The sequence below is a fragment of the Bradyrhizobium sp. UFLA05-108 genome (assembly GCF_059803455.1).
In genome coordinates this window covers 1-56387 of record NZ_JBANAZ010000023.1, presented here as the reverse complement: position 1 = coordinate 56387, position 56387 = coordinate 1, and the positions used below count along the sequence as shown (strand labels likewise).

55 protein-coding genes (1 of these 55 running past the window's edge) are annotated in these 56387 nt (G+C 64.3%); 29 read left to right on the top strand and 26 right to left on the bottom strand.

All coding sequences use genetic code 11. From position 1 onward, the window contains the following. The 6 genes from SO140_RS18505 to petA form a co-directional block, all read right to left on the bottom strand. Positions 1–548: the 5' portion of a hypothetical protein gene (locus tag SO140_RS18505; RefSeq protein WP_449380445.1), read on the bottom strand. The gene continues 244 nt to the left of window position 1, outside the view; 548 of the gene's 792 nt are visible here — the first part of the coding sequence; its start codon is at positions 546–548; the stop codon falls past the left edge of the window. 88 nt (positions 549–636) lie between these two features. Then, positions 637–954 (bottom strand): DMP19 family protein, encoded by a 318-nt coding sequence (locus SO140_RS18500; RefSeq protein WP_449380446.1) that lies wholly within the window; start codon positions 952–954, stop codon positions 637–639. Positions 955–1104: 150 nt separating this feature from the next. Further along, positions 1105–1530: a hypothetical protein gene (locus SO140_RS18495; RefSeq protein ID WP_498542905.1), complete on the bottom strand. Its 426-nt coding sequence runs from the start codon at positions 1528–1530 to the stop codon at positions 1105–1107. Between the two features lie 104 nt (positions 1531–1634). Continuing rightward, on the bottom strand, positions 1635–2309 hold the full coding sequence (locus tag SO140_RS18490; RefSeq protein WP_498542904.1) for a dienelactone hydrolase family protein: 675 nt from the start codon (positions 2307–2309) through the stop codon (positions 1635–1637). A 176-nt stretch (positions 2310–2485) separates the two neighbouring features. After that, complete coding sequence (gene fbcH / locus SO140_RS18485; RefSeq protein WP_449380449.1) at positions 2486–4546, bottom strand: cytochrome b/c1; 2061 nt, start codon at positions 4544–4546, stop codon at positions 2486–2488. Between the two features lie 62 nt (positions 4547–4608). Then, positions 4609–5139, bottom strand: coding sequence for a ubiquinol-cytochrome c reductase iron-sulfur subunit (gene petA, locus SO140_RS18480; protein ID WP_449380450.1), 531 nt, complete (start codon positions 5137–5139; stop codon positions 4609–4611). 279 nt (positions 5140–5418) lie between these two features. Between petA and SO140_RS18475 the strand changes: the two genes are divergently transcribed. From SO140_RS18475 to SO140_RS18445, 7 genes are all read left to right on the top strand, one after another. Then, positions 5419–5877, top strand: coding sequence for a tRNA (cytidine(34)-2'-O)-methyltransferase (locus tag SO140_RS18475; protein WP_449380495.1), 459 nt, complete (start codon positions 5419–5421; stop codon positions 5875–5877). 19 nt (positions 5878–5896) lie between these two features. Continuing rightward, positions 5897–6541, top strand: a complete 645-nt coding sequence (queE, locus tag SO140_RS18470) for a 7-carboxy-7-deazaguanine synthase (RefSeq protein WP_449380451.1) — start codon at positions 5897–5899, stop codon at positions 6539–6541. Between the two features lie 30 nt (positions 6542–6571). Beyond that, entirely contained in the window at positions 6572–6937 is a 366-nt protein-coding gene (locus SO140_RS18465) for a 6-pyruvoyl trahydropterin synthase family protein (protein ID WP_449380452.1), read from the top strand. Positions 6938–7102: 165 nt separating this feature from the next. Next, entirely contained in the window at positions 7103–7990 is an 888-nt protein-coding gene (hemF, locus tag SO140_RS18460) for an oxygen-dependent coproporphyrinogen oxidase (protein ID WP_449380453.1), read from the top strand. After that, positions 7981–8733 (top strand): HAD family hydrolase, encoded by a 753-nt coding sequence (locus SO140_RS18455; protein WP_449380454.1) that lies wholly within the window; start codon positions 7981–7983, stop codon positions 8731–8733. The genes hemF and SO140_RS18455 overlap by 10 nt, the downstream gene beginning before the upstream one ends. A 98-nt stretch (positions 8734–8831) precedes the next feature. Further along, entirely contained in the window at positions 8832–9872 is a 1041-nt protein-coding gene (locus SO140_RS18450; RefSeq protein WP_449380455.1) for a hypothetical protein, read from the top strand. Positions 9873–9970: 98 nt separating this feature from the next. Further along, on the top strand, positions 9971–10204 hold the full coding sequence (locus SO140_RS18445; protein ID WP_449380456.1) for a YodC family protein: 234 nt from the start codon (positions 9971–9973) through the stop codon (positions 10202–10204). A gap of 399 nt (positions 10205–10603) precedes the next feature. Here the strand turns inward: SO140_RS18445 and SO140_RS18440 are convergent, their stop codons facing one another. The 5 genes from SO140_RS18440 to SO140_RS18420 are packed head-to-tail and all read right to left on the bottom strand — an operon-like array spanning position 10604 to position 14168. Next, positions 10604–11374, bottom strand: coding sequence for a sulfite exporter TauE/SafE family protein (locus SO140_RS18440; RefSeq protein WP_498542903.1), 771 nt, complete (start codon positions 11372–11374; stop codon positions 10604–10606). Continuing rightward, positions 11371–12627 (bottom strand): CCA tRNA nucleotidyltransferase, encoded by a 1257-nt coding sequence (locus SO140_RS18435; RefSeq protein ID WP_498542902.1) that lies wholly within the window; start codon positions 12625–12627, stop codon positions 11371–11373. The genes SO140_RS18440 and SO140_RS18435 overlap by 4 nt, the downstream gene beginning before the upstream one ends. Before the next feature lie 10 nt (positions 12628–12637). Continuing rightward, a complete protein-coding gene (locus SO140_RS18430) occupies positions 12638–12901 on the bottom strand; it encodes a DUF6111 family protein (protein ID WP_027522823.1) in 264 nt (87 codons plus the stop codon). Then, positions 12898–13569, bottom strand: coding sequence for a CoA pyrophosphatase (locus tag SO140_RS18425; protein WP_449380459.1), 672 nt, complete (start codon positions 13567–13569; stop codon positions 12898–12900). The genes SO140_RS18430 and SO140_RS18425 overlap by 4 nt, the downstream gene beginning before the upstream one ends. Continuing rightward, complete coding sequence (locus tag SO140_RS18420) at positions 13566–14168, bottom strand: DUF1285 domain-containing protein (protein WP_449380460.1); 603 nt, start codon at positions 14166–14168, stop codon at positions 13566–13568. The genes SO140_RS18425 and SO140_RS18420 overlap by 4 nt, the downstream gene beginning before the upstream one ends. A gap of 272 nt (positions 14169–14440) precedes the next feature. On the opposite strand from SO140_RS18420, the gene SO140_RS18415 reads away from it, so the two are divergent. The 6 genes from SO140_RS18415 (at position 14441) to SO140_RS18390 (ending at position 24419) form a co-directional block, all read left to right on the top strand. After that, on the top strand, positions 14441–15439 hold the full coding sequence (locus SO140_RS18415) for an AAA family ATPase (protein WP_449380461.1): 999 nt from the start codon (positions 14441–14443) through the stop codon (positions 15437–15439). Beyond that, positions 15439–16383, top strand: a complete 945-nt coding sequence (locus tag SO140_RS18410; protein WP_498542901.1) for a DUF58 domain-containing protein — start codon at positions 15439–15441, stop codon at positions 16381–16383. Before SO140_RS18415 ends, SO140_RS18410 begins: the two co-directional genes overlap by 1 nt. Next, positions 16380–19190, top strand: a complete 2811-nt coding sequence (locus tag SO140_RS18405) for a DUF4159 domain-containing protein (RefSeq protein WP_498542900.1) — start codon at positions 16380–16382, stop codon at positions 19188–19190. Before SO140_RS18410 ends, SO140_RS18405 begins: the two co-directional genes overlap by 4 nt. A gap of 7 nt (positions 19191–19197) precedes the next feature. Then, entirely contained in the window at positions 19198–21261 is a 2064-nt protein-coding gene (locus SO140_RS18400) for a hypothetical protein (RefSeq protein ID WP_449380464.1), read from the top strand. Between the two features lie 257 nt (positions 21262–21518). Next, positions 21519–21911, top strand: coding sequence for a DUF2946 domain-containing protein (locus tag SO140_RS18395; RefSeq protein WP_449380465.1), 393 nt, complete (start codon positions 21519–21521; stop codon positions 21909–21911). Positions 21912–22064: 153 nt separating this feature from the next. After that, the gene (locus tag SO140_RS18390; protein ID WP_498542899.1) at positions 22065–24419 is read left to right on the top strand and encodes a TonB-dependent receptor; all 2355 of its coding nucleotides are present in this window, start codon (positions 22065–22067) and stop codon (positions 24417–24419) included. 86 nt (positions 24420–24505) lie between these two features. Here the strand turns inward: SO140_RS18390 and SO140_RS18385 are convergent, their stop codons facing one another. Continuing rightward, positions 24506–27508, bottom strand: a complete 3003-nt coding sequence (locus SO140_RS18385; protein WP_498542898.1) for a hypothetical protein — start codon at positions 27506–27508, stop codon at positions 24506–24508. A gap of 162 nt (positions 27509–27670) precedes the next feature. Beyond that, positions 27671–28417, bottom strand: a complete 747-nt coding sequence (locus tag SO140_RS18380) for a TetR/AcrR family transcriptional regulator (protein WP_498542897.1) — start codon at positions 28415–28417, stop codon at positions 27671–27673. Between the two features lie 56 nt (positions 28418–28473). Here SO140_RS18380 and SO140_RS18375 point away from each other — a divergent pair, with 56 nt between their 5' ends. The 7 genes from SO140_RS18375 (at position 28474) to SO140_RS18345 (ending at position 33934) form a co-directional block, all read left to right on the top strand. Further along, a complete protein-coding gene (locus SO140_RS18375) occupies positions 28474–29307 on the top strand; it encodes a sugar phosphate isomerase/epimerase family protein (RefSeq protein ID WP_498542896.1) in 834 nt (277 codons plus the stop codon). 17 nt (positions 29308–29324) lie between these two features. Next, positions 29325–30389, top strand: coding sequence for a Gfo/Idh/MocA family protein (locus SO140_RS18370; protein WP_498542895.1), 1065 nt, complete (start codon positions 29325–29327; stop codon positions 30387–30389). 79 nt (positions 30390–30468) lie between these two features. Further along, positions 30469–31137 (top strand): amino acid ABC transporter permease, encoded by a 669-nt coding sequence (locus SO140_RS18365; protein WP_449380471.1) that lies wholly within the window; start codon positions 30469–30471, stop codon positions 31135–31137. 9 nt (positions 31138–31146) lie between these two features. Next, positions 31147–31788: an amino acid ABC transporter permease gene (locus SO140_RS18360; protein ID WP_498542894.1), complete on the top strand. Its 642-nt coding sequence runs from the start codon at positions 31147–31149 to the stop codon at positions 31786–31788. Positions 31789–31817: 29 nt separating this feature from the next. Beyond that, entirely contained in the window at positions 31818–32660 is an 843-nt protein-coding gene (locus tag SO140_RS18355; RefSeq protein WP_498542893.1) for a transporter substrate-binding domain-containing protein, read from the top strand. Between the two features lie 11 nt (positions 32661–32671). Further along, complete coding sequence (locus tag SO140_RS18350; protein WP_449380474.1) at positions 32672–33430, top strand: amino acid ABC transporter ATP-binding protein; 759 nt, start codon at positions 32672–32674, stop codon at positions 33428–33430. Between the two features lie 105 nt (positions 33431–33535). Next, positions 33536–33934 carry a VOC family protein gene (locus tag SO140_RS18345; RefSeq protein WP_449380475.1) on the top strand — a complete coding sequence of 133 codons (399 nt, stop codon included), beginning with the start codon at positions 33536–33538 and terminating at the stop codon, positions 33932–33934. A 25-nt stretch (positions 33935–33959) separates the two neighbouring features. Here SO140_RS18345 and SO140_RS18340 read toward each other — a convergent pair whose 3' ends face one another. The 4 genes from SO140_RS18340 to SO140_RS18325 are packed head-to-tail and all read right to left on the bottom strand — an operon-like array spanning position 33960 to position 37227. Then, the gene (locus tag SO140_RS18340; protein WP_498542892.1) at positions 33960–34475 is read right to left on the bottom strand and encodes a GNAT family N-acetyltransferase; all 516 of its coding nucleotides are present in this window, start codon (positions 34473–34475) and stop codon (positions 33960–33962) included. 54 nt (positions 34476–34529) lie between these two features. After that, complete coding sequence (locus SO140_RS18335; RefSeq protein WP_498542891.1) at positions 34530–35525, bottom strand: glycosyltransferase family 2 protein; 996 nt, start codon at positions 35523–35525, stop codon at positions 34530–34532. Further along, positions 35522–36682 carry a hypothetical protein gene (locus SO140_RS18330; protein ID WP_498542890.1) on the bottom strand — a complete coding sequence of 387 codons (1161 nt, stop codon included), beginning with the start codon at positions 36680–36682 and terminating at the stop codon, positions 35522–35524. The genes SO140_RS18335 and SO140_RS18330 overlap by 4 nt, the downstream gene beginning before the upstream one ends. A gap of 53 nt (positions 36683–36735) precedes the next feature. Then, positions 36736–37227: an NUDIX domain-containing protein gene (locus SO140_RS18325; RefSeq protein WP_449380479.1), complete on the bottom strand. Its 492-nt coding sequence runs from the start codon at positions 37225–37227 to the stop codon at positions 36736–36738. 107 nt (positions 37228–37334) lie between these two features. Here SO140_RS18325 and SO140_RS18320 point away from each other — a divergent pair, with 107 nt between their 5' ends. Continuing rightward, positions 37335–38219 carry a metallophosphoesterase family protein gene (locus SO140_RS18320; RefSeq protein ID WP_498542889.1) on the top strand — a complete coding sequence of 295 codons (885 nt, stop codon included), beginning with the start codon at positions 37335–37337 and terminating at the stop codon, positions 38217–38219. 72 nt (positions 38220–38291) lie between these two features. Here SO140_RS18320 and SO140_RS18315 read toward each other — a convergent pair whose 3' ends face one another. From SO140_RS18315 to SO140_RS18305, 3 genes are all read right to left on the bottom strand, one after another. Next, a complete protein-coding gene (locus SO140_RS18315; RefSeq protein WP_449380481.1) occupies positions 38292–38846 on the bottom strand; it encodes a hypothetical protein in 555 nt (184 codons plus the stop codon). Between the two features lie 249 nt (positions 38847–39095). Continuing rightward, positions 39096–39308: a DUF4170 domain-containing protein gene (locus SO140_RS18310; protein WP_283037129.1), complete on the bottom strand. Its 213-nt coding sequence runs from the start codon at positions 39306–39308 to the stop codon at positions 39096–39098. Positions 39309–39331: 23 nt separating this feature from the next. After that, positions 39332–40963, bottom strand: coding sequence for an isocitrate lyase (locus SO140_RS18305; protein ID WP_498542888.1), 1632 nt, complete (start codon positions 40961–40963; stop codon positions 39332–39334). A 229-nt stretch (positions 40964–41192) separates the two neighbouring features. Between SO140_RS18305 and SO140_RS18300 the strand changes: the two genes are divergently transcribed. After that, the gene (locus tag SO140_RS18300; protein ID WP_498541465.1) at positions 41193–42638 is read left to right on the top strand and encodes a helix-turn-helix domain-containing protein; all 1446 of its coding nucleotides are present in this window, start codon (positions 41193–41195) and stop codon (positions 42636–42638) included. Between the two features lie 189 nt (positions 42639–42827). Here SO140_RS18300 and SO140_RS18295 read toward each other — a convergent pair whose 3' ends face one another. Beyond that, entirely contained in the window at positions 42828–43121 is a 294-nt protein-coding gene (locus tag SO140_RS18295) for an antibiotic biosynthesis monooxygenase (RefSeq protein WP_027522803.1), read from the bottom strand. Between the two features lie 193 nt (positions 43122–43314). Here SO140_RS18295 and SO140_RS18290 point away from each other — a divergent pair, with 193 nt between their 5' ends. Continuing rightward, complete coding sequence (locus SO140_RS18290) at positions 43315–43677, top strand: hypothetical protein (RefSeq protein WP_449380484.1); 363 nt, start codon at positions 43315–43317, stop codon at positions 43675–43677. Between the two features lie 10 nt (positions 43678–43687). On the opposite strand, the gene SO140_RS18285 is transcribed toward SO140_RS18290, so the two are convergent. From SO140_RS18285 to htpX, 3 genes are all read right to left on the bottom strand, one after another. Then, positions 43688–44329 carry a tetratricopeptide repeat protein gene (locus tag SO140_RS18285; protein WP_498542887.1) on the bottom strand — a complete coding sequence of 214 codons (642 nt, stop codon included), beginning with the start codon at positions 44327–44329 and terminating at the stop codon, positions 43688–43690. 140 nt (positions 44330–44469) lie between these two features. Beyond that, entirely contained in the window at positions 44470–44646 is a 177-nt protein-coding gene (locus SO140_RS18280; protein WP_498542886.1) for a hypothetical protein, read from the bottom strand. 265 nt (positions 44647–44911) lie between these two features. After that, complete coding sequence (gene htpX / locus SO140_RS18275; RefSeq protein ID WP_449380486.1) at positions 44912–45847, bottom strand: zinc metalloprotease HtpX; 936 nt, start codon at positions 45845–45847, stop codon at positions 44912–44914. Between the two features lie 400 nt (positions 45848–46247). Between htpX and SO140_RS18270 the strand changes: the two genes are divergently transcribed. The 5 genes from SO140_RS18270 to SO140_RS18250 all read left to right on the top strand — a co-directional run bounded on the left by SO140_RS18270 (position 46248) and on the right by SO140_RS18250 (position 52894). Further along, entirely contained in the window at positions 46248–47519 is a 1272-nt protein-coding gene (locus SO140_RS18270) for an HlyD family secretion protein (RefSeq protein ID WP_498542885.1), read from the top strand. After that, a complete protein-coding gene (locus SO140_RS18265) occupies positions 47516–49450 on the top strand; it encodes a glycosyltransferase (protein WP_498542884.1) in 1935 nt (644 codons plus the stop codon). Before SO140_RS18270 ends, SO140_RS18265 begins: the two co-directional genes overlap by 4 nt. An 80-nt stretch (positions 49451–49530) precedes the next feature. Continuing rightward, positions 49531–50832, top strand: a complete 1302-nt coding sequence (locus SO140_RS18260; protein WP_449380489.1) for a lytic murein transglycosylase — start codon at positions 49531–49533, stop codon at positions 50830–50832. A 256-nt stretch (positions 50833–51088) separates the two neighbouring features. Beyond that, complete coding sequence (locus tag SO140_RS18255) at positions 51089–51592, top strand: DUF1993 domain-containing protein (protein ID WP_498542883.1); 504 nt, start codon at positions 51089–51091, stop codon at positions 51590–51592. Between the two features lie 198 nt (positions 51593–51790). Further along, positions 51791–52894, top strand: coding sequence for an alkene reductase (locus SO140_RS18250; RefSeq protein WP_498542882.1), 1104 nt, complete (start codon positions 51791–51793; stop codon positions 52892–52894). A 179-nt stretch (positions 52895–53073) separates the two neighbouring features. On the opposite strand, the gene SO140_RS18245 is transcribed toward SO140_RS18250, so the two are convergent. Continuing rightward, positions 53074–54117 carry an aromatic ring-hydroxylating dioxygenase subunit alpha gene (locus tag SO140_RS18245; protein WP_498542881.1) on the bottom strand — a complete coding sequence of 348 codons (1044 nt, stop codon included), beginning with the start codon at positions 54115–54117 and terminating at the stop codon, positions 53074–53076. Positions 54118–54127: 10 nt separating this feature from the next. Continuing rightward, positions 54128–55330 carry an ABC transporter substrate-binding protein gene (locus tag SO140_RS18240; protein ID WP_498542880.1) on the bottom strand — a complete coding sequence of 401 codons (1203 nt, stop codon included), beginning with the start codon at positions 55328–55330 and terminating at the stop codon, positions 54128–54130. Positions 55331–55481: 151 nt separating this feature from the next. On the opposite strand from SO140_RS18240, the gene SO140_RS18235 reads away from it, so the two are divergent. Then, positions 55482–56189: a TetR family transcriptional regulator gene (locus SO140_RS18235; RefSeq protein ID WP_498542879.1), complete on the top strand. Its 708-nt coding sequence runs from the start codon at positions 55482–55484 to the stop codon at positions 56187–56189. Positions 56190–56387 lie beyond the last annotated feature (198 nt).

Sequence of the window (56387 nt, the reverse complement as noted above, 5' to 3'; positions counted from 1 at the left end):
TCGATGGCTTCGGCGGCCAGGTTTTGCTCCGCAACCCTAGAGAAATTCCCGACAGTGTCCGCGCCCACGACAGATAGTCGCGCACCGACAACTGGCGGCTGGAAAGTCTTCAAATTCTCAAGCTTCACATCCTCGAGCTTCGGAATCGGACTGCGCACGAGGTATTCATAGAGTCGTCCCCCCGTTTCTTCAAAGACGCATATCCGCGATCCCTTGTCGGTGCTGACACTGAAGGCCATGCATTGCTGGCCCTCCACGTCCATGTAGCTGCCCGCCCCGACCCCGAGTTTGAGCTCCGCCGCTGCTCCGCATGCCGCGGCGATCGTGATTTGCAGGCGATCAGTCATCTGGACGCGAATCTGATGCACGCTTTGCCAAATCCGGCGCGGCGTCAGATGTGGTTGGAGTTGGGCAAGCCGATCGATTTCGGAAGCGTACTGCTCGCGTTTTACGGCGCGCAATTCCGGCCAGCCCGCGATCCATCGGGCCGCGAGCGTGGTCATCGGCTGCTGTCGCTCCGCCTCGTAGAAGCGCTCTATCAAGTTCATCGAGGGTTGCGGCGCGCTCGGAGAATCCGTTCTGCGCTGCAGCCTCGCCGGGGTTTGCTTCCACCCACGCCACCATTTCTTGCAATATCTAGTGTTGCGCGCTCGCTCCCATCGCCTTCAGTGCCGCGAGCGCATCTTCAGATGTCGTTGGAAGCTGGTTGGCGCCCGTGTTGCCGATGAACTGGCTATGACCACCGTTGTTGACCTGAGCGAGATAATAGTCGGCGTGATATGCCTGCATGGCCACAGCCGGCATTTCATGCCGCGCGTAGATGCCGACACGTTGAATTGCGTTGACGAAATCGACGATAGCACAGGTCAGATAGTAAGCCTTCTCGGGGTTGCTAGCCGCTTCCAGCGCATCGCTAGGTACGACAACAGTTGATAAACGGCCACCTACGATCATCGCGCACCCACATTCGCCCCAATGGCGTAACGTCTTACACCTACACTTGTAACTTGCAATGAACGTCAAGCCACTGCAAGAGCGCTAGTGCCTGCGCGCCGATCGTACTGTGCGATCCTCGTCGATGTCGTCATGGGCGCGCCGCGGGACCTAATACGCCCCGACCTCATATCCGATCGCCCTGAATCCGGCGTCGGGGACATAGCGGAATTCGAACGTGAACTCGGAATTCGCATCATGCCAGGTCAGCGCGCAGCGGCTGTCGGGCAGCGACAGGAGCTTTGCGGTGTGCACATGCTTGCGCATGAAGGGCGTGAACAGCGTGTCGTAGCGTTGCAGGAATTCTGCCTCGCTCTTGACCGGGCCGCTCTGAACGTCGTGCTTGCCTTCCGCCGACCAGAACTCGACGGGAAAAGCGATCAGCTTGACGATGCGGCTCTTGTCGTTCGCATTCGCCGCGCCTTCGAAGTCAGTCCGGAAGGTCTGAAATTCCGGCCCGTTGCACGCCGGATCCTTGGCCCAACAAGGCGCGATAAAGGCGGTCACGAACAATGATGCGATCAGCAAGGCTTTCATGGGGATGCTCGGCGCCAATGTGTTGGCTCCCACGCGTGACCGCGCCAAAGCAGCCGCCCGATGCCGGGCGGCTTGCCTTGTGTCGCATCAGCGCGCCGCTGCGTTCATCCCAGATGCTTCTTGAAAAACTCCGTCGCGCGGCCCCAGGCGAGCTCGGCGGCCTCGCGGTCGTGCACGGCCTGGCGCTGCTCGTTGACGAAGGCGTGCTCGGCGTCATAGCGAAACAGCTCCAGCGACTTGCCGGCGGCTTTCATGGCCTTTTCGAAACCACCGACGAGTTCCGGGGTGCACCAATCGTCCTTGTTGGCGAAATGCGCCTGGAGCGGGATCTTGACGTCAGCGGGCTTGGCCGCCTGCTCCGGCGGGATACCGTAAAACACAACGCCGGCCGCAAGCTCCGGGATCTTGGTCGCGCCGATGATGGTCACGGCACCGCCGAGGCAAAAGCCGGTCAGGCCGACCTTGGCGCCGTTGCGCGAAAGATATTGCGCGGCGCCGCGCACGGTCTGCGTGGTGGCGTCCATGAAGTCGAGCGAGTTCATCTCGCGATTGGCCGCATCGGTGTCGTGATAGGGCACCACCTTGCCCTTGTAGAGGTCGGGCGCGAGCGCATCGAAGCCGGCAAGCGCAAAGCGGTCGCACAGGCCCTTGATCTGGTCCGACAATCCCCACCATTCCTGGATCACGACCACGCCCGGCGCATTGCCGCGCGCGGCATTGGCGAGATAGCCCGAGGTATCCTTGCCGTCCGGACGCTTGAAGGTGATGACGGTGCCCATGCTTTCCTCCGACGAGTTTATGGGGTCGTTGCGGGTATTTTGGCCGTTGTATGCGCGGGGCGCAATCCACACTCCCGGCATTCCGGGTTCGATGCTGACGCATCGCCCCGGAATGACGCCAACATTAAAAAAGCCCCCTGGCGGGGGCTTTTCCATTTCCATGGCTATTCGACCGCTCAGTGCGCGTCGGCCCAGACCTTCTTCTTGGTGAAGTACATCAAGCCGGTGAAGATGATGAGGAACACGAACACCTGGAAGCCGAGCTGCTTGCGCGCCTCCATGTGCGGCTCCGCGGTCCACATCAGGAACGTGGTGACGTCCTTGGCGTATTGCGCGACCGTGGTCGGCGAACCGTCGTCATAGGTGACCTGGCCGTCGTTCAGCGGCTTCGGCATCTTGATGGCGTGGCCCGGGAAGTACTTGTTGAAGTAGGAGCCTTCCGGGATGGTCACACCCTCCGGCACCTTGTCCTCAAAGCCCTGGAGCACCGCGGCGACGTAGTCCGGGCCCTGCTCCTGGTACTGGGTGAAGAAGTCGAAGATGAACCAGGGGAAACCGCGACCATAGGAGCGTGCCTTGGTGATCAGCGACAGGTCGGGCGGCGCCGCGCCGCCATTCGCCGCGCGAGCCGCCTGCTCGTTCGGGAAGGGCGACGGGAAGTAGTCCGCCGGGCGGCCCGGGCGCTCGAACATCTCGCCCTGGTCGTTCGGACCGTCCTTGATCTTGTACTCGGAGGCAAACGCCGACGCCTGCGCCGCGGAATAGCCGGGGCCGCCGGCTTCCGCGAGGTTGCGGAAGGCGATGTAGGACAGGCCGTGGCAGTTGGAGCAGACCTCCTTGTAGACCTTCAGGCCGCGCTGGAGCGCACCGCGGTCGAACTTGCCGAAGGGACCGGCGAACGACCACTTGTTGCCTGGCGGCCTGTCCCCGCCCTCGGCGCGGGCATCGCCGAGCGTTGCTGCGAACAGCGCGCCGGCGGCAACCAGAGCAACCACGATGGAGGCCGCGACCTTGCCGCCCTTGGCAAGCACCGCATCCGCAATCGAGTTCGGCACTGGCCGCGGGGTCTCGATGCGCGAGAGCAGCGGCAGCACGATCAGGAAGTAGGCGAAGTAACAGACCGTCAGGATGCGGCCCGCGATCACGTAGATGCCCTCCGGCGGCTGCGCGCCGAGATAGCCGAGCAGTACCGCGACCACGACGAAGATCCAGAAGAACTGCTTGGCGAGCGGACGATACTTCGAGGACCTCGTCTTGGCGCTGTCGAGCCAGGGGAGGAAGGCCAGCACGATGATCGCCGAGAACATCGCGATGACACCCGCGAGCTTGTTCGGGATCGAGCGCAGGATCGCGTAGAACGGCAGGTAGTACCATTCCGGCACGATGTGCGGCGGCGTCACGCCCGGGTTCGCCGGGATGTAGTTGTCGGCGTCGCCGAGATAGTTCGGCATGTAGAAGATGAACCAGGAATAGAGGATCACGAAGCAGGATACGCCGAACAGGTCCTTGATCGTCGCATACGGCGTGAACGCCACCGTGTCCTTCTCGGTCTTGGCCTCGACGCCGTCCGGATTGTTTTGCCCGGCGACGTGCAGCGCCCAGACGTGCAGCACGACGACGCCCGCGATGATGAACGGTAGCAGATAGTGCAGCGAGAAGAAGCGGTTCAGCGTCGGATTGCCGACGGAATAGCCACCCCAGAGCAGCGTCACGATGCTCTCGCCGAAATAGGGAATGGCGGAGAACAGGTTGGTGATGACGGTGGCGCCCCAGAAGCTCATCTGGCCCCACGGCAGCACATAGCCCATGAAGCCGGTCGCCATCATCAGGAGGTAAATGATGACGCCGAGGATCCACAACACCTCGCGCGGCTCCTTGTAGGAGCCGTAGTACAGTCCGCGCAGCATGTGGACGTAGACGGCGAAGAAGAACATCGACGCGCCGCAGGCGTGCATGTTGCGGAGCAGCCAGCCGTAGTTCACGTCGCGCACGATCAGTTCGACCGACTTGAAGGCCAGATCGGCGTGCGGCGTATAGTGCATCGCCAGGATCACGCCGGTGACGATCTGCATCCCGAGCATGAAAGACAGGATGGCGCCGAAGGTCCACCAGTAGTTCAGGTTACGCGGCGTCGGATAAGCGACGAACGAGGAATGCATAAGACCAAAGATCGGCAGCCGCCGCTCGATCCATTTCAGGGCTGGATTGCTCGGCTGGTAGTCGGAGGGTCCGCTCATGATGCGATCCTGAGGAAATAAACGACGCGACGGCTCGAAGCTTCGGGCGCGGGGTCCGAAGCTCAGCCGATCTGGATTTTGGTGTCGGAGACGAACTGATACGGCGGCACCGTCAGGTTCGCGGGCGCCGGCCCCTGGCGGATGCGGCCCGAAGAGTCGTACTGCGAGCCGTGGCAGGGGCAGAAGAAGCCGTCGTAGTTGCCCTCATGGGCGATCGGGATGCAGCCGAGATGGGTGCAGATGCCGATCACGACCAGCCACTGCTCGTGCCCGGTCTTGACCCGCGCCTCGTCGGACTGCGGATCGGGCAGGCTCGCGACGTTCACCGCGCGCGCCTCGTCAATCTGCTTCTTGGTGCGATGGCTGATGTAGATCGGCTTGCCGCGCCAGAACACCTTGATGTCCTGGCCCTCGGCGACCGGGGTCAGATCGACCTCGATCGGCGCACCGGCGGCGATCGTCGAGGCGTCCGGATTCATCTGGGAAATGAACGGCCAGAGCGTCGCAACGCCCCCCACTGCCGCTGCTGCCCCCGTTGCAACGAAAAGGAAATCACGGCGTGTCGGATGGTCCGCCGAAGACGCTGTCGTCACGATTCCAACCCTTTCTTCTTATGCGACCGGCGGAACCGCCCCAGGGGGCGCCCAAAGGTCCCCAGAACAGGCTGCCGGCGCCCGCGGCCCCCCGCGGCGGCAGAACTTTGCTTGATCCGCGCCAAAACGAGCGAAACAGCAGTCCAGAATCGTTCTATTGGCACCCTTGCCGGGCGAGCGCAAGCCCGCTATCGGCGCGGAAGCGTGCAATGCACGAATTCCCGGCCCACCGATGTTTTATTGAGACAATTCCAGCCGCAACCGACCCGTCATCACGCCATGCAGATAGCGCTTTTCCAGCCCGACATTCCCCAGAACACCGGCACGATTCTCAGGCTTTGTGCCTGTCTGGACATGGCCGCCCATATCATCGAGCCGGCAGGTTTTCCCGTCTCCGACCGCCTGTTCCGCCGCGCGGGAATGGACTATCTGAACCAGGTCAGCATGACCCGTCACGACTCCTGGTCGAAATTTCAGGCCTGGCGCACGGAACAAGGGTACCGGCTGCTGCTGTTCACCACCAAGGGCGCGACCAACTACCTTGATTTTCGCTACCAGCCGTCGGACATCCTGCTGCTCGGGCGCGAGAGCGCAGGAGTCACCGACGAGGTGGTCGCGGCCGCAGATGCGCGGCTCGTCATCCCGATCAGGCCGGGGCTGCGCTCGCTCAATGTGGCGATGACCGCGGCGATGGCCGCAGGCGAAGCGCTGCGGCAGGTCCGCGATATTCAAACCTAGCGTTTCAAGGAGAGGATTTGTGAGTTACGCGGTCAAGGAGATCTTCCTGACCCTGCAAGGCGAAGGCGCCCATGCCGGGCGCGCTTCCGTGTTCTGCCGCTTTGCCGGCTGCAACCTCTGGAGCGGGCGCGAGGCCGACCGCGCCGGAGCCATTTGCCAGTTCTGCGACACGGACTTCGTCGGTACCGATGGCACGCTGGGCGGACGCTACGCCACCGCGGAGGAGCTTGCGGCGACGATCGCCGCGCAATGGACGGGAACCCAAGAAAGGCATCAAGGGAACCGTTATGTCGTGCTGACCGGTGGCGAGCCGCTCTTGCAGGTAGACGCCCCTCTGGTCGATGCGCTACATGCGAACGGCTTCGAGATCGGGGTCGAAACCAACGGTACGATCCTCCCGCCGGACGGACTCGACTGGATCTGCGTCAGTCCGAAAGCGGGAAGCGATCTCGTCGTGCGGCGCGGTCACGAGCTGAAGCTTGTCTATCCGCAAGCGCAGGCGCTGCCGGAAGCTTTCGAAGCTCTCGCCTTCGAGCGGTTCTCGCTGCAACCGATGGACGGGCCAGACGTGGCCGAGAACACCGCGCGCGCCATCGATTATTGCCTGCGCCACCCGCAATGGCGGCTCAGCGTGCAAACACACAAGACGCTCGGCATCAGGTAGCTGGCATCAGATAGGGCTGACGTTCACAAGATGTGGGAATTGACGAAATCATTTCGCTTCGAGGCGGCGCACACGCTGTCGGGTACCACTTTTGGCGCGGCGAGCGAGGAGATTCACGGCCACTCCTTCCGCGCCGAGGTGAGCTTGCGCGGCACGCCGGATCCCGTGACCGGCATGGTGGTCGATCTCGGCCTCCTCCAGCGCGCGATCGAGGATGTGCGCCTCACGCTCGACCACAAGTTCCTCAACAAGATCGAGGCGCTGGGCATCCCGACGCTTGAAAATCTCTCGCGCTACGTCTGGGAGCGCCTGGCACATCTCGGCGGGCTGACCCGCGTCAGCATCCATCGCGACAGTTGCAACGAGAGCTGCACCTATTACGGTCCGCAGAGCTAGATTCGTAGGGTGGGCAAAGCTCCGCCGAAGCTCGAAAGAGCGAAGGCGGAAGCGTGCCCACCTCTTTGGCAAACGCAGTGGCAGCGGTTGCAGAAGTGGTGGGCACGGCGCTAGAGCGCCTTTGCCCACCCTACGCGTCTCGCAAGTCGGCGACGGGAATTGCACATGGACGTTTCGATGATCGAAGACCGCAAGGCACGCGCGCGGAGCTGGTTTGAGGCTCTGCGCGACGACATCTGCGCAAGCTTCGAGCGGCTCGAGGACGACGCGCCGCAAGGTCTCCATCCCGGTGCGGCCGGCCGCTTCGTGCGCACGCCCTGGCAGCGCAGCGACCACACTGGCGCGCCCGGCGGCGGCGGCGTGATGTCGATGATGCATGGCCGCCTGTTCGAGAAAGTCGGCGTGCACTGCTCGACCGTGCATGGCGAGTTCGCCCCCGAGTTTCGCGCGCAGATCCCGGGCGCGGCAGAGGACCCACGCTTCTGGGCCTCCGGCATCTCGCTGATCGCGCACATGCGCAATCCGAACGTACCCGCCGTGCACATGAACACGCGCTTCGTCGTCACGACGAAAGCCTGGTTCGGCGGCGGCGCCGATTTGACGCCGGTGCTCGAGCGGCGGCGCACACAGGAAGACGCCGATACGATCGCCTTCCATGCCGCGATGCAGGAAGCCTGCACCGGGCCGAACGGAGTCGCCGATTACGACAAGTACAAGAAATGGTGCGACGAATATTTCTATCTGCCGCACCGGAAAGAAGCCCGCGGCATCGGCGGCATCTTCTACGACTGGCATGACAGCGGCGACTGGGACGCCGATCTCGCCTTCACCCAGGACGTCGGCCGCGCCTTCCTGAAGATCTATCCGGAGCTCGTGCGGCGCAATTTTGCGACCGCCTGGACCGCTGCCGATCGCGAGGAGCAGTTGGTACGGCGCGGGCGTTACGTCGAGTTCAACCTGCTCTACGACCGCGGCACCATCTTCGGGCTCAAAACCGGCGGCAACGTGGATTCGATCCTGTCCTCGCTGCCACCGGAAGTGAAATGGCCATGACGTCGATGAAGACCGCAAAGCCCCTCCCCCGCGCCATGCTGATCGACATGGATGATACCATCCTGTCGGCCTATGGCCGTCCGGAGATCGCCTGGAACACGATCGCAACCGAGTTCGCGGCCGAGCTTGCACCGCTGCCGCCGGAGCAGGTCGCAGCAGCCGTTCTGACGTTTGCGCGGAATTTCTGGGCCAATGCGGAAGCCGCCTGGCGGCTCAAGCTCGGCGAGGCCCGGCGCCTGACGGTGAAAGGAGGCTTCGCAGCGCTCGCCGCAAGCGGGCACCGCGCCCTGCCCGACGATCTCGCCATTCGCCTGGCCGACCGCTTCACCACCTATCGCGAGGAGGAGATGTTCGTCTTCCCCGGCGCGCATGAGGCGATCGACCGGCTGAAGGCGCTTGGGGTCAAGCTCGCGCTGGTGACCAACGGGGCTGCCGACATGCAGCGCGCCAAGGTCGAGCGTTTCGAGTTGACCCACCGCTTCGACCACATCCAGATCGAGGGCGAGCACGGTTTCGGCAAGCCCGAGGAGCGCGCCTATCTGCACGCGATGGAAGCGCTCGGCGTCACCGCCGGGGATACCTGGATGATCGGCGACAATCTGGAATGGGAGGTCGTGACGCCGCAGCGCCTCGGCATCTACGCCGTCTGGATGGACGTGCATGGCGAGGGCCTGCCTGCGGGATCGCCGATCAAGCCCGACCGCATCATCCGCTCGCTGACCGAGTTGTTGCCCCTGCCCTAGCCGCGACCTCCGCAAGTGAAATTCGTCACAGACCGCAATCCGCGATTGCGGTACGATAGCGCTCGGGCGCGGGGGTTGAGGCGCGAACGGAGGCAGCGATGCAGGACGTTCCGAAGGAAACCAAGCGCGCGCAGGCGCCCGCCAAGAAGCCGGGCCTGTGGGACAGCATCCAGTCCTGGGACAGTCGCCTCTCCGTCACCAAGGGACTAACCATCGTCACCCTGCTCACCGGGTTTTTTGGCGGCTATTTCCAGTATCTCAATTCCTACGAGGAGAAAGTCGGCGAGCAGGCCAAGGCGGACATGGCCGCAGCCACTTCGACCTTCATCGAGATTTCCAACGCCTTCGCCGAGGTCCAGATGCTTCAAGAGAGCATCCTCGCCGACTATGCCGAGGCTCGGACGGCGAAGGCGGATTCTGCCGTCGTGCAAGTGGACGCGAAGGCAGCGTCCGACCTCGCTTCGGACTATTCCAAGGCGCGGACGGCGCTGCGACAGAACGGGCTCGTCTTCGCGCGCAAGGCGGAGATCTACATCGATTGGCCGAGCGATCTCAGCCGCGATCCGGCCGCTCCGCGCGCCCTCGATCAGGACCCGCTCACGGACACGCTGCTCACCGAGTATAATTTCGACTGCGACGCCGAAGCCAATCTGCCGCACTTCAAGGGAGCCATCTTTGACGGCAGCGATCACGGGCCGCCGAACGAGGAGCTGTGCACGGATCCGACGGCCAATGGACCGAAGACCTACGTCGATCTCTGTGCCAGACTGCCGGGCAGCGGCGCGGTCGATCCGTTGCGGAAGGTGGTCAACATCAACTGGTGGAGCGCCAAGCACCACGTGCTGATCATGCACCATTGCTTCGAGGCACTGCGAGGCAGGCCGGGCGCCGCAATCGATATGAACCAGAGCGGGAAACCGGCACTCTCAAAGCAGCAGGAAGACTACAAGGAGAGGCTCAACACACAGGCCCGACGCATCGATGCATACATGACGCTGACGATGGCCCAGCTCGAGCGTATCAGGGTGAAATACCGTCCCTCCGGTTTCCTCTGTCATGTTCCGCTGGCGCGCGATGTCATCGGGTTGTTCAGCGACCAGTGCACGCCCATCCGGACCGCGGTGAGCGAGCGCAGCTGAGATCATCCACAGGAACGAAGTCTCTCTCCCGATGCGTGATCGGCATGTCATGACGGCTTGCTAGCGTTGCCGCGTCGATCAACACAGAGGACAAATCCATGGAACTGAAAGCCGGCGATGTCGTGATGCTGAAATCCGGCGGCCAGCCGCTGACCGTCGTCGATGTCAAGGAGGAGGACGTGCTGTGCCTCTGGATGGGCATCGAAGGCAACCTGTTTCGCGAGACACTGCCGCTCGCTGTTCTCGAACAGGCCGAGCCCGAAGAGGACGAGGACGAAGACGACGAGGATGAAGACGAGGACGAAGAGGAAGACGACGAGGACGACGAATAGGCGCTACGAGATTGGATTCGATGGCTGCCACGTCGGAAGTGCGCTCCCTCCCCCGCTTGCGGGGGAGAGGGTGTCTCCGCAGTGGACAATCCCCAAGGGGAGAGAGCCCTCACCCGGCGCTTCGCGCCGACCTCCCCCGCACGCGGGGGAGGTTCGACCGAGCCCGCGGCCCAATCGTGCTAACCTAAAGCCACTCGAAAAACGCGACGAGATCGGGTTTGGCCTCCGGCTTTCGCCCCGTCCGACAAAAATCTCGAAAACAACCCCATGCAAAGTAGCCGGCAATTGCCGACGCGACCTTTTACGGATTTTACGAAATCGCTTGACGTGTCGGGCAAATCAGGGGCATGATGCCATCATTGCGAAATTTGGGATGACCGCCCCCAATCTCGTCATGCCTTAGGCGACGAGCTGCTTCACCGCGGCCGAGATCATCACGAGCCCGCCCGTGATGACAGCGACGTCGAGGATCGCGGCGTGGATGTGCACCGGCATCCGCTCGACGAAGGCCTTTGCGAGGAATGCCCCAGGCACCGCCATTCCGCCGATCAGGAGCGCGAACGCCAGCACCTGCGCGGTCACCGCGTCGGCGAGGCCGAACACCGAGATCTTGATGAGCCCGGTGCCGAGCGAGATCATCGCATCGGTCGCGATCACCGCCGCGCCCTCGAGGCCCGCGGCCATCAGCAGCGAGAGCAGGATCACGCCCGAGCCCGAGGTGCCGCCGACCAGCACGCCATAACCGACCGACCCTGCTGCAAGACCCGTGTTGCCGATCTTGACCTGGCGGCGGCGCAGCACGCGGCGCAGCGGCACGCTGAGGATCAGCATGGTGCCGATCACCAGCGCCGCGCCGGCATTGGTGAGGCGCGTGTAGCCGTAGGCACCGAGCGCCGTCGTCAGCGCTGCGCAGGCGAGCACGACGAGAGCGCGGCGGCGATCGGCATAGCTGACATAGGCAATGGCGCGGCTAAGATTGGTGAAGATCGCGGAGATCGCGATGATCGGCACCACGGGTTCGGCGCCGACCATCGGCACCAGCACCAGCGGCATCAGGGCGCCGGTGCCGTAACCTGCGAGCCCACCAATGATCGAAGCAAACAACGCCATCAACGCGACCAGCAGGAGCTGCAGAACCGAGATATCGGCAAAGCCTGATACGATGGTCACGTTCTCTGATCGCGGCTGAAGCGTGCCGCAGCTTGATCGGCGATGGAAGCGAGCGCCGCCTCCTCTAGGGGAAAATCCGCGGCAAGCCAAGCGTCCTCGGCGAGCGTCAACACATGTCCGAGCGCGGGCCCTTCCGCCATGCCGCGCGCGATGAAGTCAGCGGCTTTCAGCGGGAATTTCGGCGGCATCCAACGTTGCGGCAGTTCGGCAAGCTCGCGCCAGCGCGCCGAAGTCGCCTCGCCGGCATCCCTCGCCCAGGCCAGCAACACGCGATCGTGATAGCGCTCGACGCCGAGCCGATAGAGCAGCCGCCGCGCCTTGGCTTCGTCCGTACTCGCGAACCGCCACCAGCGATGCCCCATCGAATCCAGCGCCTTGGCCTCCGCATTGCTGAGCCTGAGCCGCGATGCGACGCGCTTGGCATCCTCGGTGACGGCGACAGTCAAGCCGGCAAGGCGCCGGGTCGCGCTCGCGGCAAGGCCAAGCTCGTGCTCGATCGCGATCATCCTCGCCAGCGAGCCGGTATAGGCGACGCCACCGATCAGCGACTGCAAGAGGCCACCGTCGGCCATGGCGAGCGTCGCGGCCGCAGCACCGCCTGCGACCAGCAGCTTCAGCATTTCCATGCGCACCCGCTCGGCCGACAGACCGGCCAGCCCGGCGCGGCCACGGATGCAGGCGAGATAGCCGTCGCGGTCCGGCTCACCGACACCGAAGGCGGCGTGGATGCGGAAGAAGCGCAGGATGCGCAGGTAATCCTCGGCGATGCGCTGGTCGGGATCGCCGATGAAACGCACGCGGCGTGCGGCGACATCGGCAAGCCCGCCGACATAGTCGTGCACCACGCCGTGTCCGTCGACCGACAGCCCGTTCATGGTGAAGTCGCGCCGTTCGGCGTCCCTCACCCAGTCGCGGCCGAACACGACCTTGGCCTTGCGGCCGAAGGTCTCGGTGTCCTCGCGCAGTGTGGTGACTTCGTACGGGTGCCCGTCGATGACCAGGGTGATGGTGCCGTGCTCGATGCCGGTCGGCACGCTCTTGATGCCGGCGTTTTTTGCACGCCGCACCACCTCCTCCGGCAATGCGGTGGTCGCGATGTCCATGTCGCCCGGCCGCAAGCCGAGCAGCGCGTTGCGCACGGCGCCGCCGACCACGCGCGCCTCCTCGCCGTCCGCGTTCAGGAGCTTCAGGACGCGCGCCGTCCCGCCGGAGGTCAGCCAGGAAGCATCGGCAAGCATGGGCTCCGCGCTCATCTGCCAACCCCTATTTCTCGACGCCTGGCACGAGCCTGCCGTTCTCGACATGCGCGGGGACATAGGTCGAGTTCGGCGATGCGCCCGTGAAATGTGCAAGTCCGACCAGGCTTGCGATCACCAGCACCAGCGCGACCAGCCCGAGGCGGGCGATGGTGTAGACCGGCCAGGACGACTGCACGAACAGGCCCGAGCGCGTTGCGACCAGGAACAGGGCATAGACCGCGAAGGGAACGAGGAAAATTCCGATCTCGGTCAGCGCCGGCCGGATCATGGCAAATAGATCCGCTCATACAGCACACGCAATATCCCGGCGGTGGCGCCCCAGATGTACCGCTCGGCGAACGGCATCGCGTAATAGAAGCGCTCCATGCCGCGGAATTCCTTGCTGTGCAACTGGTGGTTCGCCGGATTCATCAGGAAGGATAGCGGCACCTCGAAGGCGTCATCAACCTCAGAATGGTTGATCACAAGCTCAAATCCCGGCCGGACCCTAGCAACCGTCGGCAGGATGCGGAAGCCGAAGCCGGTGCCGTAGAGATCGAGATAACCGACCGGCTCGACGAAATCGCGCTTTAGTCCGACCTCTTCTTCGGCCTCGCGCAGCGCCGCATCGCGCGGCGAGGCGTCCACCGCGTCGATCTTGCCACCGGGAAAGGCGATCTGCCCGGCATGGTCGTTCAGATGCGCCGAGCGCAGCGTCAGCAGCACGGTCGGCTCGGGCCGATCGATCACCGGGATCAGGACCGCCGCGGGGCGGACCGGCTGCTCGCGCGCAATGATCTCGAGCATCTTGTCGGTGCCGGGATCACCCGACATCGGCACGATGTTGGGATCATAGAGGGCGGGCGGCACGTCGAAGGTCAGCCGCGCCTTGGAGCGGGCGAAGAAATCCGCCGCGCCCAACCGGGCAGGTTCGTCCCTCGGAAACGGCTTGGTCAAAGCGCAGCCCTCACCTGCTCGGCATCCGCCATGGCGAAGAATTCGCCGGCCGACTCGACACCGAACATTGGCAGGCCATCGACCATCCGCTCCTCGCCCATGTCAACCAGATCGTAGTAGAGTGCGCGTGTCACCTTGGCCCAAAGGCCAGAGCGCACGTGCAGATAGGGCGTCAGCCCGCCGTCGTGCGCCTGCTCGAAGCGCAAGCGATGCGCAGCATCGCACCTCACCCAGTCGTCCACATTGGTGCGGAAGCTCAGCACGCGATGGCTGCCCTCGCCCTCCTTCTGCATCTCGACTGCCATGAACGGCGCGTCATCGACACGAATCCCGACCTTCTCCACGGGCGTGACGAGAAAGTGCTTGTCCCCTTCGCGTTTCAGGACAGTCGAGAACAGGCGCACCAGCGCCGGGCGGCCGATTGGCGTCCCCATGTAGAACCACGTACCATCGGAGGCGATTCGAATGTCGAGATCGCCGCAGAACGGCGGATTCCAAAGATGTACCGGGGGCAACCCTTTCTGGGCAGCGCCGGCGTTCTTGGCGGCGGCCGTCAACCCGTCAAGACCCCGATTGCTGCTCTGCCCTTGGTTCGCCATGGTTTGCCCTGACTTTGTCTTTGGCACGATTGGTGCAGGTCTACGTTGTACCTCGGTGAGCGGTTCCACACCGGAATCATCCGGTGTGCAAGGTCGCCACTTCGTGATGCCGTACATATCCCGAAGCCGATAAGGTGGGGATAGGTTAATTCAGCGAATACAGGGCCTTCCTGCAAGTCTAGCATGGGGCCCAAGAGCGAACATGTCACCAGCTGACATGACGTAAGATGACGACGCAAGCGGGCCGCGTGAACGGCTTAAGGAGCTGACGGATGGCGGAAAGTGTCGAAAAACTTGAAGACGTGATCGTCCGCTCGGCGGAGCAGGTGTCGGGACAGATTCGCGCCGCCAAGGAAGCGATCGCGACCGTCATCTTCGGCCAGGACCGCGTGATCGAGAACACGCTGGTAACGATCCTCTCCGGCGGCCATGCGCTCCTGATCGGCGTGCCGGGTCTTGCCAAGACCAAGCTGGTCGAGACGCTCGGCGTCACGCTCGGCCTCGATGCAAAGCGCATCCAGTTCACGCCCGACCTGATGCCGTCGGACATTCTCGGCGCCGAAGTGCTGGACGAGAGCACCGCCGGAAAGCGCTCCTTCCGCTTCATCGCCGGCCCCGTCTTCGCGCAGCTCCTGATGGCCGACGAAATCAACCGCGCCAGCCCGCGCACGCAGTCCGCGCTCCTGCAAGCGATGCAGGAGCAGCACATCACGGTCGCCGGCGCGCGTCATGACCTGCCCAAGCCCTTCCACGTGCTGGCGACGCAAAATCCGCTGGAGCAGGAAGGCACCTACCCGCTGCCGGAAGCGCAGCTCGACCGCTTCCTGATGGAGATCGACGTCGACTATCCCGATCGCGACGCAGAACGGCGCATCCTGTTCGAGACCACCGGCGCCGAAGAGACGCTGGCGAAGGGCTCGATGACCGCCGATGCGCTGATCGCGGCCCAGCGGCTGGTGCGGCGCCTGCCGGTCGGCGATTCCGTAGTGGAGGCCATTCTGTCGCTGGTGCGCTCGGCGCGTCCGGGCCCCGAGGGTGGCGAAACCGGCAAGCTGATCGCCTGGGGACCCGGTCCCCGCGCCAGCCAGTCGCTGATGCTGGCGGTGCGCGCACGCGCGCTGCTCGACGGCCGCCTCGCGCCGTCGATCGACGACGTGCTCGACCTCGCCGAGCCGGTGCTGAAGCACCGCATGGCACTGACGTTCCAGGCGCGCGCCGAAGGCCGCACGATTCCGGACGTGATCCGGCAATTGAAGACACGGATCGGTTGATGGCCGCAGACAACGGGCACACAGCGAAGGAGATCATTGCGATCCGACGTGCCGATGGCGAAAGCCGTACGCTCGCCGCTTCGCTGCCGCGCCTGGTGCTCGAGGCCCGCCGCATTGCCGCCAACGTCATCCACGGTCTGCATGGCCGCCGGCGCGCCGGCTCGGGCGAAAGTTTTTGGCAGTATCGCCGCTTCATCTCCGGCGAGCCGTCGCAGAACGTCGATTGGCGCCGCTCGGCGCGTGACGATCATCTCTATGTCCGCGAGCAGGAATGGGAAGCCGCGCACACCGTGTGGATCTGGCCCGACCGTTCGCCGTCGATGGCGTTTGCATCAAGGAACGCGCGTGACTCCAAGCTCGAGCGCACGCTGATCGTGGCATTCGCGCTGGCCGAGCTGCTCGTCTCCGGCGGCGAACGCGTCGGCATTCCAGGCCTGATGGCGCCGACCGCGAGCCGCAGCGTCATCGACAAGATGGCGCAGGCGATGCTGCATGACGACGCCGAACGGCCGAGCCTGCCGCCGTCCTTCGTACCCTCCGCGCTCGCCGAGACGGTAGTGTTGTCCGATTTCTGGTCGCCGATCGCCGAAATCAGGAGCATGCTTGCAGCGCTCTCCGGCTCCGGCGCCCATGGCACGCTGGTGCAGATCGTCGATCCCGCCGAGGAGACGTTCCCCTATTCCGGCCGTGTCGAATTCGTCGAGCCCGAGGGTTTTGGCGTAATCACGGCGGGGCGCGCCGAAAGCTGGGCGGAGGATTACACCGCGCGGCTCGCGCTGCATCGTGATCAGATTCGCGACGAGACCAACAAGCTCGACTGGCTGTTCGCCACCCACGTCACCGATCGCTCCGCCGCCGAACTGCTGCTGTTCCTGCATGCCGGCATGCAGGTCAGCAAATCGGGCGTGCGCTCGACCACCGTCAAAGCGGGACCCGCCGCATGATCGGAAGCCTGCCGCTCGCCTTCACCGAACCGCTGCTCCTGATCGGGCTCGTCAGCCTGCCGGTGCTGTGGTGGCTGCTGCGCGTGATGCCGCCGCGGCCGCGCCGCATCGAATTCCCGCCGACGCGGCTGCTGTTCGACATCGCGCCAAAGGAAGAGACGCCCTCGCGCACGCCCTGGTGGCTCACCGCGCTGCGCCTGCTCGCCGCGGCGCTGGTGATCTTCGCCGCCGCCGGCCCGATCTGGAATCCGCAGACCGGCCTTGCCAGCAGCAAGGCGCCGCTGATGATCATGTTCGACGACGGCTGGAGCGCGGCTTCGAACTGGGACACGCGGATCAAGGCGGCCGACGAACTGATCGCGAATGCCGACGGCGATCGCCGCGCCATCGCGCTGGTGCCGCTCTCGGAGCCGAACCGCGACATCACGTTGCTGCAAGCAGGCGCAGCGCGCGTTGCGCTGCGACAGCTCGCGCCGAAACCCTATTCCATCGAGCGTGTTGAAACTCTCACCGCGATTGATCGTTTCCTGAAAACCACCGGTGATTGCGAGATCGCCTGGCTGTCCGACGGCGTCGACACCGGCCGCGGCGAGGAATTCCTGCAAGGCCTGACGAAGACGATTGGAGACCGCACCTTGACGGTGTTTGAAGGTGGCACGCCCTCCCCGCTGGCGCTGGTCGCGGCTGAGAACGCAGCCGCGAAGATGGTCGTGAAGGTGCTGCGCACCGACAGCGGCATTGCCGCCGGCACCGTGCGCGCGCTGGACCAGAAGGGATCGCCGATCGGCGAAGCCCGCTACGCGTTCGCCCCGCAGGACAGGGAGACCGAGGCGTCATTCGACCTTCCGGTCGAGCTGCGCAACGACATCACCCGGCTCGAGATCTCCGGCGAGCGTTCCGCGGGCGCCGTGCAACTGCTCGACAAGCGCTGGCGACGCCGTGCCATCGGCATCGTCTCCGGCGCGACCAGTGAGACGGCGCAGCCACTGTTGGCACCGACCTTCTATCTCACCCGCGCGCTGGCGCCGTTCGCCGACGTCCGTCTCGCCGACAAGGGCGCGCCGCAGCAGGGCATCACGCAATTCCTCGACCAGAAGCTGCCGATGATCATCCTGGCCGATGTCGGCACCATCGCCCCTGAAATCCGCGAGCGCCTCAACGCCTGGGTCGACCAGGGCGGCGTGCTGGTGCGCTTTGCAGGTCCCCGCCTTGCACAGGCCGAAGACGACCTCGTACCGGTGAAGCTGCGCAAGGGCGGCCGCACGCTCGGCGGCAGCCTGACCTGGGAGAAGCCGCAGCACCTCGCCGCCTTCACCGCGGATGGTCCGTTCACCGGCGTCCCTGTGCCGAAGGACGTCACCGTGACCCGCCAGGTGCTGGCCGAGCCCGATGCGGTGCTGGCGACCAAGAGCTGGGCCTCGCTCGAAGACGGCACGCCGCTCGTCACCGGCGAGCATCGCGGCAAGGGTCTGGTCAGCCTGTTCCATGTGTCTGCCGACATGCGCTGGTCGGACCTGCCGATGTCGGGCACCTTTGTCGAAATGCTGAGACGAATCGTCGACATGTCCGGTTACACCTCCAAGCCAGGTGCCGGCGTTGCCGGCGAGGCCAGCGCCGAAACGGTGGCGCCGCTGCACATCCTCGACGGCTTTGGCGCCTTTGGCCCGCCGCCGGCGACCGCCAAGCCGCTGTCGGCCGATTTCCGCGACCGCGCCACATCAGATCATCCGCCCGGCTTCTACGGCCCGGCCGAGGGACCGCTGGCCGTGAACACGCTCGCCGCCGCCGACCGCATCGCTCCGCTCAACACCGCGAGCCTGCGCGCCCGGCACGCGACCTATACCAACGCCGAGCCGCGCGATCTGCGCGGCTGGCTGCTCTCGACCTCGCTGGCGCTGTTCCTGATCGACGCCATCATCGTCGCACTGCTCGGCGGCGGCCTCGCCGCGCTCCTGCGCCGACGCGCCGCTCCCGCCGTGCTCGCGATCGGACTGGTGCTCGCCAGCCTCACGTCTCCCGCACCGTCACGCGCCGACAGCGCATCGGACGATTTTGCGATGAAGGCGGTCTCGCAGACGCGCCTTGCCTACGTCGTCACCGGCAATGCCGACGTCGATTCCATCGTGAAGGCCGGCATGTCCGGGCTGACGCTGTTCCTGGCGCAGCGCACCGCGCTCGAGGCCGGCGATCCCGTCGGCGTCGATCCGGCGCGCGACGAGCTCGCCTTCTTCCCGCTGATCTACTGGCCGATCGTTCCGGGCGCACCAAAACCGCCGCAGGACGCCATCAACAAGATCGACGCCTACATGAAGCAAGGCGGCACGGTGATCTTCGATACCCGCGACGCGGTCGAAGCATCGCCAGGCGAGAACGGCGCCTCGCAGACGCCGGGCATGCAGGCGCTGCGCGAGATCCTGTCCTCGCTCGACGTGCCCGAGCTCGAGCCGGTGCCGCGCGAGCACGTGCTGACCAAGACCTTCTATCTGCTGCGCGATTTCCCCGGCCGCTTCAGCACCGGGCAGACCTGGGTCGAGACGCTGCCGCGCGAGGAAGAGGACGAGAGCGCGCAGCGCCCGGCGCGTGGCGGCGACGGCGTCTCGCCGATCATCATCACCTCGAACGATCTCGCAGGCGCCTGGGCGATCCGTCCCGATGGCCAGCCGATGCTGCCGATGACGCCGGGCGAGCCGCGCCAGCGCGAATTCGCCTTCCGCGCCGGCGTCAACATCGTGATGTACACGCTGACCGGCAACTACAAGGCCGACCAGGTGCACGCGCCGGCGCTGATCGAGCGGCTCGGGCAATAGGAGCGACATGAATTACGGCATCGCGTTCACGCCGCTTGTCCCTGCGATCGTCTTGTGGATCGCGCTCGCCGCGATCGTGGTCATCGCAGCCCTCTTGCTGCTGGCCCGCGCACGTGGCGCAGCGGTGCGCGTCGCCGCACTCGCGCTGTTCCTGCTGGCCCTCGCAAACCCCTCCTTCACCCGCGAGGACCGCGATCCCCTCACCTCGGTTGCTGCCGTCGTCGTCGACAAGAGCCCGAGCCAGAATTTTGGCAATCGCACCCGCGAAGCTGCCCAGGCGCAGGAGGCGCTGGTCGACAGCCTGAAGCGGATCAAGGGCCTCGAGGTGCGTGTCGTCGAAGCCGGACAGGCCGACGGCGAGACCGACGGCACGAAACTGTTCGGCGCGCTCACCTCCGCGCTCTCCGACGTGCCGGTCGATCGCGTTGCCGGCGCTTTCCTGATCACCGACGGCCGCGTCCATGACATCCCCGCGAATGCCGCGGCGATCGGCTTCCAGGCGCCGGTGCATGCGCTGATCACCGGCCAGAAGAACGAGCGCGACCGCCGCATCGCGATAACGGCCGCACCGCGCTTCGGCATCGTCGGCCAGACCCAGACGATCACCTACCGGCTCGACGACCAGGGCGTCAGCGGCGATCGCGCCAAGGTCACGGTGCGCCGCGACGGCGAGACGATCAACGAGCGCACACTGTCGAGCGGCCAGACCGCAAGCGTCGATGTCGAGATCAAGCATGCCGGCCCGAACATCGTCGAGATCGAGGCCTCGCCGCTCGAGAAGGAGCTGACGCCGGTCAACAACCGCGCCGTCGTTGCGATCGACGGCGTGCGCGACAAGCTGCGCGTGCTGCTGGTCTCGGGCGAGCCGCATTCCGGCGAGCGCACCTGGCGCAACCTCCTCAAATCCGACGCCAGCGTCGATCTCGTGCATTTCACGATTCTACGCCCGCCGGAGAAGCAGGACGGCACGCCGATCAACGAGTTGTCGCTGATCGCGTTTCCGACCCGCGAATTGTTCCAGCAGAAGATCAACGAATTTCAGTTGATCATCTTCGACCGCTACGCCCGCCAGGGCGTGCTGCCGATTGCCTATTTCGACAACATCGCGCGCTATGTCCGCTCGGGCGGCGCGGTGCTGGTCTCGGCGGGTCCGGACTATGCCTCCAACACCAGCATCTGGCGCACGCCGCTGGATTCGGTGCTGCCGGCAGAGCCGGTCGGCGTCACCGAGAAGCCGTTCTATGCGCATCTCTCCGACACCGGTAAGCGCCATCCGGTGACGCGCGGCCTCGAGGGCTCCGCGAGCGAGCCACCGCATTGGGCCCGCTTCTTCCGCACCGTCGACACCAGGAATGCGACGGGCTCGCCAGTGATGACCGGCGCCGATGGCAAGCCGCTGCTGTTCCTGTCGCGCTTCGGCGAGGGGCGCGTCGCGCTGCTGCTCTCCGACCACATCTGGCTGTGGGCGCGTGGCTATGAGGGCGGCGGCCCGCATCTCGACCTGCTCAGGCGGATGTCGCACTGGCTGATGAAGCAGCCCGATCTCGACGAGGAGGCACTGCGCCTCCAGGTGCAGGGCAAGGATCTCGTGGTGGTGCGCCAGACGATGTCGGACAGCGTGCAGCCGGTGACGGTGACCTCGCCCTCCGGCGTGACGCGCGACCTCACGCTCAATGCCGGCGACCCCGGCGAGTGGCGCGCCAGCCTGCCGGCCGGCGAGCTCGGTCTCTGGCAGGCCACCGACGGCACGCTGAAGGCGCTGATCAATGTCGGGCCGACCAACCCGAAGGAATTTTCGGAGGTCACCTCCACCACCGAGACCTTGAGGCCGCTGACGCAGGCGACCGGCGGCGATGCCGTGCGCGTCGTCGACGGATCGAGCGTCGAGCTGCCACGCGTCGTGCCGGTGCATTCCGCCTCCATCTTCCACGGCGACGGCTGGATGGGGGTCAGGATGCGCGATGCCAGCGTGGTGAAGGGCGTCGGCGTGCTGCCGATCTTCGCCGGGCTGATCGGGCTGCTCTTGCTGCTCGGAGCATTCGCCGCGACCTGGGTGCGCGAAGGGCGCTAAAGCGCGATGAGATTGGGATGAATCGTCATCGCGCTTTAGGTTATTGTTTGAGCATGATCTTTTCGGAAAAACCGCTCCACACTTTTCCGGATCATGCTCTAGGACTACGAATTCCGTTGCATGAAGATCACATCGGGAGGCCGGCCACAGCGGCCGCGCCTCCCGCAGTTGACATGCGCGCCACGATCCTGCGATGTTACATTGTAACATCGTGATGGCCGGGGGATTGGCCCTCGCGATGCGGGGTGCGTTTTCCAATGAAGTGGTTCCGCTCGAACATCAGGCACGGTGCCCGGCTCGCGATCTTCGCGATGCTGGTGCAGTTCGCGTTGACCTTCGGCCACAGCCACTGGTTCGCGCGGGCTGCCCCGCTGCTCCAGTCGTCGCAACAGGCGAGCGGCATCGCGTCCGTCGATCGTGCAGCGCTACAGAAGCAGGCACCGGCAAATCCCGACCACGACCAGCAGGGCGACGACAATTGCGCGATCTGCGCCGTGGTCGCGATGGCGAGCACCGTGGTGTTCGCGACGCCGCCGCTGCTGCATCTGCCGCAGGCGGTCGAATTCCTCTACCGCACCACCGATGCCGAATTCATCCATCTGAAGTCGGCCAGCCACGCGTTCCAGCCGCGCGCGCCTCCCGCGTCCTGATCTCTCCAGCATTGAGCAAGCCTGGATTCGTTCGCTTTTGACACGCGGACGAGCACCCGGGAGCAGTTGAGGTCGAATTCCGTCAGATCAAGACGGCAGGTCGCCACGTACCCGCACATAGCTGTTGGTCGGCGCCTGATTGGAATCAGGACAATGACATCTTATCCAAGACGCGCGCAGCGTCTGAGCGGAGCGAGCTGGCTCGTGCTCGGCCTTGCCGCGACCCCCGCCATCGCACAGGACAAACCCTCCACAGAGCTACCGGCGGTCGAGGTAACCGCACCAAGCCCGATCGTGCGCAGAGCGATCGTGCCGGCGCGCCCGACGACGCGCGTCGCGCGTAGCGCCCCCACCCGCCACCGCGAGCATCCGCCGGAGCCAGCAGCAGAACCGGCGCCCGCCACGCCCCAGCAGGGTGTGCTGCCGGTCGTCACCAACCAGTTCGCAACCGTCACCGTCGTACCCAACGACGAGATCCGCCGCGACGGCGGCGGACAGCTCGGCGACCTCCTTTTCGCAAAGCCCGGCATCACCGGCTCGAGCTTCGCACCGGGCGCGTCGAGCCGGCCGATCATCCGGGGGCTCGACGTCAACCGTGTCGGCATCGTCGAAAACGGCACCAATGCAGGCGGCGCCTCCGATCTCGGCGAAGATCACTTCGTTCCGATCGATCCGCTCGCGACCAATCAGATCGAGGTGGTGCGCGGCCCCGCCGCCTTGCGCTACGGCTCGACCTCGATCGGCGGCGTGGTGAGCGCGACCAACAATCGCATTCCCGATGCCCTGCCCTCCTGCGCGCCCTCGTTCCAGAGCTACGGCATGCCGGCCAAGGCACCGCTCGCCACCGCTGAAACCTCGCCTTGCGTGACGGCCGAGACCCGCACCTCGTTCAGCTCGGTCGATCGCGGCGTCGAAAGCGGTCTCCTGCTCGATACCGGCGGCGGCAATTTCGCATTCCATGCCGATGTCTACGGCCGGAAGACGTCCGACTATTCGATTCCAAGCTATCCTTATTTGTTCGACCAGACGCGGCCGGTCGGCAGCCATCAGCCGAACTCGGCGACACAGGCTGACGGTGCGTCGATCGGCGGGTCCTACATCTTCACGGGCGGCTTCATCGGCGCGTCGATCACACAGAATGACGCACTCTATCATATCCCCGGCATCGATGGCGCGGATCACCAGACCCGCATCGACGCGCATCAGACCAAGATCAACGTCAAGGGCGAATACCGCCCCGATGCCGCCGCGATCGACACTATTCGCCTGTGGATGGGCGCCACCAACTACCGCCACAACGAGCTCGGGCTCGCCGATCCCGCCGACCCGACGACAGACGGTGTCCGGCAGACCTTCACCAACCGCGAAGAGGAGATGCGCATCGAAACGCAGCTGATGCCGTTCAATGCCCGCTTTGCCGAAGTGACGACCGCGTTCGGCTTCCAGGCCGGCCATCAGGAGCTGACGGCACCGAGCCCGGATAATCCCGGCACGCTGTTCAACGGCCTGTGGGACCCGAACCGCAACTATCGCGTTGCCGGTTACGCCTTCAACGAGTTCAAATTCAGCGACCATACGAGGGCGCAGATCGCCGGCCGCGTCGAGCGCGTCGAGCTGCACGGTTCGACGCCGGACTTCCCTGCGGATTTCCTGCCCGACGGCACGCCACGGACGAGCATCGTTCGCAATCCGTCCTTTACGCCGAAGAGCGGCAGCATCGGCCTGTTGCAGGATCTTCCGGGCGGCATGGTCGGCAGCATCACCGCGCAATATGTCGAGCGCGCACCAAAGCCTGCCGAGCTGTTTTCGCGCGGCGCGCATGATGCGACCGCGACATTCGACATCGGCAATCCGAACCTCACCATCGAGACGGCAAAATCCGTCGAGATCGGCCTGCGCAAGGCCACGGGGCCGTTCCGCTTCGAGGCGACCGCCTACTACACCCACTTCGACAACTTCATCTATCGCCGGCTCACCGGCGTGATGTGCGGCGACGACTTTGCCTCATGCGGTACGCCGGGTGCCGAAGTGAACCAGGCCGTCTACTCGCAGGCGAACGCGAACTTCCGCGGCGGTGAATTCCAGTCGCAGCTCGACGTCGGAGCTATCCAGGGCGGGATCTGGGGCATCGAGACCCAGGGCGACGTGGTCCGCGCCACCTTCACCGACGGCACCAACGTGCCGCGGATTCCTCCCTTGAGGATGGGCGGCGGCCTATTCTGGCGCGACGACAACTGGCTGATGCGCGTCAACCTGTTGCACGCCTTCCCGCAGAACAACATCGCCGCGATCGCAGAGACGCCGACGCCGGGTTACAATCTGTTGAAGGCGGAAGTCAGCTACAAGACCAGGCTCAAGCCGAACGCCTTTGGCGCGCGCGAAATGCTGGTCGGTCTCGTCGGCAACAACCTCCTCAACGAGAACATCCGCAACTCGGTCTCCTATACCAAGGACGAGGTGTTGCTGCCCGGCATCGGCGTGCGCGCATTCGCGAACTTCAAGTTCTGAGCGCGATCAGATCAGGGCCGCCAAGGCGTGAGGGAATGCGCTCCCTCGCGCCTTGCGCGCGGCGTCTCGCGAGCTTGCTTCATCGTTCAACAGCTAATGACCATTCGCTGAATCTTCGAACGGTCATGCCTGAGTGCGAAAACGGATACGAGCAACCGATCCCTGCACGCCCTCATGAGCAGTTCGCCGACCTGCCGCTCGCGTGTCTTGAAGGAATGCGTCGTGCAACAGTCGGCGAGCACAAAGCCCTCCAGTTCGCCGAAGCAGTCGAAGATGATCTCGGCGACCTTCCCTGAGTACTCGACGACGTCGAGGCAGGGACTTGGGACTTCGACCGGCGCGCCATTCGGTGACGGTGGAATGGCATTAGGATCGCCCCCAAGCCCGGCGACGCGGTCCGCCAGAAATGCGACATACCGCTGCAGCACTGCAAACCACCGGTTTGACGGCGCGGTCTGCTGCAATCGCCATTTCATGATCGCCAGCGTGTCTTCCTCGGGGCGCAACATCACGGCAGACGTCGAGACCGGAATCCTGATCTGAAACGTCCCGATGACATATCGCCAGGAAAACGGTTGGCGCGGGACGGCGACGTCCGGATTGGCATTTCCCTCGCGCGTCGGCCTCTGGATCGGAACGTCGCGTTTCGAGACCTGCCGCCCCACGCGCCTGACGATGACGTTGAATTCCTCACCGGTGACGACGGTGGTGGGAAGGTCCACCGTGAGGAGACCCGCGAAGTTTTCACCCGCATTCATCGGAATCGGCACATAGGTGACGCCGCCCGTGATCTTGCACTGAACCGTATTCGTGTCTCCTGCCGTCAAGGCGTGTGCAGGATAGAGCTGCGACGCAAGGGCAAGCACGTCGGAGGCCTGAACCTGCGGCCAATAGATCGAGGCGACGCTCCCGTGTGGAATTTTGCCCCAGTCGATCGTCAACTCGTCGACCTCTGTCTTCCGGCTGACCATGGCGCTCGGCCGGATATCGAATGTTTGCGGGATCCGATGCGTCGAGGCCGGCCCGGGATTGTCTGAGACCGTCACCTGGAGATTGCGCTGGGCCAGCTTGTCCGAGGCCTCGGGACGTGACCCGATGAAGATCGGGGCATCGTCGAATGCGATCTGGGCCACCAGACAGTGGTGAGTTCCCGCAAGCCACGCCAGGGCCTGCTTGCCGTCGATCACGTTGGCGGAATCATAAAGGTTCAGGAAGCACCCGTAATAGACCCAGATATTGTCCTTCCCGCTCGCGATCTCGATGTCGCGGTTGTTGACGCCTCCGTTGTCGTAATCGGTGTTGCCGGCAAGATTTCCGGTCGCGAAGAACGGTAGCGTGACGTGACCGGCGCCGACTTGGGGCGAACCAGGCAAGCCCGCCGCGTCCGGATTGAAGGGGTAGGTCGTGCTCGTTTGATAGTCCGTATCGGGGCTCTGCGTCACGAACAGCCTGAAGAACACACGGGCATTTTTGGCTTCGCCTGCCGGTCCCGCTGTACCGCGCATGCGGACTCTCGCCACCGCGAAGTTGTAGTTGTTGAAGATCTTGAACGTTGGCGGGAACGTGGGAGTGAGCTGGATCGTGAATGGAGTCACGGAGGAATCGGCCTGCAGCGCCGCCCCCTGGCTCGGGAGAATCGAGTTGAAGGGGTCGGCTTCTGCCGGGTCGCTGAAGTTATTGTTCAGGAACGTGAGCAGGTCCTGGATGTAGGTGAACGCGCCGTTGACGCTGTCACTTGCAAAGGCCGGCGCACCGGCAACCGGATGCTGGGACAGGCCGGGCGTCGCAGTGAAGACCCTGAGGTCCTGGCTCAGATAGAAAACATTGTTCTGGGTCGGATCGACATTGGTGAAGTAGGGGTCTGCACCCGCCACCAATTCGAACAGCGTCGAAGCGTTCGTGCCCGGCACCCTGTTGCCATCGGTCGCAAGGAACGCATCAAGTTCAAAGGTCTGACTGCCGGACGTCGGGAAGTCCGCGAGCGCCACACTCGAGAACGTGATGTCGAAGGGAACTCGAATCCTCTGCTGGGCTCCGGGATCTGCACCGTTCTCGAAATCGATGTTCGGGTTCTGCGTGATCGTGACCCCGTTCAGGTTGGCGAACGCTCCCGTCGGCAGCGGCACCGTGACGTTGAGAGAGCTGAACGTGTTCTTGCTGAATCCGTCAACGACGAGCCAGAACGCCTGCTCGAACGTCCCGCCGCTGGTGTTGATGACATCCTGCACCTCATCCTTGCCGAAGGTGTCCTTGTCCACCAGGAAGGTCAACGTTCCCGTCGGAAGAATGCAGGCGTTGTCCGCCTTGCTCCAGTAGGCCTGGACGGAGCAATTGACGCCGTTGACGTCAATCGTCGCGAACTGGTTGTTGCAGGTGTCGCCGATCTCGTCGTTGGTGACCGTCGTTCCGTCGGGATTGGTGCCGTTGACCAGGATGCTGTTGTTCGAGGTATCGACGTCGGGGTTGGTGCACGCCTCGATCAACTCGTGGGAAAAGACCTTGGTGACGCAATTGTGCCCCGTGAGCGAGCCCGTATTGTCCACCCACGCGTAGTATCCTGTGACGCCCTTGTAGGTGAAACTCTGGTGTTGCCCGACGAAGTTGTTGGTCGTCGTCAGCTTGTTGTTGATGCCCGGCGGCACGATGACGGCGTAGAAGCGGTTGTGGCCGGATGCCGGCGGCGGCATGCTCGTATGGTCGAGCCGGTCCTTGAGCATCGTCTTCACGTCATCGTCGGTATACTGATCCACCGGGCTGGTGCTGTCGTTGAGGTCGGTGAAGATCAGCGTGCCCTGCGCGACGCCGCGATACTGGCGCAGGCCGCCCATGTAGGGGCCCGTGAGAATGCCGATAATCGCTTGCTTGTACTCGTCGCTGGAAGGAGACGGAGCAGGCGTCGTGGTCCAGAAGCTGCCCCAAAAGACCAGGATCACCTCGACGTCGGTCAGCACGCGTCCGCCGCCGTCAGTCGTGCTGGTCACCGTATAGTCTGCGGAAAACTGCTCATCGCCGGCTCTCGGTTGACTGTCCGGATGCGCGCGCTCGACGATCCCGCTCAATTTTTTTGATCGGCTGGCCTTCCTGGGCATCTCTCCCTCCGCTCCACTGGCCACCCCGTTTGAAGACTACTACCTGTACGGGAGTTCCAGTGTGAAGTGGCTCACCAGCCATCACACGTCGGGTACATCAGCGCCAAGATGCGATCATCGCGCAGAAGACAATCGATGGTGCCGCCTCCTCCGCGTCCGAGCTCATCGATCCTTTCTGACGTAGCGCCAGAGCAGGTCGGCGATCTCGGCGCGGCGCTGGGCTCTCGCCTTTGGCGATGACATGTCGAAGGCGAATTGCGCCTCGAAGGTATGACGGTTGGCGACCGAGAAGAAGCTCAGCGCGTTCAGCGTCATGTGCAGTTCGATCGGGTCGATGCCCGGCCGGATCACGCCGCCGGCGACGCCGCGCTTCAGCACATCGGCGATCTGGCTGATGCTCGGCTGCGTCATCTCCTTGAGCTTCCGGCTGACCGCGATGTGCCGTCCGCGATGGATGTTCTCGATCGACACGAGGCGGACGAACTGTGGATGGGCCTGGTGGTAGTCGAAGGTGAATTCGGCGAGGGCGCGGATCGCAGCTTCCGGCGCCAGGGCTTCGAGGTGAAGGTCCTCCTCCGCGGCGCGCATCCCGGCATAGGCCATCTCCAGCACCGCGATGAACAGCTCTTCCTTGGAGTTGAAGTAGTAGAAGACCAACCGCTTGGTGACGTCGGCGCGCGCGGCGATCGCATCGGTGTTGCTGCCGGAGAGGCCGTTCTCGGCGAACTCCTCGAAGGCGATGTCGAGGATCTCCTGCCGTGTCCGCTCGCGGTCGCGCCGCTTGATCGGCGCAGGCTTGCCCCCCCGCGCGGGCTGCTTCTTCACGCTTGGCATCTGGCAGTTCGGCCCTTCGCTGCGGCCGCATGCCGCCTCGCCTCCATCAATAGCCCAATCGAAGGCACTTGACATCAATTATCCCGTCGATTAATTACTAATTATCCCACTGATTAATTATGCAGGCGATGATGACCCCGCTCGGCTTGGCCCACCTCACCGCATTGCGGCTCGCGCCGGCCACGCTGGTCGCCGAGGCTGCGCGGGCCGGCTTTTCCACGGTCGGATTGCGCGTCATCCCGGCAACCAGCGATGGGCCGGCCTATCCGACAGAGGTCGGCACCGAGGCCCACCGCGCGCTCAAGCGCGTGCTGGTTGGCGAGGGCGTGCGGGTCAGCGACATCGAGCTCGTCCAGCTCACACCCGCCCTCGACGTCTCCTCGCTTGCGAGCCGTCTCGAGGCCGGAGCCGATCTCGGCGCCGCAGCGGTCATCGCTTCCGGCGACGATCCGGATAGGCCCCGGCTCACCGCGCATTTCGCCGAGCTCTGTCAGCTCGCCGCATCCTTTGGCCTACGCGTCGACCTCGAATTCATGCGCTGGCGCGCGATCGGCAGCCTGCCGCAGGCCGCAGCGGTCGTGCGCGAAGCAGGCCAGATGAACGGCGCCATACTGGTCGACGCGTTGCATCTGACGCGTTCGGGTGGCCGGGCCGCCGATCTGATCTCGCTTCCCGACCAGTGGCTGCGCGCCGCGCAACTCTGTGATGCTGCCGCTATATCGCCAGCAACGGAAACCGCCATCATCGCCGAGGCACGCGAAGGACGGCTGCCGCCCGGAGATGGCGCCTTGCCGCTGGGTGCACTCCTGGACGCGCTCCCTGCCGACACCAGCCTCAGCGTCGAAATGCCGTTGCGGGCGCTGGATGCAAGAGAGCGGATCGCCACGGCATTCAACGCAACCAGGCACTTGCTCGAAGGCTGGCCCCGCGGCGCCGGACGCCGCGGCTGTCGCGGCTGGGCCTAACCAACGGAACGCATGACATGACGAAGATCAGGATTGGCGTAATCGGCGCGGGATTGATCGGGCGCAAGCATCTGCGCAAGCTGGCCGAGCACGGCGACTATGAGCTCGTTGGCATCGCCGACGTGAATGCCGAGCAAGTCGCAGCCGAGCAGCCCGGCGCGCGCGTCTTCGGGGATTACCGAAAGCTGCTCGACGAGGCGCGGCCGGAGGCCGTGGTCATCGCGTCCCCCAATCAGCTTCACGCCGAGAACGGCATCGCCTGCGCGAGGCGCGGCATCCACATCCTGATCGAGAAGCCGGTCACCGATACGCTACAGACTTCCGCCGATCTGATCGCCGAGGTCCGCAAGGCCGGCATCAAGTCGCTGGTTGGCCATCACCGCCGCCATCATGAGCAGGTGAAGACGTTGAAGGCGCTGCTCTTGCAGGGCCGCATCGGCGACGTCGTCGGCATCTCCGCGATCTGGGCGACGCACAAGCCGGCGGAGTATTTCAAGGTCGCGCCATGGCGCTCCCAGGCGGGTGGCGGCCCGATCCTGATCAACCTGATCCACGAGATCGACTTCATGCGCTTTGCGATCGGCGAGATCGTCGCGGTCTCGGCGATCGCCGCAAACCGCCAGCGCGGCTTTGCAGTGGAGGACACCGCGGCAGCGTTGGTGGAATTCGAGAACGGCGCGCTCGGCACGTTCTTCCTCAGCGACTGTGCGGTCAGCCCCTGGACGATGGAGCAGGGACTCGGCGAGTCGCCGGAGTTTCCCTACAGCGGGCAGAGCAGCTACCGCGTGATGGGCCGCCGCGGCACGCTCGAATTTCCGAGCCTCGACCAATGGACGCAGGAAGGCGACGCGCAGGACTGGAACAGGCCGGTCCAGTCCCAGGCCAACCATGCGGGATCGATCGATCCTTACGTCGCCCAGCTCGATCACTTCCGCGATGTCATTCGCGGCGTGACGCCGTCGCTGCAGCCGGTCGAGGACGGCGCGCGCAGCCTGCTTGTGACACTCGCCATTGCCGAGGCCGCCACGTCGGGACGGCGCATCGATCTGCGCGAGCGCCACGGGGCACTCTCGACGTCATAGCGCGAAGGTTCTCGCCATCGTCGGACGAACAGGAACGGGTGAAGCCACGCCAAGAGGGCCGCCCGGAGGGAGGAGTGAGTTGAGCTATCAGTTCGATTTCGGACCCGTGCTCGACGGTCTGCCGGACCTGCTCTGGGGCTGCGCCGGCACGCTCGGCCTGGCGCTGTCGGGCATGGTGTTGGCGCTCATTATCGGGATCGGCGGCGTGGTGCTGCGCGATTCCCGCCTCGCAGCACTGCGCTGGCTGGTCATGGCGTTTGTCGAGCTGATCCGCAACACGCCGTTCCTCGGCCAGATCTACTTCGTCTTCTTCGCATTGCCGATGGTGGGCATCCGCCTCGATCCCACGCTGACCGCGATTATCGCGCTCGGCGTCAACGGGGGCGCCTATGCGATCGAGATCATCCGCGGCGGCGTACAGTCGATCAACAAGGGGCAGATCGAGGCGGGACTGGCACTCGGCCTGAGCCGCCCCCTGATCTTCCGCCTGATCGTTTTGAAGCCGGCGTTGCGCGCGATTTTCCCATCGCTGACCAGCCAGTTCATCATGCTGACGCTGACGACGAGCATCGCATCCGCGATCTCCGCCTATGAGCTGACCTCGGTCGGCCAGTCGATCGAGACCAATACGTTCCGCAGCTTCGAGGTCTATGGCGTCGTCACACTGCTCTATCTCGCGATGTCGTGGATGCTCATGCAGATGTTTGCGCACATCAACGCGCGCTTCCTCAGCTATCCCCTCAAGTGAGAGCGTCCCATGGACAAGAACCAGTTTCCGTTTCTGTTCGGCGGCCTCAAATGGACGCTCGCGCTGTCCGCGATCGGCTTCGTGCTCGGCTCGGTCGCCGGCCTCGGCGTTGCACTCGCGCGTACCTCCGGCATTCGCTGGCTCGAGCGCGCCACTGCCGGCTACATCGCGCTGTTCCAGGGCACCCCACTGCTGATGCAGCTCTTCGTGGTCTATTACGGGCTCGCCCTCGCGGGGCTGAAGCTCGATCCCTGGGTCTCGGTCTCGATCGGCTTCACCCTGCATGCCGGCGCTTTCCTCGGCGAAATCTGGCGCGGTTCGATCGAGGCGGTGCCGCGCGGCCAGCTTGAGGCAGCCAAGGCGCTCAGCCTCAAATACTTCGACCGAATGCGAGACGTCGTGCTGCCGCAGGCGATCCGCATCTCGCTGCCCGCGACAATCGGATTCCTGGTGCAGTTGATCAAGGGCACCTCGCTGGCCGCCATCATCGGCTTCACCGAGCTGATGCGCGCCGGAACGATCGTCTCCAACCAGAACTTCAAGCCGCTGCTCGTGCTGGGTCTGGTCTGCGCGCTCTATTTCGCGCTGTGCTGGCCGCTGTCGATCTACGGCACCTGGCTCGAGCGGCGCCTCGTCACGGCAGCACGTTGAACAGTGCACCGCAAACCTAGGAGGAAATGATGGACAAGAACAGGACAACGCAACTCAATCGCCGTCACATCCTGGCGCTCGGCGTGGGCGCCATGGCTTCGCCATTCGTGCTGTCCCGTCCGGCCTTTGCCGTGACGCCGTCGGAGATCAAGGCGCGGGGCAAGGTGCTGATCGGAATCCAGGGCGATAATCCACCCTGGGGATTCGTCAATTCGTCCGGCAGGCAGGAGGGTCTTGACGCTGACCTTTCCGAGCTGTTTGGGAGGGAGCTCGGTGTATCCGTGGAATTTACGCCATTGGCGGTTGCCAATCGCATCCCGGCGCTGACCTCCGGACGCGTCGACATCCTGTTTGCGACCATGGCGATGCTGCCGGAGCGCGCCAAGGCGGTGCAATTCTCAAAGCCCTACGGCGCCAATATCATCACCTTCATCGCGCCGAAGGAGATCGAGATCAAATCGCCCGCCGACATGGGAAAATACGTCATCGGCGTTGCACGCGGCAGCGTGCAGGACACCGACGTGACCAAGGCGGCTCCTCCCGGCACCACCATCCGCCGCTTCGACGGCGATGCGCCGACCATGCAGGCGCTGTTGTCCGGTCAGGTGCAGGCAGTCGGCGGCAACATCTTCTACGTTCCGCGCCTGAATGAATCGAAACCCGGCTATTACGAGAACAAGCTCGAATTCACAAAACTCTACAACGGCGCCTGCACGCGGCTTGGCGAGAAGGACATCAATGCCTTCGTGAACGCCTTCATCGACAAGATCATCGCCAGCGGCGAATGGGCCAGGATCTATCCGAAGTGGATGAACAACCCGCTGCCGGCCTTTCCCGACAGCATTCCCGGCATCCCCTTCACCGCCAGCTGACGGAGAGCATCATGTCGGTTGCAGCCACGACGGACCCGATGATCGCAATGCGCGGCGTCAACAAATGGTATGGCACGTACCAGGTGCTCACCGACATCAATCTGGCGGTCCGTGCGAGTGAGAAGATCGTTCTGTGCGGGCCGTCCGGATCGGGCAAGTCCACCCTGATCCGTTGCATCAACGCGCTGGAGACCTATCAGAAGGGCGAGATCGTCGTCGACGGCGCCCATCTGGGCGGGCAAGGCAAGGCCATCGATACCGTGCGCCGCGAGGTCGGCATGGTGTTCCAGCAATTCAACCTGTTTCCGCACATGACGGTGCTGGAGAACTGCACGCTGGCGCCGATCCGCTCGCGCGGAATACCGCGCTTAGAGGCCGAGGAGACCGCGCGACGGCTGCTCGACCGTGTCAAAATCCTCAATCAGGTGGACAAATACCCGGCGCAACTGTCCGGCGGTCAGCAGCAGCGCGCGGCGATCGCGCGTGCGCTCTGCATGGAGCCGAAAGTGATGCTGTTCGATGAGCCAACATCGGCGCTCGACCCCGAAATGGTCAAGGAGGTGCTCGACACCATGATCGGTCTGGCAACGGACGGCATGACCATGATCTGCGTCACCCATGAAATGGGGTTCGCCCGGCAGGTCGCCGATCGCGTGATCTTCATGGCGGAGGGACGGATCGTCGAGGAAGCGGAGCCGGAGACCTTCTTCAGGACGCCGCAGCATGAGCGCACCAGGAAGTTTCTGGGCGAGATTCTGTCGCAGCATTGAGGTCGCATCGGTGCTGACCGCTGCTGACAGGACGCTGTCAGCAGCGCGGCGTTACGGATCCGTTGTCGCAACGGGAGCGCCCCGGAATGGACAGGAGATAACGCCGTGAAATTTGCTTCCACTCGTCTGATCGCCGCCGACATCAGGGCCCTTGTCGGCTTTTATGAAAAAGTGACGGGCAAGACGGCAGAATGGCCGGCGCCTGTGTTTGCCGAAATAGTCACCCCTTCGGCCACACTCGCTTTCGGCAGCGTCGAGACGGTGGCGCTCTTCAAGGAGGGAAGCGCAGAGCCCGCCTCAAATCGCACCGCCATCATCGAGTTGCAGGTCGAAGACGTGGAAGCCGAATTTGCGAGATTGAAAGACGAGGTCGAGGTGGTGCACGCGCCGAAGATGATGCCCTGGGGAAATTGCGCGGCCCAGTTCCGCGATCCCGAAGGCACGCTGGTGAGCCTTTACACGCCCGTCAGCGAGGCTGCAAAAAAGCGGTTCGGATCGCGATAGAGCGGACGGGGAAGTGCACCCCTCCCTACTTCCGCGCCCTGCTCCAGTCGGGGCCGACAGCTCCCGACACGCCTTCGAACGCGCCATCGACGAGCTCGAAGACGAGGATGCGGCTGGCGTCGACCGGACCCGGCATGGTGACGCTGCCTTTCGGCACCGGCTTGAAGCCGACGCGCCCGTAATAGGGCTCGTCGCCGACCAGCAGCACGATGGCGTGGCCTTGCGCCTTCGCATCCTTGAGCGCGCGGTCGAGCAGCAGGCGACCGACGCCGCGGCCGCGGAACGGCGGCTCGACGGTGAGCGGGCCGAGCAGCAGCGCCTTGGTGTCGCCGATCGTGATCGGCAGTTGGCGCACAGAGCCCACCATCAGCGTGCCGATGCGGGCGGTGAAGGAGAGCTCGAGCAAATGGTCGACGTGCTCGCGGATGCGGTAGGCGCTGAGCACGAAGCGGCCGGGGCCGAAGGTACGCTCGTGCAGCCGCTCGATCGCCTGCGCATCGCCGGCGGCCTCGGGAAGGATGGTGACTGAGAGATCGTTCATGTCAGCACAGCGTTTTCGAGCGAAGTGGGCACCGGTTCGCGTTAAGAAAACGCGTCAATACAAAGAGCGGGATAGCATTTGAGACGGCGGAGGTCCATCGGCGCGACGCTCGCCTGCGTTCCTGTTCAGCGCCGGCTGGGACAAATAGGCGAGCATCTTCATTTCGCGCCGTCCTCGCGTGACCGTGTCGAGCACGAGCCCCGACGACACCGACAACAGCGCCATGATCATCAAGCCCATCGACAGCACGGCCGTCGGCAGGCGCGGCACGAGGCCGGTCTCGATGAAGGTGATCACAATTGGGATCGCCAGGATGACCGACATCAGCGCCAGCAGGATTCCGATCATCGTGAAGAAGCGCAGCGGCCGCTCGGAGCGGTAGAGCTTGAGCATGGTGCCGAGGATACGAAAACCGTCCCGCCAGGTGTTGAGCTTCGAGAACGACCCTTCGGGGCGCGCGTAGTAGGGCGTCTCGACCTCGGCGACCGGCAGCGACAGTTCCAGCGCATAGACCGCAAGCTCGGTCTCGATCTCGAAGCCGTCGGAGAGCACGGGGAAGGACTTGACGAACCGGCGCGAGAACACGCGGTAGCCGGACAGGATGTCGTTGAAGGCCTGGCCGAAGGTCGACGACAGGAAGCCCGTCAGCATGCGGTTGCCGGTGCGGTGGCCGAGCCGGTAGGCAGCCTCTGCCTGATCGACGCGAAGGCCGACGACCATGTCGAGATGCTCGTCGAGGAGCTTATCGATCATGCGCGATACGCTCGGCGCATCATAGGTCGCATCGCCGTCGACCAGCACATAGACGTCGGCCTCGACGTCGGCGAACATGCGGCGCACCACGTGGCCCTTGCCCTGCCGCCGCTCGCTGCGCACGATCGCGCCGGCGTCGCACGCAACGCCTGCGGTGCGGTCGCGCGAATTGTTGTCGTAGACATAGATCTCGGCCGAGGGCAGCGCCTTGCGGAAATCGGCGACGACGGTCGCAACCGCAGCCTCCTCGTTGTAGCAGGGCACCAGCACGGCGATGCGAAGTTCCGTCGATGTCATCGCGCCAGCGCTCCAACGCTTGCCGCCCCATGACGGAGCGGCGCCTCTTCCGAGGCTTCCACCGGCTGCATCAGCGCGGCAAAGGACAGGCTCCACAGCGTCAGCATCGCAATCGGCACGACGTAGTAGGACGTGAAGACCGGATGGCTGAAGAAGAAGACGAGATTGACCAGGAGATTGCCGGCGGCGACGAACGCGACCTGCCGCACGCCGCCCTCGCCCATCCGCAACTGCCAGGCGGTCGAGCCGATCGCGAGCATGATTACCGCGAACTGCATGTCGCTCAGATACTGGCCGAGCACGCTGAGACTGAACGCAGGCGCGACCACGTCGGCACCACCATAGGTGGTGGCCAGCGGACTGCCGGCGTTGATGGCCTGGGCGATCAAGGTCGGCGCCATGCCGACCAGGACCGCAATGCCGAAGCCAAGGCCCTGCGCAAAGCTGATGAGCTTGCGCGACCACACGAAGGGAATGCCGAGGAACAGGAAATAACCGGCCGCGAGCAGCGCATTGGGCAGGCGGAAATTGACGGACAGCCCCAACAGGAGGCCGATCAGCACGACGGGCCACAGGCTCTGCCGCGCCCTGACCAGCCACCACGCGGTCAAGAATCCTGCGCCAGCGCAGACCGCCATGGTCGGTGCGATCGAATAGCTCGCCTTGGCCGGGTTGATCATGAGGTAGACAGCGAGCGCGCCGAACATGCCGGCACCCGCCGTCAACGGCAGCGTGCGCGCCGCGAAGATGCCGAGCAGCGCAAGGGCACAGACGATCAGGCTCGCGCTGACATAGAGCGGCACCACCTGATGACCGGCCGGAAACAGCGCGAGCAGCGCGCCCGTGCCGGGCGGATATTGCAGCACGAATTTGCCATTGCTGCCGTTCGGCATGGGCGTGTGGCAGGGCCAGCGCGCCGGCTCCTGCCACCCGGGATAGGCGATCTCCTTCAGCTTGCCCTCGAAATAATGATCGTAATCCAGCACCGCATTCGTGTTGAGTCCACCGATGCCGAAGCGCTGGAACAGATGCGCCTGACGCAGATAGCAGACATCGTCATAGACGCCGCGCGCCTCGTTCCAGCGTGACATCGTCACGATGTTGCTGGCGAGGATCGCAAGGCAGATCAGGCCGAAGGTGATTTTGAGGCTCGTCATCCGGTGTCCGTGGCGTCCTTAGGAAAGCGCCGCCCTAGTAGCATAGCCGCGCCTCATCGCCACGTCGCAGTCTGCGGGCGGCCTTCCAGCACTTCCGCGATCCGCAGCCGCGTGCCGGGCGTGGTGCCCTCGGGCAGGGCGGAGCTTGCGAAGAACCCGCATTCGATGATCTCGCGGTTGGGCTCCGGCAGGCGCTCCTGGCTGAACTCCCTGACCACATAGACCGCGACATGGTCGCGGCGCGAGACGTGGCTGTTCAGGAAGATGCCGTGCAGCACCGCCTCGCCGGTGAGGTCGATGTCGCCCTCCTCCTTCAATTCGCGCCGCATTGCAGCTTCCATGGTTTCACCGAGATCGACACCGCCGCCCGGCAGATACCAGCCGTTGACATAGCTGTGCCTGACCAGGAAGACGTGATTGTCCCGGTCCAGCACCACGGCGCGGACGCCAAGCGTCATGCCGCGGACGAGCAGGAAGTAGGTGTGAAAGACGCGGCGCAGCAGGTACTCGTATTTCCGTCGCATCTGGTCCAGACGTCCTGCCATCAGGCTCCTTCCAAAACCCTCTTGCAAGCTTTCCATGAAGCTTTCCTTGCGTCGCAAGACAGACCTTGCCATTACAGCACGCGAATAGCGAGGCAATCGCGCATCTGATGGCACCGTTCACACTCGCGCATCTGTCCGACCCGCATCTGGCGCCGCTGCCGAGGCCGCGGCTGATCGATCTCGCGGGCAAGCGTGCGCTCGGCTACGCCAACTGGACACGCAACCGTCGCAAATACCAGCGCCGCGAGGTGCTCGACGCGCTGGTCACGGACATGAAGGCGCAAGGCCCCGACCACATCGCGGTGACGGGAGACCTCGTCAATCTGGCGCTCGAGGCCGAGTTCGCGCCGGCGCTGGCCTGGCTCGAAGGCGTCGGTCCGCCGGATCGCGTCACCGCGATCCCCGGCAATCACGACGCCTATGTCAGCGCGACACGCCAGCGCTTTGGCGAAACTTTCCTGGATTACATCGCTGGCGACGAGCCTGCGGCGAGCTTCTTTCCAGCCGTGCGGCGGCGCGGACCGGCGGCGCTGATCAGCCTGTCGACGGCGGTGCCGACGGCGCCCTTGATGGCGACGGGCACGCTCGGCGGCGACCAGCTCGCAGCGCTCGCAGAGGTGCTGGCGGGGCTTTCGAGCGAACATGTCTTTCGCGTTCTGCTCGTGCACCACCCCCTGAGGTCGAAGTCGCGCCACAAGCGGTTGACCGATTCGGATGCGTTGCTCGCGCTGATCAGGCAGCACGGCGTCGAGCTGATCCTGCACGGCCACGACCACGTGCATTCGACGATGTGGTTCGAGGGCCCCAACGGCAACGTGCCCGCGGTCGGCGTGCCGTCGGCCTCGGCGCTGGCGCATGGGCGCTACCCGGCGGCGGCGTATAATCTGTTCACCATCGAAAGGGACAACGCCGGCTGGCGCTGCGAGCAGACCGTGCGCAGCCTGGATCATGGGTTGGAGATTCGGCAAATCAAGCACGTGCGGCTGGTTTGAGGGGCACTGTCATTCCGGGGCGATGCGTGAGCATCGAACCCTGAATGACGAACAGAGAGATTTGCGTTCTCCTCACCAGCTCTGCAACGCCGCGAGCACGGCGACGCCGAACAGGGCGGCGGCGCCGAGGATGAAGCCGAAAACGAAGGGCCAGATGCGGGAGCGGCGTGGCTTCTCCGGCTCGGCCGCCTTGGACTCGGGCGGCACGACCATCGCGTGCTGGCGCTCGATCATGCGGCGAGCGACGTAATCCGTCACCGCATCGACGATGTCGGCCGTGTCGTGCGACTCGGCGAGGACGATACGGCCGAAGCGGGTATCCTGGACGAACCGATACATCCGCTTGTCGCGTCCCATCACGATGTGGGCAACGACGTCGATCCACAGCCGCGGCGTGTCGCCCTGGCTGATGCCACGGTCGAACAGGTCGATCTGCTCCGGCACCTGCACGAACAGGGGATCGAGCGCGTCGTTGAGGATCTCCAGCCGCGCCACCTCGGCATCGCGCAGGTCGACCACGACGCCGGTCCGGTCGGCGGCCTCGATCCGCGCCCGCAACAGCGCATCGCGCAGCCGCACGGTGCGCGGTTGAGGAACATTGGTCCCGGCGATCTCGGGCTCTGACATGGTTCGGCTCCTGGACGAGGTCCATTAACCTATCAGCAACCATGATCGCCGCAAAGGCCGTACAATTCCAGACACTTAAGGCGCTCGAGGGCGGTTTTCCACGTCCCAAAAACAGACGATCCCACCCGAGCCTGAGCCCGGATGGGACCGTCCGTCCTTGGACGTCTTCTTAATTGGTGCGGCAGCGAGCCTTTATTATTTGAGCATGATCTTTTCGGAAAACCGCTGCACACTTTTCCGGATCAAGCTCTAGGCTGCCGGAGCGCGGTGCGGTTCTTCCACGATGGAGAAGCGGACGCCGGCCTTGTGGCGGTTCTCTTCCGACACCTCACGCCAGCAGTCCTCGGCCTCTTTACGGGACTTGAAGGGGCCTTTGACCTGGGCCGAGCCTTCCACGAGCTTGTGGAAGTTCATCGAGCCGAACTCGCCGCCGATCACCCAGAAATTGCTGCCTTTGGTCATAGTCAGTCTCCTCAATTCCACCGTTAGCCGAACTGGTTCATCGTGTTGTGGGCGCCGCCCGCCTTCAGGGCAGCCTCGCCGGCGAAGTACTCCTTGTGGTCGTCGCCGATGTCGGAGCCGGCCATGTTCTGATGCTTCACGCAGGCGATACCCTGACGGATCTCGGCGCGCTGGACGTTCTTCACGTAGCCGAGCATGCCCTGCTCGCCGAAATACTCCCTGGCGAGATTGTCGGTGGACAGAGCGGCCGTGTGATAGGTCGGCAGCGTGATCAGATGGTGGAAGATGCCGGCGCGCTTGGCCGAATCCGCCTGGAAGGTGCGGATGCGTTCGTCGGCTTCCTTCGCCAGCTCCGTGTCGTCGTACTCCGCCTTCATCAACTCGGCACGGTTGTATTTGCTGACGTCCTTGCCGGCTTCCTTCATCGCATCGTAGACCTGCCAACGGAAGTTGAGAGTCCAGTTGAAGGACGGCGAGTTGTTGTAGGCCAGCTTGGCGTTCGGGACGACCTTGCGGATCCGATCGACCATGCTGGCGATCTGCTCGATATGCGGCTTCTCGGTCTCGATCCACAACAGGTCAGCGCCGTTCTGCAGCGAAGTGATGCAGTCGAGCACGCAGCGATCTGCACCGGTGCCCGGGCGGAACTGATAGAGATTGGAGGGCAGCCGCTTCGGACGCATCATCTTGCCGTTCTGGTTGATGATGACATCGCCGTTGCGGGCGTTCGCCGCCGTGACTTCCTCGCAATCGAGGAAGCTGTTGTACTGATCGCCGATGTCGCCGGGCTTGTGGCTGACAGCGATCTGCTGCGTGAGGCCGGCGCCGAGCGAGTCGGTGCGGGTCACGATGATGCCGTCCTCGACCCCGAGTTCGAGGAAGGCGTGACGGCAAGCGCGGATCTTCGCCAGGAACACCTCGTGCGGCACTGTGACCTTGCCGTCCTGGTGGCCACACTGCTTCTCGTCCGAGACCTGGTTCTCGATCTGGAGCGCGCAGGCGCCCGCTTCGATCATCTTCTTGGCGAGCAGATAGGTCGCCTCGGCGTTGCCGAAGCCGGCGTCGATGTCGGCGATGACGGGGACGACATGGGTCTGGAAGTTGTCGATCTTCTCGATCAACTCCTTTTCCCTGGTCTTGTCGCCTTCCTTGCGCGCCTTGTCGAGGCTGCGGAAGATGTCGTTGAGCTCACGGGAGTCGGCCTGGCGCAGGAACGTGTAGAGCTCCTCGATCAGGGCCGGCACCGAGGTCTTCTCGTGCATCGACTGGTCGGGCAGCGGTCCGAACTCGGAGCGCAGCGCGGCGATCATCCAGCCCGAGAGGTACAGGTAGCGGCGATCGGTGGTGCCGAAGTGCTTCTTGACCGAGACCAGCTTCTGCTGGGCGATGAAGCCATGCCAGCATCCGAGCGACTGGGTGTACTTGGTGCTGTCAGCATCATAGGCCGCCATGTCGGCGCGCATAAGCGCGGCGGTGTAGCGGGCGACGTCGAGGCCGGTCTTGAAGCGGTTCTGCAGGCGCATGCGCGCGACGGCTTCGGCCGACACCCCGTTCCAGGTCGGCTTGGTCTTGAGGAGCGCCTCGGCCGCTTCGACTTCGCTCTGATACGAGGCCGGGCTCTGGAGGGTACTGATGCCGCGGGGCTGGTAGTTCATGTGCCTGATCCTTTCGTCGACGACGGCTGTGGCTAGCCATCGACAATCTTGACAGTGCATTGCGAAATGCGTGTCAGGAGCTAAACGCGAAAACTGAAACTTCGTATAGATGGCTTGTTTCTTATTGGTGATGTCATGTAACATCGGAACATGTAACAGATGTTATTTTGTAAAATTTGTAAAACATATAGGTCAACAAGACTGTCCTTAACGGCTCTGGAGACTTAAGATGCCCGCCGATTCCGGGAAGAAACTGTTCGTCGGCCCACGCTTCCGGCGGATCCGACAGCAACTGGGGCTGTCGCAGACCCAGATCGCCGAGGGGCTCGGGATCTCGCCGAGCTACATCAACCTGATCGAGCGCAACCAGCGGCCGGTAACCGCACAGATTCTGTTGCGGCTGGCCGAGACCTACGACCTCGACCTGCGCGACCTTGCGACCGCCGACGAGGACCGCTTCTTCGCCGAGCTGAACGAGATCTTTTCCGATCCGCTGTTCCGCCAGATCGACGTCCCCAAGCAGGAGCTGCGCGATCTCGCCGAGCTCTGCCCCGGCGTCACCCACGCGCTGCAACGGCTCTACGCCGCCTATACCGAGGCGCGCCAGGGCGAGACGCTGGCCGCGGCGCAGATGGCCGACCGCGACGTCGGCACGCGCTATGAGGCCAATCCGGTCGAGCGCGTGCGCGAGCTGATCGAGGCCAACCGCAATTACTTTCCGGAGCTCGAGCAGGCCGCCGAAGCCCTGCGCGACGAGTTGAATGTCCCGGCCGAAGGGCTTTACGCCGCCCTCGTGACGCGGTTGCGCGAAAAGCATTCGGTTCAGACCCGGATCATGCCGGTCGACGTGATGCGCGAGACCTTGCGGCGCTTCGACCGCCATCGTCGCCAGCTCCTGATCTCCGAGCTCGTCGATCCGCCCGGCCGCGCATTCCAGCTTGCGTTCCAGCTCGGGCTCGGCGAATGCGCCCAGCATCTCGAAACCATCATCGGTCGCGCCGGGCCGCTGGACGATGCGCCGCGGCGTCTGTTCCGCATCACGCTCGGCAATTATTTCGCCGCCGCCGTGATGATGCCCTACCAGCCGTTCCTCGCGGCAGCCGATGCGCTGAACTACGACATCCACGTGCTGGCGCAGCGCTTCAATTCCGGCTTCGAGCAGGTCTGCCATCGCCTGACAACGTTGCAGAGGCCGAACGCACGCGGCATCCCGTTCTTCCTGCTCCGCGTCGATAATGCCGGCAACGTCTCAAAACGCTTCTCCTCCGGCACCTTCCCATTCTCGAAGTTCGGCGGCACGTGCCCCCTGTGGAACGTGCATTCGACCTTCGACACGCCGGACCGGCTTCTGAAGCAGGTGATCGAGCTGCCCGACGGCACGCGCTACTTCTCGATCGCGCAGATGGTGCGCCGGCCCGTGGCGCCCCACCCTCTGCCGCAGCCGCGCTTTGCCATTGGTCTCGGCTGCGAGATCCGCCACGCCTCGCGCCTCGTCTACGCCGCCGGCATGGATCTGGAGAAGGCCGAGGGCACGCCGATCGGCGTCAACTGCCGCCTCTGCGAGCGCGAAAACTGCGCCCAGCGCGCCGAGCCGCCGATCACGCGCACGCTGATTCTGGATGAGACGACGAGGCGGGTGTCGAGTTTCGCGTTCTCGAATGCACGGGAGTTGTGAGGGGCTGAGCGCGTTTGGCGGAAGCCATACGCCGACCGCTGTCATGCTCCGCGCAGGCGGGCATCCAGTACGCCGCGGCCTCTCGGTTCAATCACAGCCGTCTCGGCATACTGGATCGCCCGGTCAAGCCGGGCGATGACAGTTGAGAGTGCGGCCTGAGCGCGGCCCCTTCCCGACCGGTCCCAACTCCTACGCCAGCGTGTGCACGATCACCGGCCCGGCCGCAGCGCTGGCGTGGCCTGCGAGCAGCGGGCCCAGATCTTTCTCGATCCAGGCGATTGCGCGCCGGTTCGCCTCTTCCGCCTGCTCGAACTTGTCGAAGATGGAGATCGCGGTCACCGTGTCGTCGCCGGCATAGACCACGTAATAGGCGCGGAAGCCGTCGACATCGCTGATGATCGGAACGGCGCCTTCCTTGATGCGGCGCGCCAGCTCCTCCGCGCTCCCGCTTTTCGCCTTGGCCTGACGGATGGCGGCATACATGGGATCCTCCTTCCGGCTCGCTAATTGGGGGGCCTGGTGCCCGGCGGCGATGTTACGCCGAAGCGCCGGGCCGATCCACGCCCTCGCGCGAAGTTGTGCAAGCGATCTGCCCGCCCCTTCACATTGTCGAGCGGATGCGGCATCTGCATAGTCGCGCGCAACAATCGTGACCGTTACGAAGAGGACAGAAGACATGGCGGACGCCGACCTGGATGTCGTGATCCGGCAGCTGGCAAGACAGCTCCACACGGGCCTGATGGCCCGCGCCAAGGAGCGGCGGGATCGCTTCAATACCCTCGCGGCCAAGGCCAAGGGCAAGGACGCCCGCGAGCGCTACAAGCTGATCGCGAAGAGCACCATGGAGCAGGCCACCACTGCGGCCAAGCGCCTCCAGATGTCCGCCGACAACGTCGCCGACAGCTATGCAAGGTCGATGCGCCTCGCGGCCAGCGCAGCCGCCGCGCAGACGGCCGAGACGAAGCAGCCGGCGGAGAAGAAGCCGGCGAAGGAAAAGCCGGCGGCCAAGAAGAAATCAGCAAAGAAGAAGACCAAGTAACTGCCCTGCCTCACCGCAGCGGGGCGGAGATGTGGGTCGGCCTTGGTTCGCCCAGCTCGTCGAGCTTGGCGCGGGCGAGCTGATGGGCGGCACCGTCGGGGCGCTCCGGAAGCGCGAGGACGGCTGCGAAATCGGCTCGGGCTTCCTGAGCTCGCCCGCTCGCGAGCAATGTGAGGCCGCGATTGAGGCGCGCGTCCGCATCATTGGGCGCAAGGCGGAGGGCGGTGTTGTAGCTCAGCATCGCGCGCTCGAGATCGCCCTTGGCCGCAAGCACTAGACCCCGCTCGGAATAGGATGCGGCGAGCTTCGGATCGAGCGCAATCGCCTGATCGTAGTCGGCGACCGCGTGGTCGAGTTCGCCGTTCTGCAGGTGGGCCCGGCCGCGGTCGCGGAAGATGGTGGCACGGTTCGGGTTGAGATGAACTGCCAGGTCGAAATCCGCGATCGCCCGTTTGGCGTCCCCGTGCCGCAGCGCGATGCGCCCGCGCCCCTCATAGGCGAAGGCGATCAGCGAGCCGCGGAACGGGCTGAAGCCGATCACGGCCGAGCAGACGTCCGGTTCGTTGGCATCGCCGCAATTGACGACGGTGTGCAACGACAATCCGACGAGAATGCCCGACACGATCAACAATGGTGCGGTTAATCTGGTCATCGCCGGCGGTCGCCGGCAACAGGCCGGCCACGCATCCCCTTTCAGACGCTTGAGGTCTGCACCGGTGTTAGCACCGGCAGGGACGATCTTATGTGCGCCAGCTCACAAAGCGGGCCACAATCGCAGGGTTGCGCTGGCCTTCAGGTCGCCCAGTCAGACGCCCAGGAGAGCGCTCTCGTCAGCCACATTGCCAGCAGACAACACCAGCCAATAGCAGCAAGTGCGAAGGACGTCAGAAGGAGCGCGCCTTCCGCATTGACCAGAAAACCCTCGTGCGACGCTGCCTCGTCCCGCACGGCCCGGTTCATGTGCAACATGCGCACCTCCGGCAATTTCGTTTAAACAATTCTCTCGCTCGGCAAGCCATCCGGCCTGCCGACTCGCCAAAAAAAGCGAGTCGCATTGGTGTGAATCAATGCGAGCCGAAGCGCAAGAGTCCTTTTGGACAAGAAGGCTCGCAAAGCGCCTCCTGATGCTGAATTCGATCACCGTCAGCAATGCGACGTTGAATGGGCCGGTTTCGCGCATCAATTGTGGCGCCATCACGGCACAGCTGCGACGGCTGGACCAATTGGTGTCGGCTCATCCCCATGGTCCGCGCGAGGACGAGCGCCCCCATGGACTTTGCGGCACATAGTTTTCGTTGGCACCGAGCGATGGCGCCCCGTTCGCGCCGAGCTCGGCCGCGAGCTGCTGGAGCGCGTCGATGCGGTTCTGGGTCGAGGGATGGGTAGCAAAGAGACTGTCGACGCCGTGCCCCGACAGCGGGTTGATGATGAACATGTGCGCCGTCGCGGGATTGCGCTCGGCGTCGAGATTGGGCACCTGATGCGCGGCATTCTCGATCTTGACCAGCGCGGATGCGAGCCACATCGGCTGGCCGACGATGCGTCCGCCGAGATCGTCGGCGGCATATTCGCGGGTGCGGCTGATCGCCATCTGTACCAGCATTGCAGCGAGCGGCGCGAGGATCATCATCAGGATCGAGGCGACGATGCCGGGACCGGAATTGTTGTTGCGGTGGCCGCCGAAGAACATGCCGAACTGCGCCAGCATCGAGATCGCGCCCGCAACCGTTGCGGTGATGGTCATGAGCAGCGTGTCGTGGTTTTTGACGTGCGCAAGCTCATGCGCGATCACGCCGGCGAGCTCCTCGCGGCTGAGCTGATGCATCAAGCCGGCGGTGACGGCAACCGCGGCATTCTGCGGATTGCGACCGGTGGCAAACGCGTTGGGCTGCGCCTCGTCCATCACGAACACGCGCGGCATCGGTAGGCCCGCACGGCCAGCAAGCTCGGCGACGAGCCCGACCAGTTCCGGCGCGCTGGCGCGGTCGACCTCGTGGGCACCGTACATCGAGAGCACCATGCGGTCGGAGTTCCAGTAGGCGAAGAGATTGGTGGCCGCCGCGATCACCAGCGCGATCAGGGCACCTGCGGCGCCGCCGATGAGATAGCCGACGCCCATGAACAGGGCGGTCAGGCCTGCGAGGAGAATTGCCGTGCGAAGATAGTTCATGGTCGTCTCCGTCAGCCGGCCATGGGCAAGCCGTCAGCCGGCGCAATGGAAGTATGGATGCGCCGTCGTGCTGCAAGATAGGCCGCTGCGTCGGAGGGCCGCGGCGGGTGCAGGCAAGGTCAAATTCGGCACCCGTAAACCTTACCGCGCATTTGCACCAAAGCCCACGCCGAAGTTTACCCGTTGGAAAGGCAGCCGCCGCTTAATCGAGGACAACCGGGCACCCCAGGCCTGCCTGGGCATTACTCGGTTCCATTGCCACCAGTCAGCAAGGTGACTGCCTATGATGGACCGATCTCGAGCGATTTCCGCAAGCGATACATCTCCGCCCTCCGCGCGCGAGGCAGAAGATGCCTCCGAAGCCAGGAATTCGGATGCAAGGAGTTCGGATGCCAGGAGCTTGCAGCAGACGCTGCAGGAACGCCTGTTTGCCGATGAGGAACATCCGCAGGAACCGGCCGTCCGGATGGAGGGCGCGGAGCCGGCGTCGCACTGGCGGTATTTGTGGCGGGGCTTGAAGATCGCAGCAGGCCTTGCCGTGATTGCGGTGTTCGGCTGGCTGCCGCTACGCGCCATGCTGCAGAACTCCAGCGTCGAAGCCGTGCTGAACTCCCGCCTCGTCACCCTGCGTGCGCCGATCGGTGGGCGCATCATCGCAGCCTCCGATCCCATCAAGGATCGGGCTCGGCTTGATGCCGGCGCGGTCGTGCTGCGCGTGGTCAACCCGCGCGGTGATCGTACGCGACTCGATGACCTCCGGCGGCAGAAATCGCGCCTGGAAAACGAGCGGCCGTCGCTTGCGGCCAAGCTGGCCACGGCACAGGCAGCACAGCGGGACCTCGCGCGGCAGGCCGAGCAGTTCAAGAATGGACGCGTCCTGCAGCTCGAGGCACGCATCGCCGAGATCCAGACCTCGATCGAGGCAGCAGCGGCGCGGCGCGAGGAAGCGAGCGCAGCGGTGGATCGCGCCTCGTCATTGTCGAAATCCGGTAACATCTCCACGGTCGAGCTCGCGCGGCTGACGCGCGAGCTCTCGGTGGCGCAACAGACCGAGCTCGGTGCGCGCAAGCGGCTGGATGCGGCCAAGGTCGAGCTGACCGCGGCGCAAAGCGGCTCGTTCCTCGGCGACAGCTACAACGACCGGCCGAGTTCGGTACAGCGCGAGGAGGAGATGCGCCAGCGTGCCAAGGACCTGGAAGCCGATCTGATGCGTATCGATACGGAGGTCGCCTGGCTTGCGAACGAGATCATCACGGAGGAGATCCGCTTCACCGATCTCTCCGAGGCCAACATCAAGACGCCGGTCACAGGCCGCGTCTGGGAGATGATGACCTCGCCGGGCGAGGATGTGCAGGCGGGCCAGCCGTTACTCAAGGTGCTCGATTGCAGCGGCGCCGTCATCACCGCCAACGTCACCGAGAGCGTCTATAATCGCCTGCAGCTTGGCAACCACGCCACCTTCGAGCCGAATGACGGCGGCGAGCCGATCTCCGGCACCGTTGTCAACCTGACCGGCTCGGCCGGTGCGCCCGCCAATCTCGCCATCAATCCCGATGCGCTGAACAAGGAGCCCTATCGGGTGACGGTGGCCCCGGCCGATGCGGCCGCCCGCGACTGCACGGTCGGCCGGACCGGGCGGGTCGTCTTTGGCCGGAACGAGACCACGCCATGATGGCGGCACTGGCGCCCGGCTTTCTCGCGCTCGGCGCCTTCATGGCGATGGTGCCACTTCTCAGGCGTGACAACACGCTGGCGCGCTCGCTTTTGACCGGCGTGTCGTTCGTCCTCCTGCTGCGCTACTTCTACTGGCGCGTCACCAAGACCCTGCCTCCACCCGGGCTGACCGCGGATTTTTTCTTCGGCTATCCCTTCATGCTGGCCGAAGCGGCCTCGCTGGTCGCGGTCGCATTGTCGCTTCTGTTCCTCAGCCGCACCACCTGGCGCACCACCGAGGTCGATAGCCGCGCCACCGATCCGAAGGCGCCGCTGATCGACGTCTTCATCTGCACCTACAACGAGGAGCGATCGATCCTCGAGCGCACCATCATCGGCGCGACCGGAATGGAGTACGGCAATTACCGCGTCTGGGTGCTCGACGACGGACGCCGGCTGTGGCTACGGCACCTCGCGGGCGAACTCGGCTGCCACTATCTCACGCGTCCCGACAACCGCCATGCCAAGGCGGGCAACATCAACCACGCGCTGAGGCATGTCGGCGCTCTGCCGGAACGGCCGGACTTCATCGCCGTCCTCGATGCGGACTTCGTGCCGCGACCGGACTTTCTCGCGCGGACCATCAGCCTGATGGACGATGCAACCGTCGGCGTGGTGCAGACGCCGCAGCATTTCATCAATCCCGATCCGATCCAGACCAACCTCGCCGCGTCAGACGTGTGGCCCGACGAGCAGCGCTTCTTCTTCGACATCCTGATGCCGGCCAAGGATGCCTGGGGCGTCGCCTTCTGCTGCGGGACCTCGTCCCTGATCCGCTATGCCGGGCTGATTCAGATCGGCGGTTTCCCGACGGACTCGGTGACGGAGGATTATCTCGTTACGTTGCGCCTGAAGGAGCGCGGCCTCAAGACCGTCTATCTCAATGAGCGGCTGACGATCGGGCTCGCGCCGGAGGGGCTGAAGGAATACATCACCCAGCGCGGCCGCTGGTGTCTCGGCTTCATGCAGATCGTGCGCGGCCGCAGCAGTCCGCTGTCGCGGACATCGAAGCTGACGCTCATCGACCGGCTCTCGCTGGTCGATGCCTTCATGAGCTGGACGACAGTCTACTTCGCCAAGATGTTCGGGCTGGTCGTGCCCTGGCTGTTCCTGCTGTTCGGAATCAAGGCGGTGCAGGCGGACCTCGCCGAACTCTTGCACTTCTTCCTTCCGTTCTATGTCTGGCATGGACTGACGATGGCCTGGCTGTCGCACGGCCGTTCGCTTGCCATGATGACGGATGTGTCGCAGCTCGTGGCGGCGCCCGCGGTGCTGAAGGCCGTCACCACGGGCCTGCTGAGGCCCAAGGGGCACAAGTTCAAGGTCACTGCCAAAGGCGGCGACCGCGACAAGAAATTCGTCGAATGGCCGCTGCTGCGGCTCTATGGCACCGCGCTTCTGATCACGCTCGCGTCAATCGGCTATGCCTTCATCCTGCATTTGCGCGGCGAGAGCATTGCCTATGGCGGCCTCGCGCTGGCCTGGAGCCTCTACAACGCGTTCATCCTCACCGTCGTCTGCTTCGTCTGCATCGAGCAGCCGCGCAAGCGCAAGGCCGAACGCTTCGTCCGCAACGAGGCCATCCTGTTGCGCCAGGGCGGCACGTCGCACCTCGCCCGACTTGCCGATATCTCGATCACCGGCGCGCGACTGATCGATCCCGCCCCACCTGCGATCGGCAGCGCGATCGAATGCCAGATCTATGGCCGTTCCATCGCCGCCACCGTGGTGCGGCGGACCACGGACGGCTTTGCCGTGCGGTTCGAAGAGGGCATGGACACGCGCGTGCACGCGGTCCGGGCGTTCTATGCCGGCGAATATGTGCGCGCCTATCGCGGCATCAAGGCATTGCCCGTCGGGAAAGCCCTGATGTTGCGGTTGTTCGGCTAGCGGCAACGGGGTGGCGCGAGGCCGGCTCTTCACCTAAACTTCGAGAGATTCCTCTCGCCCTTCCCGCTGCCGGAAACCCTATGCTCCAGACCCGATTCGCGATCGCGGCCGTCACGCTGCTCGCACTCTCCGCTACCGCTTCCGCTCAGTTGTTGCCGCCCCCCGGAAAGCCAGCGGCGGCAAAGCCGGTAGCGCCCTCGCCGCGCGCGGCCTCGTGCCACAATGGTGCGAGCTTCGACCGCTTCCTGGCCGACGTGAAACAGCAGGCCATCGCCGCGGGCGTGTCGCAGCACGCGATCGCGGAAGCCTCGCCTTACCTCGTCTACGACCAGGGCATCGTCAACCGCGACCGCGGCCAGCGCGTGTTCGGTCAGCTCTTTACCGAATTCGCCGGCCGCATGGCCGCGACCTATCGCATGCAGAACGGCCAGCAGCACATCAGGCAATACGCTGCGGCGTTCGCGCGGGCCGAAAAGGAATACGGCGTGCCGCCGGCGGTGATCGCTGCGTTCTGGGGACTGGAGAGCGATTTCGGCGCCAACATGGGCAATCTGCCGACGCTGAAATCGCTGGTGTCGCTGGCCTATGACTGCCGCCGCTCGGAGATGTTCGTGGGCGAGACCATTGCGGCGCTCAAGGTGATCGACCGCGGCGATCTCACGCCCTCCGAGATGATCGGCTCCTGGGCGGGCGAGCTCGGGCAGACGCAGTTTCTGCCGACGCATTACGTCAACTACGCCGTCGACTATGACGGCGACGGAAGGCGCGATCTGCTCCGCAGCGGGCCGGACGTGATCGGCTCGACCGCGAACTACATCGCCAACGGGTTGAAGTGGCGGCGCGGCGAGCCGTGGCTGGAAGAGATCAAGGTGCCGGCAAGCTTGCCGTGGGAGCAGACTGACCTCTCGGTGCAGCAGCCGCGCTCGAAATGGGCGCAACTGGGCGTGACCTATCCCGATGGCCGGCCGCTGCCGAACGACAATCTCGCCGCCTCCGTGCTGCTGCCGATGGGGCGGACCGGGCCGGCCTTCATGGCCTATCCGAACTTCGCGGCCTACACCGAGTGGAATAATTCGCTGATCTATTCGACCACCGCCGGCTACCTCGCCTCGCGCATCGCGGGCGCGGCTCCCATGCGCAAGCCGGGGCAGCCGGTGGCGCAACTGCCGTTCAACGAGCTGAAGGAATTGCAGCAGCTCCTGGTGCGCGCCGGCTTCAACGTCGGCAAGGTCGACGGCGTGCTGGGCCAGCAGAGCCGCAGTGCCGTCAAGGCGATGCAGATCAAGTACGGCCTGCCCGCGGATTCCTGGCCGACGGCGGAGTTGCTCGCGCGCATGCGCGGCGGCACCGCGCAGGCACAGCCGGCGGGCGTGGTGCGGTAGGACTCTACTCGCTGTCTTGCCCCGCAAATGTTTAGTCCGGGGACATGGCTGACACCTGTTCAGACACATCGCTGACAGGTTGGCCATTGGTCAAGCCGGGCGATGACGGCTGGAGAGAGCCGCACGAATGCATCGCAAGTCTATGCGGTAGAATTTTTGGCCTGCAGGCGGGAAATCGGCGATTGTATTTTGCTGCGATGCTCCCATCTCTTGGGACCAGGATACTTCCTGACGTCCCAACGAGAAGAGAGCTCACATGTCCTTTTATGACGCCGTCGTCCCAGCCTATCTGCAGATGCTGAACAGCCTCACGGGCCTGCTCGCCCAGGCGGAGGCCCATTGCGCGGCGAAAAAGATCGAGCCCGGCGTGCTGATCGGATCGCGGCTTTTCCCGGACATGCTGCCGTTCGGCAAGCAGATCCAGCTCGTCAGCGACTTCGCGGCCAAGGGCTGCGCGCGGCTCACGCACACAGAGGTGCCGTCGATGCCGGACACCGAGACGACGTTCGCAGAATTGAAACAGCGGCTGGCCAGGACGATCGACTTCGTGAGGGCGTTCAAGCCCGAGCAGTTCGAAGGCGCCGATGCCAAGGAAGTGACCTTCCCTGCCGGTCCCGACCGCACCGTGACGCTCAAGGGGCAGCAATTTTTCAGCTCGGTCTCGCTGCCGAACTTCTATTTCCATGCCGCGACCGCGCACGGGATTCTGCGCCACAATGGTGTCGAGATCGGCAAGCGCGATTTCCTCGGCATGACCTGAGATTTGCGATCCATTTTTTCCGCGGCACGGAGATCAACTCCGCTGCCGCGGACGAATTTGCAGAAAAACTCATCTCTTTAGACATCTTCACCGACCCTTCGCGCAGCTCGCCTGCGCTTTCGGAATGGCTCCGCCCTTGCACGGGGTGTGGCGATGCACAACTGTTTACCCACCCGTCCACTGCTGGAAAACATTCCCATGAGCCATCCGACCAAATTGTTTGAGCCCTATAAGCTTGGCCCGATCTCGCTGGCCAACCGCTTCGTGATGGCGCCCCTGACGCGCAATCGCGCAGCGCCCGGGACTTTCGTGCCGAGCCTGCTTGCGGCCGACTACTACGGTCAGCGCGCATCCGCCGGGCTCCTCGTCACCGAAGCAAGCCAGATCTCCCAGCAGGGCCAGGGTTATCAGGACACGCCCGGCATCTACTCGAAAGACCAGGTCGCCGGCTGGCGCAAGGTGACCGATCGCGTGCATGAGCGCGGCGGGCGCATCTTCATCCAGCTCTGGCATGTCGGGCGCATCTCGCACACCGCGCTACAGGCGAATGGCGGCGCGCCGGTCGCGCCAAGCGCGATCCGCGCAAAGAGCAAGACCTTCGTCAACGGCACCTTCGCCGACGTTTCCGAGCCGCGCGCACTCGAGCTCGCCGAAATTCCAGGGATCATCGACGATTTCAAGCGCGCCACGAAGAATGCGCTGGAGGCCGGCTTCGACGGCGTCGAGATCCATGGCGCCAATGGCTATCTGCTCGATCAGTTCGCGAAAGACGGCGCCAACAAGCGAACCGACGCTTACGGCGGCTCGATCGAGAACCGCGCGAAGCTGATGCTGGAGGTCTCGAAAGCCGTCGCCGCCGAAGCGGGCGCCGATCGTACCGGCATCCGCATCTCGCCGGTGACGCCGGCGAACGACATCTCCGATTCGAATCCGCAGGCGCTGTTCGACCACATCGTCGACGGGCTCAATGCGCTCAAGCTCGTCTATCTGCACGTCGTCGAAGGCGCGACCGGCGGCCCGCGCGACTTCGCGCCGTTCGACTATGCGGACCTGCGCAAGCGCTTCTCCGGCACCTACATCGCCAACAACGGTTATGATTTCGAGCTGGCGACGAAGGTGCTCAATACCGGCGCTGCCGACCTCATTGCGTTCGGCAAGCCGTTCATCTCCAACCCCGACCTCGTCGAGCGGTTGAAGAAAAACGCGCCGCTCAACGACTGGGACAAGAACACGTTCTATGGCGGCGGCGCCAAGGGCTACACAGATTACCCGACGCTGGAAGCCGCCGACGCGGCGGAGTAGCGTTCGCTCGCACCCCATCCTCCGTCGTTGCGAGGAGCAAAGCGACGAAGCAATCCAGACTGCCGCGGAAAGACCCTGGATTGCTTCGCTTCGCTCGCAATGACGATGTGGTTGCAGGGTGCGCTCGCAGGAAAGAAAAAAGGCCGGGATCGCTCCGGCCCGCTTGCGCTGCTTTCCGCTTACGCCGATGCGCGGGTTTCTGCTTCACCTGCCACCATCCGCTCGACGATACGGCGCATGCGTTGAGGAGCGGCGTCGATGGCGAGACGGATGGGCTTGGCGTTGGGCCGCGCCTGCGCGACCTCCTCGATGCGCTCCAGGATTTCCTTGTCCTCATTGAAGGCGATCCGGAAATCCGCGTGTAGGCGCTGATCGACGTCGGTATCGTCAGGCGCGAAGTTGCGGACGTGCAGCCAGTGGTCGATGCAGATCCTGTCATCGACGGGCGTGATGAAATGGCAGGCGAAGATCCGCAATCCCTTGCCGCGGTCCTCGGGATTGACGATCGCACCGGTATCGGCACTGCCGAAATCGATCACCGCGATGCAAGGCGCGACGTAATCATAGTAGTGCCAGCGATCGACATGTCCGCGGAAATTGCCATACTTGGCAAACAATGGAATCGGTGGCGCATTCCGGATCCAGCGCCAAACCAGCACGCCGGTCTCGCTGAACGTATGTTCGACCGGAATGTCCTCGCTCGCGGAATTGCCGAGTGTCGAGAGGTGCACGAAGCTGACATGGGCGGGGTCGCAGAGGTTGTCGGCGAGGTTGAGATAATTGGTCCCGATCCGTAGCGCGTCGCCCTCCGCCGCGTGCCAGCCGGGCTGGGCGAACTGCGGCAGGTCATAGATCAGCGAGGGGTCCGCCCGGCTGGGGTCGCCGGGCCAGATCCAGACCAGGCCCATCTTCTCCCGAAGCGGATAGGACGGAACGCGCGCATTCGGCGGAATCACCGGCTGGCCGGGAATGCGGATGCAACGGCCGTCCGAACCGAAGGTCATGCCATGATAGCCGCACTCGATGGCATCGCCCTTGAGCTTTCCCATCGACAGCGGAGCCAATCGGTGCGGACAGGCATCGTCGAGCGCAACGACGTCGCCGGCCTCGCTTCGATAGACCACGAGGTCCATGCCGAGAATGCGGTGGCGCGACAGCTTACGCGTCACGTTGCGCGACCAGGTGAGCGGGTACCAAATGTTGCGCGGAGCGAGCAAGGTCATGGGACGGCCCCTAGTTCTTCAGCTTGGCGAGCACTTCGGTATCGGTCGGCTGGTACTCGGCGCCGTCAACATAGCGCCAGTCGACCATCACGCCCTGGCCGTCACGCACGGCGAGCTTGCCGATATAGACCCCCATGGTCGATTGATGATCGATCGCGCGGAAGGCAATCGGGCCGACGGGCGTATCGAGCTTGAGGTGCTCCATGGCCTTGATCAAATCGTCGGGCTTGGTCGAGCCGGCGGTCTCGATCGCCTGCGCCAGCACCAGCGTATTGATGTAGCCGATGAGCGCGCCAATGTTCGGCGGTTCCTTGAAGCGGTCGAGATAGGCTTTCAGGAACGCGTCATGCGCCGGGGTCTTGATTTCGCTCCAGGGATAGCCGGTGACCAGCCATCCGGCCGGTGCTTCGTCCTTTAGCGGTGCGAGATACTCGGGTTCGCCCGTGAGAAGGCTCACGACCGGCCGGTTGGCAAAGGCGTTGCGCGTTGCCCCCTCGCGCACGAGCTTGGCGAGATCGGGTCCGAATGTCGCGTTGAAGATCGCCTCCGGATTGTCCGCGGTCATCGCCTGCACGACGGCGCCGGCGTCAATCTTGCCAAGCGGCGGCCACTGTTCGGAGACGAACTCGACGTCGGGTCTCAGGCGCTTCAATTCGCGCTTGAAGCTCGCGACGGCCGCCTGGCCGAACTCGTAATTTGGTGCAATCGTCGCCCAGCGCCGCGCCGGGAACTTGGCGGCTTCCTGGGCCAGGATGGATGCCTGCGTATACGTGCTCGGCCGCAGCCTGAACGTATAGCGATTGCCCTTCTCCCAGATCAGCGCGTCGGTGAGCGGCTGCGAGGCGAGAAAGAACATCTGCTTCTGTCTGGCAAAGTCGGCCACCGCGAGCCCGATATGAGACAGGATCGTTCCGGTCAGAAGCTCGACCTGCTCGGCGTCGACGAGTTGCCCGGCCTGCGTGATGGCAACGTCGGGCTTGCCGGCGTCGTCACGGGCGATGATCTGGAGCTTGCGGCCGAGAGCGCCGCCCTTGCCGTTGATCTGATCGCGGGCGAGCTCCCAGCCCTGTCGGTAACCGCGCGTTCCGATCGGCAGCGCCGAATAGCTCGATATCTCGCCGATCCTGATGGGAGGCAGCTCTGCGGCCGGCGCGCCCGATATGACTGCCAGCCACCCAAGTACGACCAGTTTCACTGCACCTGACAGCCGCATGCGTCCTCCGTGACGGGACCAGTGAATGTATGTAGTACTTACTACATAGCGAACACCCGCCCTGCCGGATTGTCAACGGACAAAAAAGCGGCGGGACTTGCCAAAAAGCAGGCAGACCTCATCCTGCCGGTTGTGATTCCGAGGGTCCGCAATGGCGAATGAAACTGATGTGTCCAGGCGCGAGCCGGCTTCGCGGCTCAAGGCTGGTGCCCGCCGCAGGACGCCGGCGAAACCCGGCCGGCGGACACGCACGCCCGATCAGACGCGCGAGTCCCTGCTGCGCGCGGCGGTCGCCGAGTTCGCCCGCGAGGGCTATGGCGGAGCACGCGTCGACCGCATCAGCAAGGCAGCCAAGAGCAACGACCGCATGCTCTATTACTACTTCAAGAGCAAGGAGAAGCTGTTCCATCAGGTCATCGAGCACTGCTACGCCGACCTCGTCGCGCGCGAGGAAGCGCTCGAGCTCGACTTGTCGCGGCCGCGCGAGGCGCTCGCCGCGCTGGTCGCGTTCAACTGGAACTACTACTGGGAGCACCCGGAGCTACTCAGCATCCTGGCGTCGGAGAACCTGTTCAAAGGACGTCACGTCAAGAACAACATCCGCCGAAGCTTTGCCAACTCCCAACTCGATATGCTGGGTCGCCTGATCGAAAGCGGCAGCAGCCGTGGCGAGTTCAGGCCGGACTGCGACCACTTCCACCTCTATTTGTCGATCCTGTCGCTCACCTATTTCTACCGCGCCAATCTCTACACGCTGTCGAACTACATGCAGATCGACCTCGCCGAGGATGAACGACGGAGCGCGTGGCTCGCGCATGTGCAGGCGGTGATCGAGGACATGGTGCGGCGACGGGAGTGACGGTGCTACGGGCCCCGGTGCGGCCCCAGCGATGGCAGCGAAAATCCAGTCCGCGTGTCCCACAACTTCGTCATTGCGAGGAACGAAGACGAAGCAATCCAGACTGCCCCAGCGGATGCACTTCTGGATTGCTCACATGGGGAGTTGGTGTGTCAAGGTGGTTGGTCAGCTCTTTGTTCGATTGCAGGCCAGCTCTTC

Excerpts from the sequence above, each read along its gene's own strand:
- SO140_RS18500 (WP_449380446.1), bottom strand. The coding sequence starts at position 954 with ATGATCGTAGGTGGCCGTTTATCAACTGTTGTCGTACCTAGCGATGCG.
- SO140_RS18495 (WP_498542905.1), bottom strand. The coding sequence starts at position 1,530 with ATGAAAGCCTTGCTGATCGCATCATTGTTCGTGACCGCCTTTATCGCG.
- SO140_RS18490 (WP_498542904.1), bottom strand. The coding sequence starts at position 2,309 with ATGGGCACCGTCATCACCTTCAAGCGTCCGGACGGCAAGGATACCTCG.
- fbcH (WP_449380449.1), bottom strand. The coding sequence starts at position 4,546 with ATGAGCGGACCCTCCGACTACCAGCCGAGCAATCCAGCCCTGAAATGG.
- SO140_RS18475 (WP_449380495.1), top strand. The coding sequence starts at position 5,419 with ATGCAGATAGCGCTTTTCCAGCCCGACATTCCCCAGAACACCGGCACG.
- SO140_RS18465 (WP_449380452.1), top strand. The coding sequence starts at position 6,572 with ATGTGGGAATTGACGAAATCATTTCGCTTCGAGGCGGCGCACACGCTG.
- hemF (WP_449380453.1), top strand. The coding sequence starts at position 7,103 with ATGGACGTTTCGATGATCGAAGACCGCAAGGCACGCGCGCGGAGCTGG.
- SO140_RS18455 (WP_449380454.1), top strand. The coding sequence starts at position 7,981 with ATGGCCATGACGTCGATGAAGACCGCAAAGCCCCTCCCCCGCGCCATG.
- SO140_RS18450 (WP_449380455.1), top strand. The coding sequence starts at position 8,832 with ATGCAGGACGTTCCGAAGGAAACCAAGCGCGCGCAGGCGCCCGCCAAG.
- SO140_RS18445 (WP_449380456.1), top strand. The coding sequence starts at position 9,971 with ATGGAACTGAAAGCCGGCGATGTCGTGATGCTGAAATCCGGCGGCCAG.
- SO140_RS18435 (WP_498542902.1), bottom strand. The coding sequence starts at position 12,627 with ATGAGCGCGGAGCCCATGCTTGCCGATGCTTCCTGGCTGACCTCCGGC.
- SO140_RS18430 (WP_027522823.1), bottom strand. The coding sequence starts at position 12,901 with ATGATCCGGCCGGCGCTGACCGAGATCGGAATTTTCCTCGTTCCCTTC.
- SO140_RS18420 (WP_449380460.1), bottom strand. The coding sequence starts at position 14,168 with ATGGCGAACCAAGGGCAGAGCAGCAATCGGGGTCTTGACGGGTTGACG.
- SO140_RS18415 (WP_449380461.1), top strand. The coding sequence starts at position 14,441 with ATGGCGGAAAGTGTCGAAAAACTTGAAGACGTGATCGTCCGCTCGGCG.
- SO140_RS18410 (WP_498542901.1), top strand. The coding sequence starts at position 15,439 with ATGGCCGCAGACAACGGGCACACAGCGAAGGAGATCATTGCGATCCGA.
- SO140_RS18405 (WP_498542900.1), top strand. The coding sequence starts at position 16,380 with ATGATCGGAAGCCTGCCGCTCGCCTTCACCGAACCGCTGCTCCTGATC.
- SO140_RS18400 (WP_449380464.1), top strand. The coding sequence starts at position 19,198 with ATGAATTACGGCATCGCGTTCACGCCGCTTGTCCCTGCGATCGTCTTG.
- SO140_RS18395 (WP_449380465.1), top strand. The coding sequence starts at position 21,519 with ATGAAGTGGTTCCGCTCGAACATCAGGCACGGTGCCCGGCTCGCGATC.
- SO140_RS18390 (WP_498542899.1), top strand. The coding sequence starts at position 22,065 with ATGACATCTTATCCAAGACGCGCGCAGCGTCTGAGCGGAGCGAGCTGG.
- SO140_RS18385 (WP_498542898.1), bottom strand. The coding sequence starts at position 27,508 with ATGCCCAGGAAGGCCAGCCGATCAAAAAAATTGAGCGGGATCGTCGAG.
- SO140_RS18380 (WP_498542897.1), bottom strand. The coding sequence starts at position 28,417 with ATGTCAAGTGCCTTCGATTGGGCTATTGATGGAGGCGAGGCGGCATGC.
- SO140_RS18375 (WP_498542896.1), top strand. The coding sequence starts at position 28,474 with ATGACCCCGCTCGGCTTGGCCCACCTCACCGCATTGCGGCTCGCGCCG.
- SO140_RS18370 (WP_498542895.1), top strand. The coding sequence starts at position 29,325 with ATGACGAAGATCAGGATTGGCGTAATCGGCGCGGGATTGATCGGGCGC.
- SO140_RS18360 (WP_498542894.1), top strand. The coding sequence starts at position 31,147 with ATGGACAAGAACCAGTTTCCGTTTCTGTTCGGCGGCCTCAAATGGACG.
- SO140_RS18355 (WP_498542893.1), top strand. The coding sequence starts at position 31,818 with ATGGACAAGAACAGGACAACGCAACTCAATCGCCGTCACATCCTGGCG.
- SO140_RS18350 (WP_449380474.1), top strand. The coding sequence starts at position 32,672 with ATGTCGGTTGCAGCCACGACGGACCCGATGATCGCAATGCGCGGCGTC.
- SO140_RS18340 (WP_498542892.1), bottom strand. The coding sequence starts at position 34,475 with ATGAACGATCTCTCAGTCACCATCCTTCCCGAGGCCGCCGGCGATGCG.
- SO140_RS18335 (WP_498542891.1), bottom strand. The coding sequence starts at position 35,525 with ATGACATCGACGGAACTTCGCATCGCCGTGCTGGTGCCCTGCTACAAC.
- SO140_RS18330 (WP_498542890.1), bottom strand. The coding sequence starts at position 36,682 with ATGACGAGCCTCAAAATCACCTTCGGCCTGATCTGCCTTGCGATCCTC.
- SO140_RS18325 (WP_449380479.1), bottom strand. The coding sequence starts at position 37,227 with ATGGCAGGACGTCTGGACCAGATGCGACGGAAATACGAGTACCTGCTG.
- SO140_RS18320 (WP_498542889.1), top strand. The coding sequence starts at position 37,335 with ATGGCACCGTTCACACTCGCGCATCTGTCCGACCCGCATCTGGCGCCG.
- SO140_RS18315 (WP_449380481.1), bottom strand. The coding sequence starts at position 38,846 with ATGTCAGAGCCCGAGATCGCCGGGACCAATGTTCCTCAACCGCGCACC.
- SO140_RS18310 (WP_283037129.1), bottom strand. The coding sequence starts at position 39,308 with ATGACCAAAGGCAGCAATTTCTGGGTGATCGGCGGCGAGTTCGGCTCG.
- SO140_RS18305 (WP_498542888.1), bottom strand. The coding sequence starts at position 40,963 with ATGAACTACCAGCCCCGCGGCATCAGTACCCTCCAGAGCCCGGCCTCG.
- SO140_RS18300 (WP_498541465.1), top strand. The coding sequence starts at position 41,193 with ATGCCCGCCGATTCCGGGAAGAAACTGTTCGTCGGCCCACGCTTCCGG.
- SO140_RS18295 (WP_027522803.1), bottom strand. The coding sequence starts at position 43,121 with ATGTATGCCGCCATCCGTCAGGCCAAGGCGAAAAGCGGGAGCGCGGAG.
- SO140_RS18290 (WP_449380484.1), top strand. The coding sequence starts at position 43,315 with ATGGCGGACGCCGACCTGGATGTCGTGATCCGGCAGCTGGCAAGACAG.
- SO140_RS18285 (WP_498542887.1), bottom strand. The coding sequence starts at position 44,329 with ATGACCAGATTAACCGCACCATTGTTGATCGTGTCGGGCATTCTCGTC.
- SO140_RS18280 (WP_498542886.1), bottom strand. The coding sequence starts at position 44,646 with ATGTTGCACATGAACCGGGCCGTGCGGGACGAGGCAGCGTCGCACGAG.
- htpX (WP_449380486.1), bottom strand. The coding sequence starts at position 45,847 with ATGAACTATCTTCGCACGGCAATTCTCCTCGCAGGCCTGACCGCCCTG.
- SO140_RS18265 (WP_498542884.1), top strand. The coding sequence starts at position 47,516 with ATGATGGCGGCACTGGCGCCCGGCTTTCTCGCGCTCGGCGCCTTCATG.
- SO140_RS18260 (WP_449380489.1), top strand. The coding sequence starts at position 49,531 with ATGCTCCAGACCCGATTCGCGATCGCGGCCGTCACGCTGCTCGCACTC.
- SO140_RS18255 (WP_498542883.1), top strand. The coding sequence starts at position 51,089 with ATGTCCTTTTATGACGCCGTCGTCCCAGCCTATCTGCAGATGCTGAAC.
- SO140_RS18250 (WP_498542882.1), top strand. The coding sequence starts at position 51,791 with ATGAGCCATCCGACCAAATTGTTTGAGCCCTATAAGCTTGGCCCGATC.
- SO140_RS18245 (WP_498542881.1), bottom strand. The coding sequence starts at position 54,117 with ATGACCTTGCTCGCTCCGCGCAACATTTGGTACCCGCTCACCTGGTCG.
- SO140_RS18240 (WP_498542880.1), bottom strand. The coding sequence starts at position 55,330 with ATGCGGCTGTCAGGTGCAGTGAAACTGGTCGTACTTGGGTGGCTGGCA.
- SO140_RS18235 (WP_498542879.1), top strand. The coding sequence starts at position 55,482 with ATGGCGAATGAAACTGATGTGTCCAGGCGCGAGCCGGCTTCGCGGCTC.